53 protein-coding genes and 1 riboswitch (2 of these 54 cut by a window edge) are annotated in these 56351 nt (G+C 56.3%); of the genes, 28 read left to right on the top strand and 25 right to left on the bottom strand.

From position 1 onward, the window contains the following. The 3 genes in view from pgaB to pgaD are tightly spaced (each overlapping or abutting the next) and all read left to right on the top strand, a layout consistent with a single transcriptional unit that may run on beyond the window. On the top strand, positions 1-793 hold the 3' end of the coding sequence (gene pgaB, locus ACOTX4_RS01365) for a poly-beta-1,6-N-acetyl-D-glucosamine N-deacetylase PgaB (RefSeq protein ID WP_045332879.1). Its footprint begins 1145 nt before the window's first position; 793 of the gene's 1938 nt are visible here — the last part of the coding sequence; its start codon lies off the left edge, out of view; its stop codon occupies positions 791-793. After that, on the top strand, positions 786-2117 hold the full coding sequence (gene pgaC / locus ACOTX4_RS01360; RefSeq protein ID WP_003862462.1) for a poly-beta-1,6-N-acetyl-D-glucosamine synthase: 1332 nt from the start codon (positions 786-788) through the stop codon (positions 2115-2117). Before pgaB ends, pgaC begins: the two co-directional genes overlap by 8 nt. Continuing rightward, complete coding sequence (gene pgaD, locus ACOTX4_RS01355; protein WP_023323741.1) at positions 2114-2548, top strand: poly-beta-1,6-N-acetyl-D-glucosamine biosynthesis protein PgaD; 435 nt, start codon at positions 2114-2116, stop codon at positions 2546-2548. Before pgaC ends, pgaD begins: the two co-directional genes overlap by 4 nt. Positions 2549-2600: 52 nt before the next feature. On the opposite strand, the gene gss is transcribed toward pgaD, so the two are convergent. Continuing rightward, positions 2601-4463, bottom strand: coding sequence for a bifunctional glutathionylspermidine amidase/synthase (gss, locus tag ACOTX4_RS01350; protein WP_003862464.1), 1863 nt, complete (start codon positions 4461-4463; stop codon positions 2601-2603). Positions 4464-4646: 183 nt separating this feature from the next. Between gss and yghU the strand changes: the two genes are divergently transcribed. After that, on the top strand, positions 4647-5513 hold the full coding sequence (yghU, locus tag ACOTX4_RS01345; RefSeq protein ID WP_003862465.1) for a glutathione-dependent disulfide-bond oxidoreductase: 867 nt from the start codon (positions 4647-4649) through the stop codon (positions 5511-5513). 76 nt (positions 5514-5589) lie between these two features. Beyond that, positions 5590-6339, top strand: coding sequence for an L-fucose operon activator (gene fucR / locus ACOTX4_RS01340; protein WP_023314843.1), 750 nt, complete (start codon positions 5590-5592; stop codon positions 6337-6339). A gap of 2 nt (positions 6340-6341) precedes the next feature. On the opposite strand, the gene ACOTX4_RS01335 is transcribed toward fucR, so the two are convergent. Then, positions 6342-7889, bottom strand: coding sequence for a methyl-accepting chemotaxis protein (locus ACOTX4_RS01335; protein WP_045345602.1), 1548 nt, complete (start codon positions 7887-7889; stop codon positions 6342-6344). A 152-nt stretch (positions 7890-8041) separates the two neighbouring features. Here ACOTX4_RS01335 and ACOTX4_RS01330 point away from each other — a divergent pair, with 152 nt between their 5' ends. Beyond that, the gene (locus ACOTX4_RS01330) at positions 8042-9082 is read left to right on the top strand and encodes an aldo/keto reductase (protein WP_003862471.1); all 1041 of its coding nucleotides are present in this window, start codon (positions 8042-8044) and stop codon (positions 9080-9082) included. Between the two features lie 58 nt (positions 9083-9140). Here the strand turns inward: ACOTX4_RS01330 and ACOTX4_RS01325 are convergent, their stop codons facing one another. Next, the gene (locus ACOTX4_RS01325; RefSeq protein ID WP_003862473.1) at positions 9141-9629 is read right to left on the bottom strand and encodes a TIGR00645 family protein; all 489 of its coding nucleotides are present in this window, start codon (positions 9627-9629) and stop codon (positions 9141-9143) included. A 43-nt stretch (positions 9630-9672) separates the two neighbouring features. After that, complete coding sequence (locus ACOTX4_RS01320) at positions 9673-10176, bottom strand: ESA_00282 family adhesion-associated protein (RefSeq protein ID WP_003862475.1); 504 nt, start codon at positions 10174-10176, stop codon at positions 9673-9675. Between the two features lie 102 nt (positions 10177-10278). Between ACOTX4_RS01320 and ACOTX4_RS01315 the strand changes: the two genes are divergently transcribed. Both ACOTX4_RS01315 and ACOTX4_RS01310 read left to right on the top strand, forming a co-directional pair. Then, positions 10279-10683 carry a hypothetical protein gene (locus tag ACOTX4_RS01315; protein WP_045332880.1) on the top strand — a complete coding sequence of 135 codons (405 nt, stop codon included), beginning with the start codon at positions 10279-10281 and terminating at the stop codon, positions 10681-10683. 1 nt (position 10684) lies between these two features. Beyond that, the gene (locus tag ACOTX4_RS01310; protein ID WP_003862479.1) at positions 10685-11110 is read left to right on the top strand and encodes a hypothetical protein; all 426 of its coding nucleotides are present in this window, start codon (positions 10685-10687) and stop codon (positions 11108-11110) included. An 80-nt stretch (positions 11111-11190) separates the two neighbouring features. Here ACOTX4_RS01310 and exbD read toward each other — a convergent pair whose 3' ends face one another. After that, the gene (gene exbD / locus ACOTX4_RS01305; protein WP_045332882.1) at positions 11191-11616 is read right to left on the bottom strand and encodes a TonB system transport protein ExbD; all 426 of its coding nucleotides are present in this window, start codon (positions 11614-11616) and stop codon (positions 11191-11193) included. A gap of 4 nt (positions 11617-11620) precedes the next feature. After that, positions 11621-12352, bottom strand: a complete 732-nt coding sequence (gene exbB, locus ACOTX4_RS01300; protein WP_003862482.1) for a tol-pal system-associated acyl-CoA thioesterase — start codon at positions 12350-12352, stop codon at positions 11621-11623. Positions 12353-12603: 251 nt separating this feature from the next. Here exbB and metC point away from each other — a divergent pair, with 251 nt between their 5' ends. Both metC and yghB read left to right on the top strand, forming a co-directional pair. Next, positions 12604-13791: a cystathionine beta-lyase gene (gene metC / locus ACOTX4_RS01295; RefSeq protein ID WP_045332883.1), complete on the top strand. Its 1188-nt coding sequence runs from the start codon at positions 12604-12606 to the stop codon at positions 13789-13791. A 142-nt stretch (positions 13792-13933) separates the two neighbouring features. Then, positions 13934-14593, top strand: a complete 660-nt coding sequence (gene yghB, locus ACOTX4_RS01290) for a DedA family general envelope maintenance protein YghB (RefSeq protein ID WP_003862486.1) — start codon at positions 13934-13936, stop codon at positions 14591-14593. A 43-nt stretch (positions 14594-14636) separates the two neighbouring features. On the opposite strand, the gene ACOTX4_RS01285 is transcribed toward yghB, so the two are convergent. Continuing rightward, a complete protein-coding gene (locus tag ACOTX4_RS01285) occupies positions 14637-15536 on the bottom strand; it encodes an AraC family transcriptional regulator (RefSeq protein ID WP_003862489.1) in 900 nt (299 codons plus the stop codon). 195 nt (positions 15537-15731) lie between these two features. Between ACOTX4_RS01285 and yqhD the strand changes: the two genes are divergently transcribed. Both yqhD and dkgA read left to right on the top strand, forming a co-directional pair. Then, the gene (gene yqhD / locus ACOTX4_RS01280) at positions 15732-16895 is read left to right on the top strand and encodes an alcohol dehydrogenase (RefSeq protein WP_045332885.1); all 1164 of its coding nucleotides are present in this window, start codon (positions 15732-15734) and stop codon (positions 16893-16895) included. Positions 16896-17000: 105 nt separating this feature from the next. Beyond that, entirely contained in the window at positions 17001-17828 is an 828-nt protein-coding gene (gene dkgA / locus ACOTX4_RS01275; protein ID WP_023314848.1) for a 2,5-didehydrogluconate reductase DkgA, read from the top strand. An 86-nt stretch (positions 17829-17914) separates the two neighbouring features. Here dkgA and ACOTX4_RS01270 read toward each other — a convergent pair whose 3' ends face one another. From ACOTX4_RS01270 to ACOTX4_RS01250, 5 genes are all read right to left on the bottom strand, one after another. Further along, positions 17915-20089 carry a YgiQ family radical SAM protein gene (locus tag ACOTX4_RS01270; RefSeq protein WP_023323746.1) on the bottom strand — a complete coding sequence of 725 codons (2175 nt, stop codon included), beginning with the start codon at positions 20087-20089 and terminating at the stop codon, positions 17915-17917. A 130-nt stretch (positions 20090-20219) separates the two neighbouring features. After that, positions 20220-21632: a cell division protein FtsP gene (gene ftsP, locus ACOTX4_RS01265; protein WP_003862496.1), complete on the bottom strand. Its 1413-nt coding sequence runs from the start codon at positions 21630-21632 to the stop codon at positions 20220-20222. A 61-nt stretch (positions 21633-21693) separates the two neighbouring features. Further along, the gene (plsC, locus tag ACOTX4_RS01260) at positions 21694-22431 is read right to left on the bottom strand and encodes a 1-acylglycerol-3-phosphate O-acyltransferase (RefSeq protein ID WP_003862497.1); all 738 of its coding nucleotides are present in this window, start codon (positions 22429-22431) and stop codon (positions 21694-21696) included. A 162-nt stretch (positions 22432-22593) separates the two neighbouring features. Continuing rightward, a complete protein-coding gene (parC, locus tag ACOTX4_RS01255; protein WP_003862499.1) occupies positions 22594-24852 on the bottom strand; it encodes a DNA topoisomerase IV subunit A in 2259 nt (752 codons plus the stop codon). 118 nt (positions 24853-24970) lie between these two features. Continuing rightward, a complete protein-coding gene (locus ACOTX4_RS01250) occupies positions 24971-25372 on the bottom strand; it encodes a YgiW/YdeI family stress tolerance OB fold protein (protein WP_003862501.1) in 402 nt (133 codons plus the stop codon). Between the two features lie 139 nt (positions 25373-25511). On the opposite strand from ACOTX4_RS01250, the gene qseB reads away from it, so the two are divergent. The 6 genes from qseB to ACOTX4_RS01220 all read left to right on the top strand — a co-directional run bounded on the left by qseB (position 25512) and on the right by ACOTX4_RS01220 (position 29707). Continuing rightward, on the top strand, positions 25512-26171 hold the full coding sequence (gene qseB, locus ACOTX4_RS01245) for a quorum sensing response regulator transcription factor QseB (RefSeq protein WP_045332886.1): 660 nt from the start codon (positions 25512-25514) through the stop codon (positions 26169-26171). Further along, positions 26168-27517, top strand: coding sequence for a quorum sensing histidine kinase QseC (gene qseC / locus ACOTX4_RS01240; RefSeq protein WP_045332887.1), 1350 nt, complete (start codon positions 26168-26170; stop codon positions 27515-27517). The genes qseB and qseC overlap by 4 nt, the downstream gene beginning before the upstream one ends. Positions 27518-27620: 103 nt before the next feature. Beyond that, positions 27621-28202, top strand: a complete 582-nt coding sequence (locus tag ACOTX4_RS01235) for an NAD(P)H-dependent oxidoreductase (RefSeq protein ID WP_003862505.1) — start codon at positions 27621-27623, stop codon at positions 28200-28202. Positions 28203-28232: 30 nt separating this feature from the next. Further along, positions 28233-28547: a putative quinol monooxygenase gene (locus ACOTX4_RS01230; RefSeq protein WP_003862506.1), complete on the top strand. Its 315-nt coding sequence runs from the start codon at positions 28233-28235 to the stop codon at positions 28545-28547. Positions 28548-28699: 152 nt separating this feature from the next. Then, positions 28700-29140 carry a peptidoglycan-binding protein LysM gene (lysM, locus tag ACOTX4_RS01225; RefSeq protein WP_063937874.1) on the top strand — a complete coding sequence of 147 codons (441 nt, stop codon included), beginning with the start codon at positions 28700-28702 and terminating at the stop codon, positions 29138-29140. Positions 29141-29179: 39 nt separating this feature from the next. After that, on the top strand, positions 29180-29707 hold the full coding sequence (locus ACOTX4_RS01220) for a hypothetical protein (protein ID WP_032607912.1): 528 nt from the start codon (positions 29180-29182) through the stop codon (positions 29705-29707). A 12-nt stretch (positions 29708-29719) separates the two neighbouring features. Here the strand turns inward: ACOTX4_RS01220 and ACOTX4_RS01215 are convergent, their stop codons facing one another. The 3 genes from ACOTX4_RS01215 to ACOTX4_RS01205 are packed head-to-tail and all read right to left on the bottom strand — an operon-like array spanning position 29720 to position 34047. Then, positions 29720-30907 (bottom strand): glycoside hydrolase family 88 protein, encoded by a 1188-nt coding sequence (locus tag ACOTX4_RS01215; protein ID WP_032607914.1) that lies wholly within the window; start codon positions 30905-30907, stop codon positions 29720-29722. Positions 30908-30935: 28 nt separating this feature from the next. After that, the gene (locus ACOTX4_RS01210) at positions 30936-32201 is read right to left on the bottom strand and encodes an oligosaccharide MFS transporter (protein ID WP_022649415.1); all 1266 of its coding nucleotides are present in this window, start codon (positions 32199-32201) and stop codon (positions 30936-30938) included. Between the two features lie 31 nt (positions 32202-32232). Beyond that, on the bottom strand, positions 32233-34047 hold the full coding sequence (locus ACOTX4_RS01205; protein ID WP_045332889.1) for a DUF2264 domain-containing protein: 1815 nt from the start codon (positions 34045-34047) through the stop codon (positions 32233-32235). 166 nt (positions 34048-34213) lie between these two features. Here ACOTX4_RS01205 and ACOTX4_RS01200 point away from each other — a divergent pair, with 166 nt between their 5' ends. Continuing rightward, positions 34214-35050 carry an AraC family transcriptional regulator gene (locus tag ACOTX4_RS01200; protein WP_045332891.1) on the top strand — a complete coding sequence of 279 codons (837 nt, stop codon included), beginning with the start codon at positions 34214-34216 and terminating at the stop codon, positions 35048-35050. Positions 35051-35151: 101 nt separating this feature from the next. Here ACOTX4_RS01200 and parE read toward each other — a convergent pair whose 3' ends face one another. Genes parE through nudF form a run of 5 tightly spaced genes read right to left on the bottom strand, consistent with a single transcriptional unit; the run spans position 35152 to position 39560 of the window. Continuing rightward, positions 35152-37044 (bottom strand): DNA topoisomerase IV subunit B, encoded by a 1893-nt coding sequence (parE, locus tag ACOTX4_RS01195; RefSeq protein WP_003862513.1) that lies wholly within the window; start codon positions 37042-37044, stop codon positions 35152-35154. A gap of 28 nt (positions 37045-37072) precedes the next feature. Then, entirely contained in the window at positions 37073-37654 is a 582-nt protein-coding gene (gene yqiA, locus ACOTX4_RS01190) for an esterase YqiA (protein ID WP_023314863.1), read from the bottom strand. Beyond that, complete coding sequence (cpdA, locus tag ACOTX4_RS01185) at positions 37654-38481, bottom strand: 3',5'-cyclic-AMP phosphodiesterase (RefSeq protein WP_023314864.1); 828 nt, start codon at positions 38479-38481, stop codon at positions 37654-37656. Before cpdA ends, yqiA begins: the two co-directional genes overlap by 1 nt. 27 nt (positions 38482-38508) lie before the next feature. After that, the gene (locus tag ACOTX4_RS01180; protein ID WP_003862516.1) at positions 38509-38931 is read right to left on the bottom strand and encodes a DUF1249 family protein; all 423 of its coding nucleotides are present in this window, start codon (positions 38929-38931) and stop codon (positions 38509-38511) included. Beyond that, positions 38928-39560, bottom strand: coding sequence for an ADP-ribose diphosphatase (gene nudF / locus ACOTX4_RS01175; RefSeq protein WP_003862517.1), 633 nt, complete (start codon positions 39558-39560; stop codon positions 38928-38930). The genes ACOTX4_RS01180 and nudF overlap by 4 nt, the downstream gene beginning before the upstream one ends. 203 nt (positions 39561-39763) lie before the next feature. Here nudF and tolC point away from each other — a divergent pair, with 203 nt between their 5' ends. The 3 genes from tolC (at position 39764) to ACOTX4_RS01160 (ending at position 43261) form a co-directional block, all read left to right on the top strand. After that, on the top strand, positions 39764-41242 hold the full coding sequence (gene tolC, locus ACOTX4_RS01170) for an outer membrane channel protein TolC (RefSeq protein ID WP_045332892.1): 1479 nt from the start codon (positions 39764-39766) through the stop codon (positions 41240-41242). Between the two features lie 190 nt (positions 41243-41432). Next, positions 41433-42098: a DUF1190 family protein gene (locus ACOTX4_RS01165; RefSeq protein WP_045332893.1), complete on the top strand. Its 666-nt coding sequence runs from the start codon at positions 41433-41435 to the stop codon at positions 42096-42098. A gap of 2 nt (positions 42099-42100) precedes the next feature. Further along, positions 42101-43261: a glutathionylspermidine synthase family protein gene (locus ACOTX4_RS01160; RefSeq protein WP_023314866.1), complete on the top strand. Its 1161-nt coding sequence runs from the start codon at positions 42101-42103 to the stop codon at positions 43259-43261. An 82-nt stretch (positions 43262-43343) separates the two neighbouring features. Here ACOTX4_RS01160 and ygiD read toward each other — a convergent pair whose 3' ends face one another. Beyond that, positions 43344-44132: a 4,5-DOPA dioxygenase extradiol gene (gene ygiD / locus ACOTX4_RS01155; protein WP_045332895.1), complete on the bottom strand. Its 789-nt coding sequence runs from the start codon at positions 44130-44132 to the stop codon at positions 43344-43346. A 130-nt stretch (positions 44133-44262) separates the two neighbouring features. On the opposite strand from ygiD, the gene zupT reads away from it, so the two are divergent. From zupT to ACOTX4_RS01130, 5 genes are all read left to right on the top strand, one after another. Further along, positions 44263-45036, top strand: a complete 774-nt coding sequence (zupT, locus tag ACOTX4_RS01150) for a zinc transporter ZupT (protein WP_003862527.1) — start codon at positions 44263-44265, stop codon at positions 45034-45036. 267 nt (positions 45037-45303) lie between these two features. Continuing rightward, positions 45304-45864: a fimbrial protein gene (locus tag ACOTX4_RS01145; protein ID WP_003862529.1), complete on the top strand. Its 561-nt coding sequence runs from the start codon at positions 45304-45306 to the stop codon at positions 45862-45864. Between the two features lie 76 nt (positions 45865-45940). Beyond that, the gene (locus ACOTX4_RS01140) at positions 45941-48385 is read left to right on the top strand and encodes a fimbria/pilus outer membrane usher protein (RefSeq protein ID WP_063937870.1); all 2445 of its coding nucleotides are present in this window, start codon (positions 45941-45943) and stop codon (positions 48383-48385) included. 9 nt (positions 48386-48394) lie between these two features. Continuing rightward, the gene (locus tag ACOTX4_RS01135; RefSeq protein WP_023323755.1) at positions 48395-49156 is read left to right on the top strand and encodes a fimbrial biogenesis chaperone; all 762 of its coding nucleotides are present in this window, start codon (positions 48395-48397) and stop codon (positions 49154-49156) included. Next, the gene (locus ACOTX4_RS01130) at positions 49140-50201 is read left to right on the top strand and encodes a fimbrial protein (RefSeq protein ID WP_032660365.1); all 1062 of its coding nucleotides are present in this window, start codon (positions 49140-49142) and stop codon (positions 50199-50201) included. The genes ACOTX4_RS01135 and ACOTX4_RS01130 overlap by 17 nt, the downstream gene beginning before the upstream one ends. 44 nt (positions 50202-50245) lie before the next feature. Here ACOTX4_RS01130 and ribB read toward each other — a convergent pair whose 3' ends face one another. Then, complete coding sequence (gene ribB / locus ACOTX4_RS01125) at positions 50246-50899, bottom strand: 3,4-dihydroxy-2-butanone-4-phosphate synthase (RefSeq protein WP_003862538.1); 654 nt, start codon at positions 50897-50899, stop codon at positions 50246-50248. A 105-nt stretch (positions 50900-51004) separates the two neighbouring features. Beyond that, positions 51005-51155: riboswitch (FMN riboswitch) on the bottom strand. A gap of 120 nt (positions 51156-51275) precedes the next feature. Here ribB and ubiK point away from each other — a divergent pair. After that, positions 51276-51572, top strand: a complete 297-nt coding sequence (gene ubiK / locus ACOTX4_RS01120) for a ubiquinone biosynthesis accessory factor UbiK (protein ID WP_003862539.1) — start codon at positions 51276-51278, stop codon at positions 51570-51572. Positions 51573-51649: 77 nt separating this feature from the next. On the opposite strand, the gene hldE is transcribed toward ubiK, so the two are convergent. The 3 genes in view from hldE to ACOTX4_RS01105 are tightly spaced (at most 40 nt apart) and all read right to left on the bottom strand, a layout consistent with a single transcriptional unit that may run on beyond the window. After that, entirely contained in the window at positions 51650-53080 is a 1431-nt protein-coding gene (gene hldE / locus ACOTX4_RS01115; protein WP_003862540.1) for a bifunctional D-glycero-beta-D-manno-heptose-7-phosphate kinase/D-glycero-beta-D-manno-heptose 1-phosphate adenylyltransferase HldE, read from the bottom strand. A 40-nt stretch (positions 53081-53120) separates the two neighbouring features. Next, the gene (gene glnE, locus ACOTX4_RS01110) at positions 53121-55976 is read right to left on the bottom strand and encodes a bifunctional [glutamate--ammonia ligase]-adenylyl-L-tyrosine phosphorylase/[glutamate--ammonia-ligase] adenylyltransferase (RefSeq protein WP_045332898.1); all 2856 of its coding nucleotides are present in this window, start codon (positions 55974-55976) and stop codon (positions 53121-53123) included. A gap of 21 nt (positions 55977-55997) precedes the next feature. Continuing rightward, positions 55998-56351, bottom strand: partial view of an inorganic triphosphatase gene (locus ACOTX4_RS01105; protein ID WP_045345585.1) — the final stretch only. 948 nt of this gene lie beyond the right edge of the window; the window shows 354 of its 1302 coding nt (coding positions 949-1302); the start codon falls outside the window, past its right edge; its stop codon occupies positions 55998-56000.

Below are 56351 nucleotides of genomic sequence, written 5' to 3'. Positions count from 1 at the left end.
TAATTTTGTCGCCTGGCAGCTACAAACCCGCGCGGGAGTGAAAGTCTTCGCGTGGATGCCGGTTCTCTCTTTCGATCTCAGTCCAGCCTTGCCGCGCGTGCAGCGCCGTGAGCGTCAAACGGGAGAGTTGACCGTGGCCGCCGAGCCCTATATCCGGCTCTCCCCCTGGAGTCCGCAGGTTCGCCAGCAGGTGACGGAGATCTATGAAGATCTGGCCCGCTATGCCAGCTTCAACGGGATCTTGTTCCATGACGACGCAGTGCTGACGGACGTTGACGATGCAGGACAGGATACGACCCGGCAGAAGAGCCAGCGGCTTATCGGCTTTACCCGCACCCTGAGCCAGGCGGTGAAAAACATCCGTGGCCCGCAGATCAAAACCGCGCGGAACATGTTCGCGTTACCCATTCTTGAGCCGGAAAGCGAGGCATGGTTTGCGCAAAATCTGGATGATTTTCTGGCGGCCTACGACTGGACGGTGCCGATGGCAATGCCGCTGATGGAGTCCGTCCCGGCAGAAGAGAGCAATGCCTGGCTGACGCGTTTAGTCAAAGCCGTCGCCGCACGCCCCGGCGCGCTGAATAAAACGATTTTTGAGCTACAGGCCAGGGACTGGGCGCAGAAACCGCAGCGTGCCGTAGCCGATGAACGTCTGGTGGAGTGGATGCGGGTGCTCCAGCTGAACGGCATCAAAAATTACGGTTATTACCCCGACGACTTCCTCAACAACCAACCTGATATTTCGCGTATCAGGCCTGAATTTTCTTCGTACTGGTACCCTGACAATGACTGATCGCATTATCGCCTTCTCTATTTTGTGTCTGGTATTCGGGTTGCCGTTAGGCGTAGCCGCGCTGTTTACTGGCGAACTGATTCTGGACTTTGTCTTTTTCTGGCCGCTGTTTATGTCCGTGCTCTGGGTAACCGGCGGCCTCTATTTCTGGTTTCAGCTTGAACGGCACTGGTCGTGGGATAACGCAACACCCGCCCCCGCCTTAGCCGGTGAGCCGTTAATCTCGATTCTTATTCCCTGCTTCAATGAGGAACGCAACGCACGGGAGACCATTAGCGCCGCGCTGGATCAGCGGTACTGGAATGTAGAAGTTATCGCCATCAACGACGGTTCTTCTGATAACACGGCGGAGGTACTGCAACAGCTGGCGCGGGAGCAGCCGCGCCTGCGGGTGATTAATCTCGCGGAGAACCAGGGGAAAGCCGTGGCGCTCAAGGCCGGCGCTGCGGCGGCCCGGGGCGATCTGTTGGTCTGCATTGACGGCGACGCCCTGCTCGACCGCGACACCGCGGCGTATCTGGTGGCACCGCTGATTCAGTATCCCCACGTTGGGGCCGTCACCGGAAATCCGCGTATTCGCACGCGCTCAACGCTGATTGGTCGTATTCAGGTGGGCGAGTTTTCTTCCATTATTGGCCTCATCAAGCGAACGCAGCGGATCTATGGCCGGGTCTTTACCGTCTCCGGCGTCATCGCCGCCTTTCGCCGACAGGCGCTGGCGGATGTCGGGTACTGGAGTCCGGATATGATCACAGAGGATATCGACATAAGCTGGAAGCTTCAGCTTCGCCACTGGGATATCTTTTTCGAGCCGCGGGCACTGTGCTGGATCCTGATGCCGGAGACGCTAAAGGGACTGTGGAAACAGCGTCTGCGCTGGGCGCAGGGGGGTGCAGAGGTGTTTCTGGTTAACCTGCGCAAGATGGCCCGCTGGGAGCATCATCGCATGTGGCCCCTGTTTCTCGAGTACGCCCTATCAACGCTGTGGGCATTTGCCTATGGGGCGACCGTGGTGTTGTTCATTCTCAGCCATATTATCCCTCTTCCCGCGAACCTGGCCGTTGCGAGCCTGTTTCCCCCGGCGTTTACCGGGCTGCTGCTGGGCGTAATGTGCCTGCTGCAATTCCTCGTCAGTTTGTATATCGAGCGGCGCTACGAGCGGAATGTGGCAGGCTCGCTGTTCTGGGTAATCTGGTTCCCGATGGTGTACTGGATGATTGGCCTGTTTACCACCCTCGTGGCATTTCCGAAAGTCATGCTTAAACGTAAACGCGCCCGCGCGCGCTGGATCAGTCCGGACCGGGGTAAAGGGAGCATTCAATGAACGAGAGTACGTTAATTTTGACTGAACATCGGCTGGCACCGCGTCTTTTCGATGCTGCATTAACGCTGATAGCCTGGGGAGGATTCCTGTTTTTCCTGTACGCCAGGCTGTGGATGCAGTTAACCGAGGAGGGCGATCACCGCTGGAACGTAATTATCGCCTCGTTTAATACAGTGCTGGTTTATCTGCTGATTGCCGCGTTCAACGGCTGGCTGCTGATCCTGTGGTATCAGTACAATCGCCGCCGCGCGCATGTGAGGCGGCGTCATCCGGAAATGTTGCGCCATGACGAGCTTGCCCAAAGTTTTAACGTCACGCCGCAAATTATGTCCGAGATGAGCCAGTACAACCTGCTGACGGTTTACCATGACCAGATTGGCCGGATCATTGATTTGAAGATCAGCGAGCAGCAGGACGAGAAAGAAGAGTAAGAAAAAGCCCCCGCAGGTTATCCGGCGGGGGCTTTTTTTTCGCGGGTATGAATTAGTTATCCTTCACCACAATCAGCGGTTCAATATCGCTCTCTTTCTTCACCACCAGCGAGTTATCCCCACGCAGACAGGTTCCGCCATAGTTCCCGCCCACGGTAAAGGTGCAGACCTGAATGTATCTGCCGTCAACCTTCGGCAGGCACCATAGCTGCTGGTAGATATTCTTGCGGTCAACAAACTTGCCGCTGGACTGGTCCAGCAGTTCGTCCTGGGCGCCGATCAGATCGATATTGCTCCCGCAGCGTCCGGCGATCGGTTTAACGGCATAACCGGTCCGTTTGAGCAGATCGTTGACCTCAAAATCGGTATCCAGCAGGTAACGGTGGTTCGGGAAGAGCTGCCACAGCACCGGCAGGATCGCCTTGTTACCTGGGATCACCGTCCACAGCGGTTCAAAGACCAGCACTTCCGGACGCAGCAGGACATCAATCAGGCGCACTTCACCTTGCGGGTGACCGGTGCGGATAGGCACGGCGGCGTACTCGGTTTCGCTCACCTCGCGGATCTGCTCAATCGCCGTTTCCCATGCCCAGGTTTTCCATACGCAGTTAACGTGACGGCCTTCATCATCAATCAGTTGCCCGGCGGCATCCCAGCTCAGCGCGCCCAGTCCATGCAGGATTTTGGTTTCAAACCCGGCCTGGATCAGCGAGCGCTGAATAAAGAGCGCGTGGTAATCCTCTTCAATATCGTTGTCCTGCATGATATGGACGAACGGCCGCGCGTGGCTGTGCTTCCATGCGCCGGTCAGCTCCTCCAGCAAGCCTTCCGCCGGATTGTGGCCGGTGCCGCGATAGCCGTTTTTCACCCACTCTTCAAGAATCAGCCCGCCCTCGGTATGGCAGGAGGCGGAATCCGCGTTGTACTCGTAAACCTTAATGCCGCGCTCATCCATGCAGAAATCCATACGACCGGTGATCATATGGTGACGACGCCACTGCCAGGAGAGGCGCAGACGCGGCCAGAGGATTTTTGGGATGTCGAAAAGCGCGAGTAAGCTGTCGTCTTTCAGCACCTTGTCGGTGGCATGAAGGTACATCAGGTGCAGTTCGTTGGTGGCTTTGATCAGCTCCTGCTCGGCGCTTTCGGTAATGGTGAAGTACTGGCAGGGATCGTTGTTGATAACGTGGCCGTTGGCGCGAACGTACGCCTGTTGCAGGGCGTCGTTTTCATTGAGCCATTTCCCGTCGAACTGGCGGTTGTTCTTCAACCGCGCGCCGCTGATTTTCAGCAGTTCACCGTCGATCTCCGGCTGAGGAATACTGTGTTCCGTCTCCTCCGTCTGGATCATCCAGCCGAGGATCTCGGTATCGTTGAACGTGTCATGAAGCGTATAGCAACCGTCCTCCACGCTCAGACGCAGCTCGCGCGTCCACTGCTGCCCCATCGGCAGCGGGGAGTGAATAACGTTCTGCTCGGCAATGCGTACTCTGTCATCCAGCAGTTGGGTAATGACGGCGACGTGGCCGGTCTCATGAAACTCACCGCCCTTTTGCCAGATGAGCAGCGCACCGGCCTGCGGCGCACGTTTTGAGCCATTGGCAAAGGCCTGTAGCGGCAGAATATTGTCGTTTACCACCTGGCGCAAAAAACGCAGGGAGAAGATCTCCCACGCCATCCCGACGTCGGTAAAGACAAACCCGTGATTGAGAAACAGGAAACGGCGCGCAAACTCAACGCACTGCCATTTATGGCCCATGTACTCGTTGCCGATATAGCTGCGGAATTCCGCATCTTCCGGGTAGTGACGCGGATCGAGACTGCCGTAATTTGAAGAGTAAATCGCCACGCCACCCGGCGCATAACCTAATAACGTCCCGAAGGGGGCGTCACTGCTTAACGTTCCTTTACGCATGTGTCCAACCTAAAACAGGCAGGCGGCAATTTTTTTGTGGGGTTGTCGTCGTCTGCACGTTGTAATTAACTGACAGAGGTGGCGTTATCATACACCCGCCCTGCCCATTACGCTCGCATCGTTAAACGGTTCCTGCATCTCCTGCTACACTGCCTCAACACAACACCAAAGAGGCAGGCCAACATGTCAGATAACACCTATCAGCCACCGAAAGTGTGGGAATGGAAACAGAATAACGGCGGCGCGTTCGCCAATATCAACCGTCCCGTCTCGGGCGCGACGCACGAGAAAGAGCTACCTGTGGGCGCGCACCCGCTCCAGCTGTACTCACTCGGTACGCCGAATGGACAGAAAGTTACCATCATGCTGGAAGAGCTGCTGGCGCTGGGCGTGACGGGCGCGGAATACGACGCATGGTTGATCCGCATTGGCGAGGGCGATCAGTTCTCCAGCGGTTTTGTCGACGTGAACCCGAACTCGAAGATCCCGGCCCTGCGTGACCACTCCACCACCCCGCCGACGCGCGTCTTTGAATCCGGCAATATCCTGCTCTATCTGGCCGAGAAATTTGGTCACTTCCTGCCAAAAGATCCGGCAGGACGAACGGAAACCCTGAACTGGCTGTTCTGGTTACAGGGCGCGGCCCCGTTCCTCGGCGGCGGTTTTGGCCACTTCTATAACTACGCGCCAGTGAAGATTGAGTACGCTATCGATCGCTTCACCATGGAAGCTAAACGCCTGTTCGACGTGCTGGACAAACAGCTGGCGCGCGGTCGTTACGTAGCGGGTGAGGAATATACCATTGCGGATATGGCGGTCTGGCCATGGTTTGGCTGCGTGGCGCTGGGCAGCGTCTATAACGCCGCCGAGTTCCTGGATGCCGGGAAGTACACCAACGTGCAGCGCTGGGCAAAAGATGTGGCGAATCGTCCGGCCGTGAAACGCGGGCGCATTGTTAACCGTACCAACGGCGAGCTGAACGAGCAGTTGCATGAGCGTCATTCAGCAAGCGACTTCGATACCCAGACGGAAGATAAACGTCAGGGTTGATCCTTGACCGGGCGGTTCGCCGCCCTTCTTCCGCGATGAGAAAAATGCGTCAGCACGCGTGCGCAAGGAGCCTCGTATGTCAGACCAGACGCTAAAAGCGACCCGACAGCAGAGCCTTATCACCCTGCTGAGTCAAAGCGACTGGCTGACTACCGAGGTGCTGGCTGAAAAGCTCTCCGTCAGCAAAGAGACGATCCGCCGGGATCTGAAGTCGTTGCAGCAGCAGGGGAAGCTTCTGCGCCAGCACGGGCGCGCGCGTCTGATTCACCCGGACAGCCGCGACAGCGGTGAACCCTTTGGCGCACGCCTGAAAAGCCATTATGCCGACAAAGCCGATATTGCCCGCCACGCGCTGGGCTGGATCAGCGAAGGGATGACCATCGCCCTCGACGCCAGCTCAACCTGCTTTCATCTGGCGCGCCAGTTGCCGGACATCGACCTCACCGTATTTACCAACAGCCTGCCTGTCTGCCACGAGATGGCAAAGCGCGAGCGGATCACGCTTATCTGCTCCGGCGGAACGCTTGAGCGTAAGTATCGCTGCTATGTTAATCCGGCGCTGGTGACGCAGCTAAAAGGGCTGGAGATCGATCTGTTTATCTTCTCGTGTGAAGGGGTCGATGAGCATGGCGTTCTCTGGGATCCGTCCGAGCACAACGCGGGCTTTAAGGCGCTGCTGTTAAACCGCGCCAGCCAGTCGCTGCTACTGATCGACAAAAGTAAATTTATGCGGGCAAGCGAAGTGAAAATTGGTCAGCTGTCGCAGGTGACACAGATTATTCAGAGCGATAAACGTCAGGCCGCCAGAGACGGCCTGACACGATGAGGTTACGCGGTGAGACGGAATTTCTGCACTGAGCGCTGGAGTTCTTCGGTCTGCCGTTCCAGTGCGGCGGCGGCGGCGGAAACCTGCTCCACCAGCGAGGCGTTCTGCTGGGTCACGCCGTCCATCTGCGTGATGGCAACGCCCACCTGAGAAATTCCTTTGCTCTGCTCCTCTGACGCGGTGGCGATCTGCTTCATAATGACGGTCACTTCCGTCACGTCGCGCAGGATTGCTTCCATCGTGGTGCCGGTATCGTTCACCAGCTGCGCCCCCTGCTCCACGCGGGCAACGGAATCCGCAATCAGCCCTTCGATCTCTTTGGCCGCATTCGCGCTGCGGCTGGCCAGATTACGTACCTCACCCGCCACGACCGCAAAGCCTCGCCCCTGCTCCCCGGCCCGGGCGGCTTCCACCGCGGCGTTCAGCGCCAGAATATTAGTCTGGAAAGCGATGCTGTTGATAACGGTGGTGATTTCAGCGATTTTTTTCGAGCTGTCCGAAATGCCGCTCATGGTCGTAACCACATCTTCCACCAGCGACCCGCCGCGGCTGGCCGTGCTGGAGGCGACATCCGCAAGCTGGCTGGCCTGGCGCGCGCTTTCGGCATTCAGCTTCACCGTTGCGGTAAGCTGCTCCATGCTGGCCGCGGTCTCTTCCAGCGCGGCGGCCTGCTCTTCGGTACGCGAAGAAAGATCGTTATTCCCGCTGGAGATCTCCGTTGCCCCGCGCCAGATATTCTCGCTGCCGGAACGAATCGTGCTGACCGCCTCCCGCAGGCTGTCCTGCATTGCACTCAGCAGCGGTACCAGTTGCCCCACGCAGTTGCGGCCCAAAGATTCAATCGGCTGGCTGAGGTCGCCCTGCGCAATCTGGCGGAACTGCTGACGGATACGATCCAGCGGTTTTACCAGTATCGCCACCAGGTAGCGGTCGGTGAACAGCAGGATCAGCAGACCCACGATCGTGGCGGTGATAATTACCGTCCGGGTCATGCTGGTGAGGCCGTCGACCACCACGCGCGTGCTGTCGAGCGCCTTCGCCGCGGTATTGTTAAAGTTCTCAGCCGCTGACCCGAATGCACGGCTTAGCGGCGGCGTGACGTTGTTGGCATGCTGACGATAGCCTTCGAGCGTCGCCTGCTTCGCCTGCGCCATCTGCGGTGTAACGCCCTGATCGAGCAGCGCCTGCCAGGTGGAAATCACCTGCGCAGACACCTTTTCATCCATCGGGCCCGGGGAGATAGCTTTCATCTCTGCCAGCTTTTTACTCATGTTATCCAGCGCCTGCTGAGCAGGAGCCAGGTCCGGCGTGCCGCCCGCCGCTTTAACTTCCATTGCCCGGCTCAGGCGGGTGACGAAACGGAAATACTGATCGTTGCCCTGGCTCAGCACCGTCATTTGCCGGACCAGCAGGCGGTCAACGTCATTACCATCAGAAACACGAGACAGAGACCAGGTGCTGTAAAGCCCCACGCCTGCCCACATGACACAAAAGATCCCCAGTATCGTCAGCATGACGAAACGGATGGTGAAATTACGAAGCATCTTTATTGAGTATTCCTTGCCGTGAGGGTGAATTCGCCCAGAGGCGAGTACTCCCCTCGTTATCGGCAGATACTGTAGAAAATATACTTTTTTCGTTATCGAGTCGGCATAGAATGAAAACGTTGTTTCGAAAATTCACCGACAAGAAAGGAGACATCATGTCCTGGCACCCTTACACCGGCCGATACGAAAACATGCAGTACCGATACTGCGGCAAAAGCGGCCTGCGCTTACCGGCACTGTCGCTGGGCCTGTGGCACAGCTTCGGTCACGTTCAGCCGCTCGATTCCCAGCGCGCGCTGCTGCGTAAGGCCTTCGATCTCGGCATTACCCACTTTGATCTTGCCAACAACTACGGCCCCCCTCCGGGCAGCGCTGAAGAGAATTTTGGCCGTCTGCTGCGGGAGGATTTTGCCGGGTATCGTGACGAGCTGATCATCTCCACCAAAGCGGGCTACGACATGTGGCCAGGACCGTATGGTTCGGGCGGTTCACGTAAGTACCTGCTCGCCAGCCTCGACCAGAGCCTGAACCGCATGGGTGTGGAGTATGTGGATATTTTCTATTCTCACCGCGTAGACGAAAACACGCCGATGGAAGAGACCGCCGCTGCGCTGGCACACGCGGTGCAGAGCGGAAAAGCGCTGTATGTCGGCATTTCGTCTTACTCCACGGAACGCACGGCGGCGATGACCGAATTGCTGCGCGAGTGGAAGATCCCGCTTTTGATCCACCAGCCGTCTTACAACCTGCTTAACCGCTGGGTCGACAAGACCGGCCTGCTGGACGCGCTGGAGAAAAACGGAACGGGCTGTATCGCCTTTACCCCGCTGGCACAGGGCCTGCTCACCGGAAAATACCTGAACGGCATTCCGGACGGTTCACGTATGCAGCGCGAAGGGAAAAAAGTGCGCGGCCTGACGGAGAAAATGCTGACGGAAGCCAACCTGAGCAGCCTTCGTCTGCTGAACGAGATGGCGCACGCGCGCGGGCAGACGATGGCGCAGATGGCGCTAAGCTGGTTGTTGAAAGATGAGCGTGTAACGTCGGTACTGATTGGCGCGAGCCGCCCGGAGCAGCTGGAAGAGAACGTTCAGGCGCTGAATAACCTGCGCTTTAGCGAAGATGAACTGATGCGGATTGACCAGCACGTTGCGGATGGTGAGCTGAATTTGTGGCAGGCGTCGTCGGATAAATAGTGCGGCCTGCTGCCCTTACCACGCCCCCTCTCCCACAGGGAGAGGGGGCGTGGTGAATTTATTTCTTACTGATCTTATCCAGATACCCCATCACAAACGCCGACAGCACAAACGTCAGGTGGATAATCACATACCACATCAGCTTATTATCCGGGACGTTTTTCGCGTCCATAAAGACGCGTAACAGGTGAATAGACGAAATTGCAACAATCGACGCCGCGACTTTATTCTTCAGCGATGAGGCGTCCATTTTCCCCAGCCAGCTGAGCTTTTCTTTGTGCTCGGCGATATCAAGCTGAGAGACGAAATTCTCATAACCGGAGAACATCACCATCACCAGTAATCCTCCCACCAACGTCATATCTACCAGCGACAGTAGAACCAGAATCAAATCGGCTTCTGCCACGGAGAAAATGTTTGGCAGGACGTGGAATATCTCCTGAAAGAACTTAATCGTCAGGGCGACCAGCGCCAGGGAGAGACCAAAATAGACGGGTGCGAGCAGCCAGCGAGAGGCATACATTGCGTTTTCAAAGAAGCGTTCCATAAAATCCTGTCTGCAAACGAAACCAGCGCTGAGTATATCTCAACTATACCTCGTTGGGATCTACATCCGGACGCGCATACTCCGGCCAGACCAGCGCGACCAGTTCCGGGTAGGCTTCCAGGCTAAACTCGCGAAAACACTGGCGCAGATTTAATACATCTAAATCGGAGTACGACACCTTCTCGCCATTCAGACAGCGCTTTTTGATATTGTCGTAATATTTATAAACCGCCGAATTAAGGTCGCTACAGCGGCGCTGCGCGTCGAACAGGCCGGGCGTATCATTAATTTCGGCCATTTTCATTCGCTTAATTGTCGCATGGAGGAAATCGATATATTCGTGATTTACTCGCCAGTACCAGACCGGCGTCACGGCGTTCATCAATACGGAGAAATGATCTTCCCCCTCCTCTTTCGACATCAATTCAGGCTGCGGCGGTTCACTGACGTCTTTTGACACTTTCGTTTTATTGAACTCTTGCATCAATAAAAGCACGCCAGCGGTCAGTAATAGTAACGTTATGACCGTGAAGAAAATGCTGTTCATGGGTAGGCTCCATTTTTTTTGATTTTAAAATTGCCTCATGATATTGTCAACGAATCTCACCCTTTTTCCAACTCCACCTTTTTGAAATTAAAGGAAATTAAAATGCTGCCCGACAATCTTGTCCCGGCAAAGTACCACATTACGCCTGTGGAACAGCCTTCGACGGAAGCAGATAAAGAGGCGAATTTCACTCAAGGAAAAAGAAAACTCTCCGACTATGAAGCCGACATATTAATTGGTGTTTCACGCACCGGCAAATCCCGTAATATGGTGCTGGAAGAGCACGATCGCCATTTAAAAGAGCGTTTATTTCGCGCGATCAAGATTGAAGCCTTAGTTCATCTGCTGAATGATTTACAGGCCGAAGGGGAAATAGACGCCCAGACGCTAAGTCAAATAATGGTCGGGAAAACGCAGCAAATAAATGAAGCCGGCAATGAAATTTGGCTTAATTTAATTACGCGTGAAAAAAACAATCCCATCTTTTATAACCTGGGGGAAGATTAACGTGAATGATGATAGCGGTAATAACGTTTATTTGACTTTAGATGATAAAAAAAGCGATGAATTTATCTTAAAGCAGAATCTCGACGCCCTGAAAAAGATAAAAAATGACGAGATGACGCGAATTACGCAGGATTTGGTTTCGATTCCGGCCACGCTGGTACGCCTGAAATGGCAGAACCGTCGGGAGATTTACGCCTTGCAGGCCAAGGAGGAGATATACGGCGCGGTGATGAACGCCATTATTGAACAGCGTCCTGAGCTTAAAGAGAAGATCCTCGGGCGACTGGAGGCGAACTATCAGTACCTGCTGGCACGCGAGACAGCCACCCTGCGCCTGACCCGTAAACTCTCGGAAGGCAATTACCGTACATCAAACGTGACCTGTGTGGCGCTTGATGAAGAGGCGCCGACGGCGCCTTCAGAGTGAGACAACAATGATTGTTGCGGAATGCAGGCCGGGTAAGGCGACGCCGCCACCCGGCAGGCAAGGCTGCAAGAGCCTTCGTTTTACTTCGCGGCCGCTTTCTCTTCGCCGACCAGACCAATCTTCAGGTAGCCCGCATGATGCAGCGTGTCCATTACCTTCATCATGGTTTCATAATCGACGGTTTTATCCGCGCGGAAGAAGACGGTGGTGTCTTTCTTGCCGCCGGTGAGCTGGTCCAGCGCCGGAATAACCGAGGCATCCGTTACCGGATCGTTGCCCAGGAACATGGACTTATCGGCCTTCACGGACAGGTAGATAGGCTTTTCCGGACGCGGCTGCGGCTGGCTGGAGGACGCAGGCAGATTCACCTTCACGTCCACCGTCGCCAGCGGTGCGGCAACCATAAAGATAATCAGCAGAACCAGCATGACGTCGATAAACGGCGTCACGTTGATCTCATGCATTTCACCGTTATCGTCCAGATTTTCATTAAGACGCATTGCCATACAATCAACCTACGCGCAGTTTGGACGCCGCATGAACCGGTTTAACGGCGCTGGCGTTCAGGTCCAGATCGCGGCTTTGCAGCAGCAGAACCTGCGCGGCAACGTCACCCAGTGTGGCTTTGTAACTGCCAATCATGCGCGCGAAGATGTTATAGATAACAACCGCCGGGATAGCGGCAACCAGACCGATAGCCGTTGCCAGCAGCGCTTCTGCGATACCCGGCGCGACGACCGCAAGGTTAGTGGTCTGCGTCTGGGCGATACCGATAAAGCTGTTCATGATGCCCCAGACGGTACCGAACAGGCCGACGAACGGGGAGATAGCGCCGATAGTCGCCAGGTAGCCGTTACCGCGGCCCATATGACGACCCACGGCCGCAACGCGACGCTCCAGACGGAAGCCGGTACGCTCTTTAATGCCTTCGTTATCTTCACTGCCTGCGGAGAGTTCCAGCTCGTTCTGCGCTTCGTTCACTAACAGGGTAGTCAGGCTTTTCGCATGGAAGGATGAGGTGATATCAGAAGCCTGATCCAGAGAACGGGCTTCCGCCAGCTGCTTCTGCTCACGCTTGAGGCGGCGTTTTTGTGAAAGAAGTTCGGCGCTCTTGCTGAAGAAGATAGCCCAGGTGATCACGGACGCCAGAATCAGGCCGATCATCACAATCTTAACTACGATGTCAGCATGTTGATACATGCCCCAAACGGAGAGATCCGTCTGCATCAAATTATTACCCACTCTGTATCTCCAGGACGCAAATCACAAAATCTGAACGTAATAATATCAAAACGTCGTCGAATTGATAGTAGTTCTCATTAGTATTTACATAGTGCCGTAATTTTCGCTCACTTTCCTTGCGCTTACGCAGTAAAAATTTCTTATGAGAATTTTTGATAATATTTTCTGCTTATTCGATAAGCATCCGGATGCACATTCTGACAATCGTGGTAGTCTGGACGTCCAGACGTATAAAAATAGGGTTAGCGAACATGACTAAAAAGCAGCTTGAGACCACGCTGGTGCAGGCAGGACGCAGTAAGAAATACACGCAGGGCTCGGTCAACAGCGTGATCCAGCGCGCCTCCTCGCTGGTGTTTGATACCGTTGAAGATAAAAAAATCGCTACGCGTAATCGCGCGAAGGGCGGGCTGTTTTACGGTCGTCGTGGCACGTTAACCCATTTCTCGTTGCAGGAAGCCATGTGCGAACTGGAGGGCGGCGCGGGCTGCGCGCTGTTCCCGTGCGGCGCGGCGGCGGTCGCCAATACCATTCTGGCGTTTGTGGAACAGGGTGACCACGTCCTGATGACCAATACCGCTTACGAGCCAAGCCAGGACTTCTGCACCAAAATACTCAGCAAGCTCGGCGTCACCACCAGCTGGTTCGATCCGCTGATTGGGGCCGGTATTGCCGGGCTTATTCAGCCCAACACGCGCGTTGTGTTCCTGGAATCTCCCGGTTCCATCACCATGGAAGTGCATGACGTCCCGGCCATCGTGAAGGCGGTGCGCAGCATAGCGCCGGAAGCGATCATCATGATCGACAACACCTGGGCGGCAGGTGTGCTGTTTAAAGCCCTGGAATTTGACATCGATATCTCCATTCAGGCGGCGACCAAATACCTGATTGGCCATTCCGACGGCATGATCGGTACGGCGGTATCTAACGCCCGCTGCTGGGATCAATTGCGTGAAAACGCCTACCTGATGGGCCAGATGGTGGATGCCGATACCGCCTACATGACCAGCCGGGGCATCCGTACGCTCGGCGTGCGTCTGCGTCAGCATCACGAAAGCAGCCTGCAAATTGCACAGTGGCTGGCGCTGCATCCGCAGGTGAAGCGCGTTAACCATCCGGCGCTGCCGGGCAGCAAAGGCCATGAATACTGGCAACGTGACTTTACGGGCAGCAGCGGGTTGTTCTCATTTGTACTTAAAAAGCGCCTGAATGACGCCGAACTGGCAAGCTATCTGGATAACTTTACCCTCTTCAGCATGGCCTATTCATGGGGTGGGTTTGAATCGCTGATCCTGCCCAACCAGCCGGAGCAGATTGCGGCCCTGCGCCCGGGCGGCGAGGTGGACTTCGAAGGGACCTTAATCCGCCTGCATATCGGGCTGGAAAATGTGGACGATTTAATTGCGGATTTATCGGCAGGATTTGAGCGCATCGTGTAAAGTGCTGACTGAAATGTACTCCCCGGACGCAATTCTGAACACCGCAAGCAGAAAAGTCTGTATGAGATGCGCCTGCGATCAACCCCGACAGGCAAAATTGGGAGTACAATAGCGTTATATCTGCTGTTCCACAGGAAAGTCCATGGCTGTTATTCAAAATATCATCACGGCGCTCTGGCAACACGATTTTGCCGCGCTGGCGGACCCGCATGTCGTCGGGATTGTCTATTTCGTGATGTTCGCGACGCTGTTTCTGGAGAATGGACTACTGCCAGCCTCATTTTTACCCGGCGACAGCCTGCTCCTGCTCGCAGGGGCGTTAATCGGCAAGGGCGTGATGGACTTCGCACCGACAATGGTGATCCTCACTTCTGCGGCCAGTCTCGGCTGTTGGCTGAGCTACCTGCAAGGGCGCTGGCTTGGAAACACCCGCGTGGTGAAAGGCTGGCTGGCACAGCTGCCGCATAAATATCACCAGCGCGCCACCTGCATGTTTGACCGCCACGGCCTGCTGGCGTTACTTGCCGGGCGTTTTCTGGCGTTTGTTCGCACCCTGTTGCCTACCATGGCGGGTATTTCAGGCCTCCCTAACCGCCGCTTCCAGTTCTTCAACTGGCTGAGCGCTCTGCTCTGGGTGGGCGTGGTCACCACGCTCGGCTACGCGCTGAATATGATCCCGTTTGTTAAGCGCCATGAAGACCAGGTGATGACGTTCCTGATGGTGCTGCCGATCTTCCTGCTGGTTGCGGGCCTGGTCGGCACAATCGCGGTGGTGATTAAGAAGAAGTATTGCAGCGCCTGATACCCCATCCTGATTCTCTTCCCGCGGGGAGAGAATCAAAAGCCTAAGCGCCCTGCATCGTTCTGATGCGCGACGCATCTTCCCCCGGCGTGACGCCGAAGTAGCGCTTAAACTCCCGACTAAACTGCGACGCGCTTTCATACCCAACCCGCATCGCCGCGGCGCTGGCCTTCATGCCATCGTGGATCATCAGCATCCGCGCCTTATGTAGACGGTAGGTTTTGAGGTACTGCAACGGCGACGTGCTGGTGACGGATTTAAAGTTATGGTGAAACGCCGAGACGCTCATATTGGCTTCCGCCGCCAGCTGGTCAACGCTGAGGTTTTCCGTGTACTGGCTCTCAATGCGCTTGAGCACGCGGCTAATCAGGCTAAAGTGCGTCTGGCGGCTTACCAGCGCCAGCAGCGCCCCGCCGCCCGGCCCGAGCAGCACATGGTAAAGAATTTCGCGGATAATCTGCTTTCCGAGAATACGCGCATCCAGCGGCCTTTCCATCACGTCTAACAGGCGTTCAATCGCGCAGAGAATTTCCTCCGATAGGGTCGCGGAGTTGATACCGCTTGCCGCCATCGACGGCCGGAAAAGTTCGTCCTCCCCAATATCCATCAGCAGCTCCTGCAACTGGAGGATGTCGACGTTGACGCGGATCCCGGCCAGCGGCACCTCCTCTGTCGCGAAAGTTTCACATTCGAAGGGTAAAGGTACTGTCAGAAGCAGATATTCATTGGTGTCGTAACGGAACACGCGCTCATTGATATAGCCAATCTTATGGCCAGAAAAGAGAAACACGATGCCGGGCTGATACATCACCGGGGTGCGCGTCCCGGGCTGGGTACCGTACAGCAATCGAATATCCGGCAACAGCTCAGCCGAATCATTTCCGTTATCAATCAGTGTTTTAATCTGCGACGTTAGCTGGCGGCAGATGGCATCACGGTTCATTTTCAGTTACTCCGGGTACGGTTTCCGACGCTGACAGTGTGCGCATTTTCTTACCGTTTCTCCAGCGCGCTGTAGAAATGGGCAAGACATCGGCAGGAATGTGCATTGAGAGGATAGCGCCTGCCCGCCACAATGAGCAGCATCAGGTTGCCTTCTGCGCCACCACGATTTTTTACCCACTACAGGGAACAAGCCATGAACAACTTTAATCTTCATACCCCAACCCGCATTCTGTTTGGTAAAAACGCTATCGCTGGCCTGCGCGCGCAAATCCCGACGGACGCCCGCGTCCTGATTACCTACGGCGGCGGCAGCGTGAAAAAAACCGGCGTACTGGATCAGGTGTACAGCGCTCTGGAAGGTCTGGACGTGCGCGAGTTCGGCGGTATCGAGCCTAACCCGTCTTATGAAACGCTGATGAACGCGGTAAAAATCGCCCGCGACGAGCAGATCACCTTCCTGCTGGCGGTGGGCGGCGGTTCCGTGCTGGACGGCACCAAATTCATCGCGGCGGCGGCCCATTACGCTGACGGCATCGACCCGTGGCATATTCTGGAAACGGGCGGCAGCGACATCAGCAGTGCGATCCCGATGGGCTCCGTGCTGACGCTGCCGGCCACCGGATCAGAGTCCAACAAAGGCGCGGTCATCTCCCGTAAAACCACCGGTGACAAGCAGGCCTTTATGAACGAACACGTTCAGCCCGTGTTCGCGATCCTCGATCCGGTTTACACCTATACCCTGCCTGCGCGTCAGGTGGCGAACGGCGTGGTCGACGCCTTTGTTCACACGGTTGAGCAGTACATTACTTACCCGGTAAACGCCAAAATTCAGGATCGTTTCGCGGAAGGCATTCTGCTGACGCTGATTGAAGAAGGTCCGAAAGCGCTGAAAGAGCCTGAAAACTACGACGTGCGTGCCAACGTGATGTGGGCAGCCACCCAGGCGCTGAACGGCCTGATCGGCGCAGGCGTGCCGCAGGACTGGGCTACCCACATGCTCGGCCACGAGCTGACGGCGATGCACGGCCTGGATCACGCCCAGACGCTGGCGGTGGTTCTGCCTGCGCTGTGGAACGAAAAACGTGACGCTAAACGCGCCAAACTGCTCCAGTACGCCGAACGCGTGTGGAACATCACCGATGGTTCCGACGATGCGCGTATCGATGCCGCGATTGAAGCCACCCGTCACTTCTTTGAAAGCCTGGGCGTGCCAACGCGTCTCTCTGGCTACGGCCTGGACGGCAGCTCCATCCCTGCCCTGCTGGCGAAACTGGAAGCACACGGTATGACGCAGATCGGCGAGCATGGCGACATCACCCTTGACGTCAGCCGTCGTATTTACGAAGCGGCACGCTAAGCGTTTTTAGGATCCTGACTTTCGTTTTTTGACATTTCGTCCAGACTTAATGCACATCACATCGTCGGAGGTTCCCTCCGGCGATGAGCACCTGAAGGAGGAAAAATGGCAAACCAAACCGTAATCAAGCTACAGGACGGCAACGTGATGCCCCAGCTGGGGCTAGGTGTATGGAAAGCCGGTAACGACGAGGTCGTCTCCGCCATTCATAAAGCCCTGGAAGTCGGCTATCGGTCCATCGATACCGCCGCCGCCTATAAAAACGAGGACGGCGTGGGAAAAGCGCTTGCCAGCGCCGGCGTTCCCCGGGATGAGCTTTTCATCACTACCAAGCTGTGGAACGACGATCAAAAGCGTCCCCGCGAAGCGTTGCAGGAGAGTCTGGAGAAACTCCAGCTCGATTTCGTCGATCTTTATCTCATGCACTGGCCGGTACCGGCTATCGACCATTACGTTGATGCCTGGAAAGGGATGATTGAACTGCAAAAAGAGGGGCTGATAAAAAGCATCGGCGTCTGTAATTTCCAGGTTCATCATCTGCAACGCCTGATTGATGAAACGGGCGTCGCGCCGGTGATTAACCAGATTGAGCTGCACCCGCTGATGCAGCAGCGCCAGCTTCATTCATGGAACGCCACGCACAAGATCCAGACTGAATCCTGGAGCCCGCTGGCCCAGGGCGGCGAAGGGGTGTTTGACCAGCAAATCATCCGTGAACTGGCGGATAAGTACGGTAAAACCCCAGCGCAGATCGTCATTCGCTGGCATCTGGATAGCGGTCTGGTGGTGATCCCGAAATCGGTCACGCCATCGCGTATCGCCGAGAACTTCGACGTCTGGGATTTCCGCCTGGATAAAGACGAGCTGGGTGAAATTGCGAAGCTGGATCAGGGCAAGCGGCTTGGGCCGGACCCGGATCAGTTTGGCGGGTAATCCCCTCACCCTGCCCTCTCCCCGGAGGGGAGAGGGTTAGACCTGTAGACCCGGTAAGCGCAGCGCCACCGGGTATTGTTACAGGTTTAACCGGTCTTACGTTTTACGTTCTTCTTCGTTCCCGCAACACCATTCGAACGCTGATGCGCAATCGGGGTATGTTTGGTCAGCGCCGGGCGCGTGTTGCGGTTCTGGCGGCGCGCTTCGCGCATCTCTTCCAGCGTTGGCGCAGGCACCAGGCAATCACGACGCGAGCCGATCAGGTGCTTTTTCCCCATCTCTTCCAGCGCCTGACGGATCAGCGGCCAGTTTTTCGGATCGTGATAGCGCAGCAGCGCTTTATGCAGACGGCGCTGTTTATCCCCTTTCGGCACCACCACGTCTTCGCTCTTATAACCAATCTTACTCAGCGGGTTTTTGCCGGTGTAATACATGGTCGTCGAGTTGGCGAGCGGCGACGGGTAGAAGTTCTGCACCTGATCCAGACGGAATCGACGCTGCTTCAGCCACAGCGCCAGATTCACCATGTCTTCATCACGGGTGCCGGGGTGTGCGGAGATGAAGTATGGGATCAGATACTGCTCTTTCCCCGCCTGTTTTGAGTAGGTGTCGAAGAGCTGTTTAAAGCGGTCGTAGCTGCCCATGCCCGGCTTCATCATTTTGGACAGCGGGCCTTCTTCGGTGTGCTCCGGGGCGATCTTCAGATACCCGCCCACGTGGTGCGTCGCCAGCTCTTTAATGTAGCGCGGATCTTCCACAGCGATGTCGTAACGCACGCCAGAGGCGATCAGGATCTTCTTGATGCCTTTCAGGTCACGGGCGCGACGGTAAAGGTTGATCGTCGGCTCGTGGTTGGTGTCCATATGCTCGCAAATGCTCGGATAGACGCAGGAGAGACGACGGCAGGTCTGCTCGGCGCGCGGCGATTTACAGCGCAGCATGTACATGTTGGCCGTTGGACCACCCAGATCGGAGATCACACCGGTAAAGCCCGGCACCGTGTCGCGAATGGCTTCGATCTCGTTAACAATCGACTCTTCGGAACGGCTCTGAATAATACGGCCTTCGTGTTCGGTGATCGAACAGAAGGAGCACCCGCCGAAGCAGCCGCGCATGATGTTGATCGAGAAACGAATCATCTCGTACGCCGGAATGCGGCTGCTGCCATATGACGGATGCGGTACACGCTTGTACGGCAGAGCAAACACGCTGTCCATCTCTTCGGTAGAGAGCGGGATCGCCGGCGGGTTAACCCAGATATAGCGCTCGCCGTGCTTTTGCATCAGCGCTCGCGCGCAGCCGGGGTTGGTTTCATGGTGTAAGATGCGCGACGCGTGGGCGTAGAGTACTTTATCGCTTTTTACTTTTTCGTAGGACGGCAGCAGCACATAGGTTTTTTCCCACGGCTTCGGACGCGGCGGCTGCACCACCACGGCTTTTGCTTCCGCTTTCTTCGGCTCAACCGGTTTGTTATCCGCGCACGGCAGATCGTCACCGTACGGATGCGGGATAGGATCGATTTTGCCCGGCATATCGATAATGCGGGAATCCACCCCGCTCCAGCCCGGCAGCGCCTCTTTCACCATGATCGCGGTGTTGCGCACGTCGCGGATCTCGCTGACCGCTTCGCCCTGCGCCAGACGGTGTGCCACCTCTACCAGCGGACGCTCACCGTTACCGAAGATCAGCATGTCGGCTTTCGAATCCACCAGCACCGAACGGCGCACGGTGTCGGACCAGTAGTCATAGTGTGCGGTACGGCGCAGGCTCGCTTCGATGCCGCCCAGGATCACCGGCACGTCTTTCCATGCTTCTTTGCATCGCTGGGTGTAGACGAGGGTTGCGCGGTCGGGACGTTTACCCGCCACGTTGTCAGCCGTATAAGCGTCGTCATGGCGCAGCTTACGGTCGGCGGTATAGCGGTTGATCATCGAGTCCATGTTGCCCGCGGTCACGCCGAAGAACAGGTTAGGCTTGCCCAGACGCATAAAGTCGTCTTTGCTGTTCCAGTCAGGTTGGGAGATGATCCCCACGCGGAAGCCCTGGGCTTCAAGCATACGGCCGCAGATCGCCATGCCAAAGCTCGGGTGATCGACATACGCATCGCCCGTCACCAGAATAATATCGCAGCTGTCCCAGCCCAGCTGGTCCATCTCTTCACGGGACATCGGCAGGAAAGGCGCCGGTCCAAAGCAGGCTGCCCAGTACTGGGGCCAGGAGAAGAGGTCGCGATCCGGCTGGATCAGGGAAATAGCGCTCATAATGCTTCCGAAGAAAAAATAGACAAAAGGAGCGGGATTATACGCTGGTTTACCGGGGGAAATGAAGGGGTATTGTGCGGGCTGTTGCCCTCACCCCAACCCTCTCCCACAGGGAGAGGGAGAAAGTGTTTTACGGTGCCGGATTCACCAGCATCTGCCCTACCGATCCCCTGTCCATCATCTCCAGGGTCTGGCTGTGGAACAGGAACGGGAAGTGCGGCCAGGAAGGCTGGCCGTAGTAGACGAGCAGTTCGACCTGGCCATCCACCCAGACGGTATCTTTCCAGCCCCTGTCTTCCGGGAACGGCATCGCCCCGTTGACGTTGCGGATCAGGAATGACACCCCTTCAATATGGAACGACTGCGGCATCTCCGAGCGGACGGTCCAGCGCTCCCAGGTTCCCTGCTGGGCGGTGATATCAATACGGTTTACGTCCCACAGCGCGCCGTTGATGCCCGGATCGTCGCCAAGGCTGATATCGCGACTGCGTACTGCCGGGCCGGTCACAATTTCCTGCGGCAGCAGGCGCATCGGCAGGCTGTCGGTCACCAGCGGCAACAGGCCGGTCGGGCGCAGCGTCAGCACCAGCGTGGAGACCAGCACGCTCGACGGTTCAAAGAAGCCGCGAATACGGTCAACAATGCTTGCCGCTTCGCCGCAGGTCACGGACACTTCATCCCCGTTGGTCATATCCACGAGGATTTCACGACGTTCGCCTGGCGCCAGCGCCAGCTGCTTCACCGACACCGGCGCAGGTAATAACCCCTGATCGCCTGAAATCACGTGCAGCGCGCGGCCGTCGCTCATCTGCAACTGGTAGCGGCGCGAGTTAGAGGCATTCAGCAGACGCAGGCGCACCCAGCCACGAGACACTTCGACATACGGGCTTTGCGCGCCGTTAACCAGCAGCGTATCGCCCACAAAGCCACCGCTGCCCGGCTCGCTGTACTCCGGGGTACCAAAGTTATCCAGTCGCTTATCCTGAATAATGATCGGGAAATCATCGACGCCGTAGTGATTCGGGATCGGCAGCGTTTTACTGACCTCATCTTCAATCAGCCACATTCCGGCCAGGCCGTTGTAGACCTGCTGGGCGGTGCGGTTCGGGGTATTGGCGTGATACCACAATGTCGCCGCGCTCTGACGAATCGGGAGGACGGGCGCCCAGTCGGCATTCGGCGACATCATGCGTGCCGCGCCGCCAATCAGCGGCCCCGGCACCTGCAAACCACTGACGGTCATCGCGACATTTTCCGTCGTACGGTTACTGTAGATGAGCTTAACGTCATCGCCATTCCACACGCGAATGGTCGGCCCGAGGTAGCGTCCGTTAATGCCCCATACCTGCGCGCGCGTTCCCTGGGTAAAGGACCAGTGGCTACGCTGAAGCGTGAGGAATAGCGGCTGCCCGCGACGGGATTCAATCAACGGCGGAATAGGCAGCGGCTGTTGCTGCCCGGCGGCGCTGGCTGTCCGCGGTATCGCACCCGCACAAAGGGCGATACCCGAAGCCTGAATAAACTGACGCCGACTGAGTGACATATAAGCTCCATCTGAAACGACTAACAACGCGGGAATTCGTTTTCCCTTACACGACACCGGGTTAAATCTTACCGGCGGCTTCTCGCTCTGCAACTTCTTTATCGAGCTGCGCAATATGCTGAGCCATCAGCTCGCGGCAGTGCGTGGCCAGCTCGCGCACCTGGTCTTTACCGTATTTAGAGGTATCTACCGGCGGCAGCATTTCGACAATGACCAGTCCGTTATTCAGACGGTTAAGATTAATCTTATTCGATGTATTGGAAACACACACGGGAATAATTGGAACGCCAGCCGCAATTGCAGCATGAAACGCGCCGGTCTTGAACGGCAGCAGGCCGCGACCACGGCTGCGCGTCCCTTCCGGGAACATCCAGATGGAAATCCGGCGCTTTTTAAACTGATCCACCACTTCCGCAATAGTGCCATGCGCTTTGGCGCGGTTGTTGCGGTCAATCAGCAAGTTACCGGTGAGCCAGTACAGCTGGCCGAAAAAGGGGATCCACAGCAGGCTTTTTTTGCCCACGGTTACGGTCGGCGGAAGAACAATATTTGAGGCCGTCACCATATCGTAGTTGTTCTGATGGTTAGCGATATAGATGGCGTTACCGAAATTCTCCGCCCCTTCAGGCAGACGCTTTTCAACCTTCAGGCCAAACAGCGGCGCAAGACGACCAAACATGTGGCCAAACGTCGCGACATGCTTTGGGTTACGCGGGCTGAACAGGCAATAAATCGATCCGAAAATACAGACCAGAATGCAATAAATAACGGTAAGAATGAGACGAACAATGTATAGCATAGCGACCTCTGAAGCCCTGACAGCTGACAATTATACTTCACCTGTGGCCAGGTAAGGACTTTATTACGAGCGCGTATTGTTAATCGCAACGCACGAATTAACAACGTTTTTACGGGAAATTTTATGGTAATTCCCCCTCCGGAAAGAGGGGGATGAAACAGATTACTCTTCGCTGTCGTCCGCTTTGCTGCGCGCCGGCGAGTCAATCTCCACGCGGTCGATTCGCTGGAGGCCGCGCATCAGTGAGCCGCGACGTCCGCGCTCACCCACCACCTTCTGCAACTCTTCCGGACGCAGTTTGATTTTACGCTTGCCGACATGAATGGTCAGCGTGCTCTGCGGCGGCAGCAGGAAGAGATGCGCGAGGCTATCTTCGCCTTTTGCCGCTTCCGCTGACGGGATACTGATGATCTTGTTGCCCTTGCCTTTCGACAGCTCCGGCAAATCGCTGACCGGAAACATCAGCATACGTCCGGCAGCGGTGATCGCCAGCAGCATGTCGCTTTCGTTCTCGATGATCAGCGGCGGCATGACGTGTGCGTTATCCGGCAGGCTAATCAGCGCTTTACCGGCACGGTTACGCGACACCAGATCGTTGAAGGTACAGATAAAGCCGTAGCCCGCATCAGACGCCATCAGCAGTTTTTGATCGTCGGCTTCCATCAGCATATGCTCAACCGTGGCACCCGGCGGCAGCGTCAGCTTACCGGTGAGCGGTTCGCCCTGGCCGCGCGCAGACGGCAGCGTGATCGGGTCGATGGCGTAGCTGCGGCCCGTGGAGTCGATAAACGCCACCGGCTGGTTGCTCTTGCCCTTCACCGCCGCCTTGAAGCTATCACCGGATTTGTAGCTCAGACCCGGCGCGTCGATATCGTGGCCTTTGGCGCTACGCACCCAGCCGCTCTGGGAAAGCACAATGGTCACCGGCTCGGACGGCAGCATGTCGTGCTCGTTCATCGCCTTCGCCTCTTCGCGCTCGTGCAGCGGAGAACGTCGGTCGTCGCCAAAGGCGTCGGCATCGGCCTGCAACTCTTTCTTCAGCAGGGTGTTCATCTTGCGCTCGGACGCCAGAATCGCCTGAAGCTGATCGCGCTCTTTTTCCAGCTCGTTCTGCTCGCCTCGGATCTTCATCTCTTCCAGTCTGGCGAGATGGCGCAATTTCAGTTCGAGGATCGCTTCGGCCTGAGTTTCGCTGATGCCAAAGCGCGACATCAGGGCAGGCTTAGGTTCGTCCTCGGTACGAATGATCTCGATCACTTCGTCAATGTTGAGGAACGCCACCAGCAAACCTTCGAGGATATGCAGGCGCTTAAGCACTTTTTCCAGGCGATGGTTCAGACGACGGCGCACCGTATCGCGGCGGAAGGCCAGCCATTCGGTAAGGATCTCCAGCAGGTTTTTCACCGCCGGACGACCGTCCAGACCAATCATGTTCAGGTTGATGCGGTAGCTTTTTTCCAGATCGGTAGTGGCGAACAGGTGGTTCATCACCTGCTCCATGTCCACGCGGTTAGAGCGCGGCACGATCACCAGACGGGTCGGGTTTTCGTGGTCCGATTCGTCGCGCAGGTCGTCCACCATCGGCAGCTTTTTATTGCGCATCTGGGAGGCGATCTGCTCCAGCACCTTCGCACCGGACACCTGGTGCGGCAGCGCGGTGATCACCACGGCACCATCCTCTTTATTCCACACCGCGCGCATGCGCACGGAGCCGCGACCGTTCTGGTAGATTTTGCGGATTTCCGCACGCGAGGTGATGATCTCGGCTTCGGTCGGATAGTCCGGCCCCTGCACGATATCCAGCAGATCGTCCAGCGAGGTTTTTGGCTGCTCAATCAGGGTGATGGCCGCTTTTGCCACTTCACGCAGGTTGTGCGGCGGAATGTCCGTCGCCATGCCCACGGCGATACCGGTCGTGCCGTTCAGCAGGATGTTCGGCAGACGCGCAGGCAGCATTTTCGGCTCCTGCATCGTACCGTCGAAGTTTGGCACCCAGTCGACCGTGCCCTGCCCCAGCTCGCCCAACAGCACTTCGGCATATTTAGACAGGCGAGATTCGGTATAACGCATTGCCGCGAAGGATTTCGGATCGTCCGGCGCCCCCCAGTTCCCCTGGCCATCCACCAGCGGATAGCGATAAGAGAACGGCTGGGCCATCAGCACCATCGCTTCATAGCAGGCGCTGTCGCCGTGCGGATGGTATTTACCCAGCACGTCGCCGACGGTACGGGCGGATTTCTTAAACTTGGCGGTAGCGTTCAGCCCCAGTTCGGACATCGCATAGACGATGCGGCGCTGAACGGGCTTCAGGCCATCCCCGATAAACGGCAACGCCCTGTCCATGATGACGTACATGGAGTAGTTCAGGTAGGCATTTTCCGTGAATTCATGTAGCGCGAGGCGCTCTGCCATATCGCTCATTACGTGTGATTCCTCAACTCAGAAACCGAAGGGTTTCAGGCAATATTGCCGCAGATACTACCCTATCTGACGAGTTGAGTCACAAAGAAAAAGGGCCGCTTATGCGGCCCTTTTCGGGTTATTTGTTCAGCTTGATAACCTGCTTCACGTCGATTTCAAACTCGTTCCAGTCTTTATCGATTTTACCCTGGAGTTCGACTTTATCCTGCGGCGTCACCGTCACGCCGTTCCAGCGCTTGTGGTCGATCTCCACCACCACCGTGCCGCTTTCATCGCGGAAGGTGTAACGGTCATCGGACAGGCGCTCGGTAATGTTCCCGCGCAGCTTCACCCAGGCATCGTCCTTCAGGTCTTTCACTTTAGCCGCGGTGGTGAGGTTGGCGTTGTTATCGACAAAGCCACCCTGCTGGGTTTGCGTCTGATTCTGTGTCGCAGATGGGCCAGAGAAGCCACCCTGTGCAGCAAAGACAGGGGCCGTGGTCATCATCATGATGGCAGCAATTGCAGCGAATTTTTTCATCTTTATCTCTCCCTTTAATGTCGTTTCACAATCCATTAAACAGGGTAAACCTTAACAACTTCTTAAGGGGAAAATTTATTTATTTTTACTGTACAGCAGGCGCTTGCAAAAGGTTTACTGACGGCATCAAGGAGGAAATATGCGCATTTTACTGGTAGAAGACGACAAGCTCATTGGCGACGGCATCAAAGCGGGCTTAAGCAAAATGGGCTTTAACGTGGACTGGTTTACCGACGGGAAAACCGGGCAGGCGGCCCTGTACACCGCGCCGTATGATGTCGTGGTGCTGGATCTAACGCTGCCGGAGATCGACGGGCTTGAGATCCTGCGCGCCTGGCGCGAAAGCGGAAAGAGCGAACCGGTGCTGATCCTGACCGCGCGGGATGCGCTGAATCAGCGCGTCGAAGGGTTACGCCTGGGGGCGGATGATTACCTGTGTAAGCCGTTCGCGCTAATTGAAGTGGCGGCCCGTCTGGAAGCGCTGGTACGCCGCAGCCACGGGCAGGCGCGCAGCGAGCTGCGTCACGGCAAGGTCACGCTCGATCCGGCAAGCCTTGTCGCCACGCTGGAGGGCGAAACGCTGGTGCTCAAACCCAAAGAGTTCGCCCTGCTGGAACTGCTGATGCGCAACGCGGGCCGCGTGCTGCCGCGCAAGGCCATCGAGGAGAAGCTCTACAACTGGGATGATGACGTCTCCAGCAACGCTGTCGAAGTCCACGTTCATCATTTACGCCGCAAGCTCGGCAGCGACTTTATCCGCACCGTGCACGGCATCGGTTATACCCTGGGTGACGCATGAAACTGACCCAACGCCTGAGCCTGAAGCTGCGCCTGACGCTCCTCTTTTTGCTGCTGTCCCTGGCGGCCTGGTTTGCCGCAAGCGTGGTGGCCTGGCACCAGACGACCGACAAGCTCGATAAGCTGTTCGATACCCAGCAGATGCTGTTTGCCAAACGGCTGCTGACGATGGACGTGGACGAACTTCGCGCCCCGGAACGCATGCGCGAGGTGCCGAAAAAAGCCAAACACGGCCATCTTGACGACGATGCGCTGGCCTTCGCAATCTTCACCGCCGACGGCAGCATGGTGCTTAACGACGGCGAAAACGGGCGCGACATACCTTACCTCTACCGCCGGGACGGGTTTGATGACGGTCGGTTGCAGGATGACAACGACGAATGGCGTTTCCTGTGGCTGACTTCTCCGGACGGGAAATACCGCGTGGTGGTTGGCCAGGAGTGGGAGTACCGACAGGATATGGCGCTGGACGTGGTCAGCTCGCAGCTGACGCCGTGGCTGGTGGCGCTGCCCATAATGCTGCTGTTGCTGATTGTTCTGCTGAGCCGGGAACTGAAACCGCTGAAAAAGCTGGCGCAGACCCTGCGCTCGCGCTCCCCGGATGCGACCGATACGCTGCCCACCCACGGCGTGCCGACGGAGGTTCGCCCCCTGCTTGATGCGCTTAACCATCTTTTCGCCCGTACGCAGGAGATGATGGCCCGCGAGCGTCGCTTCACCTCGGATGCCGCCCATGAGTTGCGCAGCCCGCTGGCCGCGCTGAAGGTGCAAACCGACGTGGCGCAGCTTTCCCTTGACGATCCCGGGGCGCAGTCTAAAGCGCTGGGGCAATTGCACGCAGGCATCGACCGCGCCTCCCGGCTGGTGGATCAGCTTCTCACCCTGTCGCGCCTGGATTCACTGGATAATCTTGATGACGTCGAACCCGTGATGATGGCCGATTTGCTGCAATCCGCGGTGCTGGATATCTGGCATCCGGCGCAGCAGGCGGGCATTGATGTTCGGCTCAACGCTAATGCGCCCGAGGTGATGCGTCACGGACAGCCGCTACTGCTGAGCCTTCTGGCGCGTAACCTGCTGGACAACGCCGTTCGTTACAGCCCGCGCGGCAGCGTGGTGGACGTGACGCTGAACACCCAAAGCTTTACCGTGCGCGACAACGGCCCGGGCATTTCAACCGATGCGCTGACGCGTCTCGGCGAGCGCTTTTATCGTCTACCGGGCCAGGACGCCACCGGCAGCGGTCTGGGGTTGTCTATCGTCAAGCGTATCGCGGCGTTGCACGGGATGCGCGTCTCGCTGGGCAATGCGCCGGAAGGGGGCTTTGCAGTGACCGTCAGCTGGTAAGATTATTGCGCTGAGCGCAAAAGACTTTGCACATTTTGCTTATTTTTCCGCTCCGTCCTCGCGCGTAGAATACCCGGCATACTCTCATCATCGAGGACAAATAATGAGCAACATTCTGATTATCAACGGCGCGAAAGAATTTGCGCACTCTAAAGGCCAGCTGAATGACACCCTGACCGAGGTCGCGGATGGTTTCCTGCGCGACGCCGGACATGATGTTAAGGTCGTGCGCGCGGACAGCGATTACGACGTGAAGGCCGAAGTGCAGAACTTCCTGTGGGCCGACGTGGTGATCTGGCAGATGCCGGGCTGGTGGATGGGCGCACCGTGGACCGTGAAAAAATACATGGACGATGTGTTTACCGAAGGTCACGGTTCGCTGTATGCCAGCGACGGCCGCACCCGCTCTGACGCGTCCAAAAAATACGGTTCCGGCGGTCTGATTCAGGGCAAAAAATATATGCTCTCCCTGACCTGGAACGCGCCGCTGGAAGCCTTCACCGAGAACGATCAGTTCTTCGAAGGCGTGGGCGTAGACGGCGCGTATCTGCCGTTCCACAAGGCGAATCAGTTCCTGGGAATGGAGCCGCTGCCGACCTTTATCGTCAACGACGTAATTAAAATGCCGGACGTCCCGCGCTATATCGCAGAATATCGCAAGCATCTCGCGGAAATTTTTGCTTAACTGGTAGCCTGGAATTAGAAGGAGTTAATTATGCTTACCGTTATTGCTGAAATCCGTACGCGTCCTGGCCAACATCACCGCCAGGCAGTACTGGATGAGTTCGCGAAGATCATCCCGACCGTTCTGAAAGAAGAAGGCTGCCACGGCTACGCGCCGATGGTAGACGCCGCCACCAGCGCAAGCTTCCAGGCGACCGCGCCAGACTCCATCATCATGGTGGAGCAGTGGGAAACCGTCGCGCACCTTGAAGCCCATTTGCAGACCGCGCATATGAAAGCGTGGAGCGACGCGGTGAAAGGGGACGTTCTGGAAACCCACATCCGTATTCTGGAGCAAGGGGTTTAAGTTCTGTGAAATTTGCCGGGTGGCACTACGTTTACCCGGCCTACAACTTTCCCCCGCAGGCCCGGTAAGCGTTAACGCCACCGGGCTTTTTTTATCACCTTACCGCTCAACTGCTATGCTTATTCTGACTTCATGTTTAACAGGAGGATGGAATGGGTCTTTTTAACTTCGTGAAAGAAGCAGGCGAAAAGCTTTGGGACAACCTGACCGATCATAAGGGTCAGAGCGACAAAATCACCGAGCACCTCAAGAAACTCAACATTCCCGGTTCCGATAAAGTTCAGGTTAACGTCACCGATGGCAAGGCCAGCGTAACGGGCGACGGGCTAACGCAGGAGGAGAAAGAAAAAATCCAGGTCGCCGTCGGCAACATCGCGGGCGTCAGCGAGGTGGAGAACAATATCACCGCGACAGACGCCAAAGATGAAGCTACTTACTATACGGTGAAATCCGGCGATACCCTGAGCGCGATCTCTAAAACCGTGTACGGCGATGCCAATCAGTACAACAAGATCTTTGAGGCGAACCGCCCGATGCTCTCCAGCCCGGATAAAATTTATCCCGGCCAGACGCTGCGTATTCCTAAGGCATAACGTCTGAGGCTATTGGTTCACGTCGCGCAGAGGAACAGCATGAAAATCGCTTGTCTTGGCTGGGGCTCGTTAATCTGGAAAAGCGGCGCGCTACCGGTAGCCGGTGAGTGGCAAACCGACGGGCCATCACTGCCCGTCGAGTTCTGTCGGGTCAGTGATGGCGGTGAACTGGCGACCGCCATCTGTATGAATGCCCCTGCCGTGCCGGTGCTTTGGGCATGGCTGGAGGCCACAACGTTGAGCGTGGCCTGCCGCGCTTTGCGTGAGCGCGAAGCCATTCCCGAGGATCGCTGCGATGGCATTGGCTCGTTGCTAATCACCGGACGCGACACGGGTATCCTGACAACATGGGCCAGGGAGAAAGGTATTGAAGCGATCATCTGGACCGGGCTTCCGCCGAGAAGCGCGTCGCAGGAAGGCAGGGTTCCTGCCGTGGACGAGGCCATCGCTTATCTCGACGGCCTCAGCGGACAGACCCGCAGCCATGCGCGGGACTATATTTGCCGCGTGCCTGCCCAGCTTGATACGCCCTACCGGCGCGCCATTAAAGAGGTGCTTGGGTGGTGATACCGCTGCCCGTTACCAGTACAGCTTCCAGCTCTGTGTGAAGCGCACCAGCGCCTCGACGTAGAAGTAATCGCCCCAGCTCGCGCACTCATCCACGCCTTTATTGCTCGCCAGGTGATACACAGAGTGCTTAAGCAGCCCGTTGCCCTTCTCTTCTTTACCCATCAGATAGTGCTTTGTCAGCGAGGACATAATCCCTTTCGCCCATTCGAGGTAACGTTCGCGATCCGGATCTGTGACCGGCAGATGTTTCACCAGCTCCAGCAGTCCACACACCGCAATTGCCGCCGAGGAAGAGTCACGCAGCGCGTCGGTGCCCACCAGCGCCAGATCCCAGTGGCAGACGTAGTCTTCCGGCAGGCGATTGAGGAAGTAGTTCGCCAGCCGTTTTGACAGAGCGATCATCGTCTCGTCGCCGGTATAGATATAGCTCAGCAGGAAACCGTAAATGCCCCAAGCCTGCCCGCGCGACCAGCAGGAGTCGTCGGCGTAGCCCTGCTGGGTGTTGCCGTAGCGCGGTGCGCCGGTTGCCACATCCATATAGTAGGTGTGGAAGGTGGAGGCATCGTCACGAATGAGATACGTCGCCGCCTGCATGACGTGCGCTTTTGCGGCGTCGGCAAAGCGCGGATCGCCCGTCTGCTCTGTTGCCCAGTAGAGCAGCGGCAGGTTCATGTTGCAGTCGATGATCATTCGCCCGGCCTGCTCCGGATCGGAGAGATCGCCCCACGCCTGGATGATCTTCGCCTTCTCGTGGAAGCGTTCCAGCAGGGCTTCCGCCGCCAGCAGCGAGAAGCCGCGCGCCTCGCGGTTTCCGGTCAGCCGCCACGCGGCTACGCAGGAGAGCGTGTAAAGGAAGCCTAAATCGTGGGTATTGGTGTCGTTGCGCCCGGCGATGCGCAGGCCAAACGAGCGCACGTGTTTTTCCGCCATCGCACGGAATTTTTCCTCGCCGCTCATCTCCCACGCCAGCCACAGCTGCCCGGTCCAGAAGCTGGTGGTCCACTCCACGTTGTCAGTCAGCGGATAAAAACCTTTCTGGCAGGTTTCCGCCGGGAATTTGTCGCCGAACTCCGTTAAATGACGGCTAATCAGGTCCAGAACGTGGCTGCGCGCCGAATTCAGTTCATCGCTGAATGTGCGGGAGTCAACGGGCGCAGCGATAACAGGCAGACGTTCTTCTTTGATACGACTTAACATATTTCGGTTCCTTCTTTGACGGCGTAATTTATCGTGTTGACGTTTCTGCTACATTCAGCGCACGAGCCCCGCGCCATTTGCTCTGACAGGCGGATAACGTAAAAGCAGAAATAAGGGTAAAGGTCAGCGCCGTTGCGCCCATGATGATATAGGTGTGCTCAAAGCCAATACGGTCATACATATAGCCGGCAGGGGAAGAGACCACCACGTTGCCAACGTAGAGCATCGCCTGATAGCCGAGTAAATACATGGTGGCATTGACGCGCTTGTCGAAATGCTCGGCGATATATTTAAATACCGACACCAGCAGGAGACAAATTTCCAGACCGTACAGCGGCTTAAGCACTGAAATTAACAGGTGAGAATCACACATGCCGGAAATAATCAGACGCGCCCCGACCACCAGCCCGACAATTAATAGCCCGCGTTTGGCGCCAATAAAGTTCACAAACAGCGGGACCACCATATACATGACAAATTCCATGCCCGACTGCACGGTCCCGAGATAACCGAATACCGCGTTGCCCTCATGAATATCATCGAAGAAGGTGACGAAATAGCGCGAGAACTGCTGCTCGGCGATAAACATCATCCACGCCACGCCCGCCACGTACAGGCAGAAGGCCCAGAATTTGCGGTTTCGCAGCAGGGCGTAAACGTCTGACGGGGCGATTTTCTCTTTCGTCAGCACCTCGCCCGCGTGAATGGAGTTAGTGTTCACTTTCAGGCTCAGCAGGACGATCAGCATCACCACCGACGCCACGCTGCCGAGAATAAAGTTATACGCCGGTGAGAGGTTGAACAGCAGGCCGGAGAAGGATGACGCCACCGCCCAGCCGAGCGATCCCCACATACGGATCTGCCCGAACTCCATGCCGTTTAAGCGGCTAAAGCGGTCAGAATACGATTCACACGCCGCCACGCCCGCGTACCAGGCAAAGCTTAAATAGAGCGCGCCGATAATAATCCCCAGCAGGGTATTAGACATTAACAGCGGCTGGTATACGTAAATAAAGAACGGCGCCATCAGGGCCGACATGATCACCACAAAATAGAGCAGGTATTTGCTCATGCCGATCTTATCGAGAATATAGCCGTAGATCGGTTTAAGAATTACGGAGAATATCCCGTTCACCGCAAAAACGGTTCCAATCACCGAGCCGCTGAGATTGGCTTTCTGGCCAAGCCAGATCGCCAGCAGTCCAATACTGGCAGACCAGGTAAAGAAATAGAGAAAGATAAAGCTACTGATTTTGTAATATTCAGTTCTGTTAGTTGTCGATGTGCTTTTCATATCATCCTCGCCGACGTGTAGGGCCAGATTTTTATAATGTGAACGACAGCTTACGTTCGCTTCCGGGTTCGCTAATGACGACCCGGCTATGGGTTATATTCAGCTGCGGCGTCGCCGCAGCGAGCTGTCTTCCGCCAGCCAGAACGGCGCAACAGAGCCAGCTTTCCCCTTGCGGGAGGTCAGCTTTTAACAGCGGAATAGAGGCGCACTCCGCAAACATAATGCTGCTGTTCGGCGGCGTGACGATGCTGTCTGGCTGGCGCTGAATGATCGGCGAAAGATCGACAATGACGCTGCTGCCGTTTTCAGCCAACAGATAACAACCGCGTTCGCGCACCCGGTGGGCGGTTTTCATCACCGCAAAGCCGCCCTCGACGGTTTGCAGAGTGCGCGTGCTGTTGATACGGTGCAGGCGCAGGTGCCACTCCCCGAACGGGATCTGCCAGGTCGCAATCTGCACGTCGCGCCACGGCGACCAGCGCGAGAAAATGTAATTTTCATCCACCCGAACCTCTTCGCACTCGCGACGACCGCGGAAATAGTCATCTCCGTCCGCCAGCAGCAGCATGGAATCGCAGGCGGCATGCTTCAGGCCAAAACGCCCGCGCTCAAGGGTGAATCCGAAGCGGCTGGAGTAGGCAAATTTGGTGTATTTCGCTTCGGTGTTGACGTAGTTGTTCAGTTCCAGCTGACCGGCGGTGAGCATGACGACGTGCTGCGAATCTTTCGAATGCATCAGGATCTGCTGCGCATGCGGAATCACATGTTTTTCAGCAAGCGCGGGCAGCGGTTGTTCTTCCGCCTGCCAGAACGGGTGTGCTTCCGGCAGCGCCAGGATCAGATAGGTTTTCAGCGCCCAGTACGGTGAACCGGGGGAGTTGTAATCCTCGCACATCGCCAGGTTCGGATACGCAAACCCCAGGGTGAGAATGCCGTCGCGATCGACAATCGACTGCTGCTGCCACCAGCGCAGATGCCGCAGCACAATGCCTTTCACGATGCCCGGGGTGAAGACGTCCAGCTGAGAAAAGGCCACCGCGCTCCAGAAGGCAACCATGGCAAAGCGGTAGGTCAGGCTGCGGCCAAACGGCACCGAGGCGCCATCGGCGGCGGACCAGTAGATAAAGTCTTCCGCGAAGAGGCGCGAGCGCTCGCGCAGCACATTCGCCCTCGCCTCGTCGTTACTCAGGGTGGCGTAAATCAGGCCGTAGAAATGGAAAGCCATGGAGATGTAGTAATCTTTCGGGCGGCCGGGACCGTCGGAATACCAGCCGTCGCCGAGGTAGTAGGCGTCCATCAGCGCTAAGCGGTGGTCAATGGCGTCCTGATCGTACGGCAGGCCGGCGCGCTTAAAGCCTAGCTGAACCATAATGGCAAAATAGTTCCAGTTGCTGTCCGGCATCTGCGCGTCGGTGATTTGGTTGAGCCACGCGTGCAGGTTCATCACCTCGCGACCGGTAAAGTGCGCGGTGAGTTTATCTCCCAGCAGAGCGAGCCCCAGACCGTAGGCCGCCATCTCCACCAGACGCTGATCGTACGGGCCGGTTTCACCCCAGTAGCCGCTGCTTTGCGGGTCGGTACCAAGCTTAATGGCAGTAAGGTACTTCTCGCTGAACGGCGTGCTTTCGCCGGACGCCATCAGCGGAAACAGCCCCCACAGCGCGCGGGAAAGTCCCTCCATCTGCGCAATATCTGCTGTGTAATGGGCGCAGGTGTCGCCCAGCGGGAATCGTGAACGGTTCGCCGGAAATTGCGTGTCCAGCGCCTGTAAAAGTGCATTCAACGACGCCACTACCTCCTGGCGTGAAGACAACGGATTTGATTTTTCTTTGTTTGCCGCCCACATCGGTTCGCCCTCGTAATCAACTGCGGCAAAGCATAGTGAATCCGCAAGGTGCAGAAATGTTAGCCATGTCACAGGCATGAACGATGAATAAACCTCCAGTTGAGAAAATTTAAAAAGGTGGTTTATAAAGACGATCAGACGGGAAAAAGTTGAGTTTTATTGCACTATGCGCGACACGCCGACAACCGACCTTCTGGAACTGATCGCCCTGAACGATACCGTGGCCTCGTTCAGCCGCCTGTTTGCCAATACGGTGCGCTACCATCACTGGCATCAGTGTCTGGAGATCCTCTATGTGGAAGAGGGCTTTGGCGTGGCGATTGTCGATAATCGTCACTACACCATGCGCCCCGGACGACTGTTTTTCTTCCCGCCTTTTACGCTGCACAAGGTCATGGTGGACGAACAGGCGGAGGCAATTTACCGCCGCACCATTATTCATCTCGACCAGCACGCGGTGCTGAAGATCCTGCGGGATTTTCCCCAGACCCGGCAGCGCCTGGAGCGGCTGTCACGCCGTGGCGGCGAAGCGTGGGTCGCCGATTTAGCCCACTGTCACCACCATATCGACCATCTGTTTAGCTGCTATAAACCGCCGATGAACGGCGAGAGCATCGCCAGCCTGCTGATCGGCCTGTTCGCGATGCTGCCCGACGATCGCGACGGCGAGCCGGGCAACAGCCAGGGGATCGCCAGCCAGGTCATGTTCTGGCTCGACGAGCATTATCAGGAGAAATTTCGTCTGGATGCGCTGGCCGCAGAGCTGGGTAAATCGCGCAGTTACGTATCGCGAAGATTCCATGCGGAAACAGGCGAAAAAATTCACGACTACCTGAACACGCTAAGGTTGCGTAAGGCGTGCGAGTGTTTACTCCACACTGATTCGAGCGTGCGTGACATTGCCGCACAGGCGGGATTTTCCGACGTGACGTGGTTTATCAGCGCGTTTAAAAAGGGGATTGGCGAGACGCCATTGCAGTACCGGAAAAACCATTCATCGTGATGAGCTGCATTTCTTGTCCGGCGGCGCTACGCTTGCACGGGCCTACGGGTTAAGAAGGCCGGGTAAGGCGCAGCCGCCACCCGGCAAAAAGACAGCGTGTATCAGGCCTCTATATCCGCCATGTCGCCTTTCTCCTGTAGCCAGTTACGTCGATCTTCAGAACGTTTCTTGGCCAGCAGCATGTCCATCACGGCGTTAGTTTGCTGTTCATCTTCATCGCTGATGGTCAGCTGCACCAGACGGCGGGTATTCGGATCCAGCGTGGTTTCACGCAGCTGCATCGGGTTCATCTCACCCAGCCCCTTAAAGCGCTGAACGTTCGGTTTGCCCTTCTTGCGCTTAAGCTGTTCCAGCACGCCCGCTTTCTCTTCTTCCGTCAGTGCATAGTAAACTTCTTTGCCGAGGTCGATTCGGTACAGCGGCGGCAGCGCCACGTGGACGTGACCGTTTTTCACCAGCGCGCGGAAATGCTTCACAAACAGCGCACAGAGCAGCGTGGCGATGTGCAGGCCATCGGAGTCCGCATCCGCGAGAATGCAGATCTTGCCGTAGCGCAACTGGCTCAGATCGTCGCTGTCCGGATCGATACCGATCGCAACCGAGATATCGTGTACTTCCTGCGAGGCCAGCACTTCATCAGACGAGACCTCCCAGGTGTTGAGGATCTTACCCTTGAGCGGCATGATCGCCTGATATTCACGATCCCGCGCCTGCTTGGCCGATCCGCCTGCCGAGTCTCCTTCCACCAGGAACAGCTCGGTGCGGTTGAGATCCTGCGCGGTACAGTCCGCCAGCTTGCCCGGCAGCGCGGGGCCGCTGGTCAGCTTTTTACGCACCACTTTCTTCGCCGCGCGCAGACGACGCTGGGCACTGGAGATCGCCATTTCAGCCAGCATTTCCGCGGCCTGAACGTTCTGGTTCAGCCACAGGGTAAAGGCATCTTTCACCACGCCGGAGACGAACGCCGCACACTGGCGTGACGACAGGCGCTCTTTAGTCTGACCGGCAAACTGCGGATCCTGCATTTTCACGGAAAGCACGTAGGCGCAGCGATCCCAGATATCTTCCGCCGACAGCTTCACGCCGCGCGGCAGAATGTTGCGGTATTCGCAGAACTCGCGCATCGCATCCAGCAGCCCCTGACGCAGGCCGTTGACGTGGGTCCCGCCGAGCATAGTGGGGATCAGGTTAACGTAGCTTTCGGTCAGCAGCTCGCCGCCTTCCGGCAGCCACAGCAGCGCCCAGTCCACCGCTTCAGTATCGCCTTCGAAATTCCCGACGAACGGTTTTTCCGGCAGGGTTGGCAGGCCGTTAACCGCTTCGCACAGGTAGTCGTTCAGACCATCGGCGTAGCACCAGGTTTGTTCGGTATTATTAACGTGGTCTTTAAAGGTGATTTCCACGCCCGGGCACAGCACCGCTTTGGCTTTCAGCAGGTGCGTCAGGCGGGAAACAGAAAAGCGTGGGCTGTCGAAGAAGCTTTCGTCAGGCCAGAAGTGGACGCTGGTGCCGGTGTTGCGCTTACCGCACGTCCCGACAACCTGCAAATCCTGCACTTTTTCACCGTTTTCAAACGCGATGTTATACACCTGGCCGTCGCGACGGACGTTCACTTCCACGCGCTTTGACAGGGCGTTAACCACGGAGATCCCCACGCCGTGCAAGCCGCCGGAGAACTGGTAGTTTTTGTTGGAGAACTTACCGCCCGCGTGCAGACGACAGAGGATCAGCTCAACGGCGGGAACACCCTCTTCCGGGTGGATATCTACCGGCATGCCGCGGCCGTCGTCGATGACTTCCAGCGACTGATCGGCGTGCAGGATAACGTCCACGCGTTTGGCATGGCCTGCCAGCGCTTCGTCCACACTGTTATCAATTACTTCCTGGCCCAGGTGGTTTGGGCGCGTCGTATCGGTGTACATCCCCGGGCGGCGGCGAACCGGCTCAAGCCCGGTGAGTACCTCAATGGCATCAGCGTTATAGGTTTGCGTCATGATTTAAGCTAGCAATTCGCATTGATTGTCAGTGGCTGTGCAGTCCAAGAAAATCGACAATCTGGGTGAAATGATCTTCAAAGCCCGTGAAAGCATGGTTACCGCCCTCTTCTACAGTCTGGCGGCAGGATGCGTAATACGCCACTGCCTGGCGGTAATCCAGCACTTCATCTCCCGTCTGTTGCAGCAGCCAGATAAGATCGGGCGCTTCAAGCGGGTCGACCTGCATAACTTTGAGATCGTAAATATGGCGTGACTCTAGCACATATTGTTGGCCGGTGTAGGGGTTCTCGTTTTCGCCAAGAAAGTCCCTTAACAGCTCAAATGGCCGGACCGCCGGGTTGACGACGACAGCGGGCAACATAAAGCACTGCGACAGCCAGGTGGCGTAGTAGCCGCCGAGCGACGACCCGACAACGCCAAACGATTCGCCGCCGTGTTCCAGCACTAGCGATTCCAGCATCTCTGCCGCATCCGCCGGATAAGGGGGCAACTGCGGAATAATCATCTCCACGTGGGGATGATGCGCGCTCAGCCACTGGCGAAGCTGCGTCGCTTTCGCCGAACGCGGTGAGCTGTTAAACCCATGCAGATAGAGAAGCGTCGACATCAATAGCCTTCCGAAGCGGTATCCGGGCGGAATTGTGCCCCGGCCAGACGGCAAACTTCGGTGGTCAGCGAGCCATCGGCATGCAGCTCCAGCCAGCGCCAGCCCGGTGCGATGGTATCCAGCGTAAAGTTGGCGCAGTGCGGCTTAAACTGCACGCAGGTAGAGGGCGTCGCGAGCAGACGTCGACCGTTCCAGTCGAGATCCTGTTCCTGGTGAATATGACCGCACAGCAAATTTTTTACGCGCGGGAATTTCGCCAGCACGCCGTCCAGCGCCGCAGAGTTGCGTAAGCTGTGCTGATCGAGCCAGCTACAGCCCGCCGGCAGCGGGTGATGATGCAGTAACAGCAGCGTATTGCGATTCGGTTCGGCGGCCAGTTTTGTCTCCAGCCAGTCAAGCTGATAGTCGCTCAACTCACCGTGCGGAACGCCAAACACCTGACTGTCGAGGAGCAGAATTTGCCACTGGTCCCCCGCAAAGACACATTTTGCCGGTGAAATCCCCGCATCCTGAAGCGAACTGTACATCGCGGGCTGAAAATCGTGATTGCCCGGCAGCCAGACGCAAGGCACGCTAAAGCTCGCAATCCCTTCAGCAAAATGCTGATAGGCTGCGGAGGATTGATCCTGCGCCAGATCGCCCGTCGCGACGATCAGATCGCATGGCCGCTTTTCAGCATGGATCGCGTCAAGAACCGCCTGATAACTCTCCCAGGTGTTCACGCCCAGAAGCGTCTCATGCTTTTCGGCAAAAAGGTGGGTGTCGGTGATTTGTAATATCCTGACTGGCGCCCCACCAGCAACAGTCAGGTTCAACAGGCTTTCCAAATGGTGTCCTTAGGTAGGTTTATGACGCTAACAAACCGGAATCGCCATTGCTCCATGTGCTAAACAATATCTTAGCCAGTCGGCTAAAAACTGGTTAATTTGATGCTTTTCGTCGCGTTGATGCAACTTTTTATTCGGATAATCATACCGCGCTTTAAAGCGAAAGATCTGCTGGCTTGAACACACTTCAGCGACCATCGCGTCATGATAAAGACGTACCGTCATCGACGGCAGGCTCCAGTAGCTGATGCTCGGCGCCGTTTGCTCAATCTCCACCAGCGTAGTGTAGCGCGTTGATTCTGTTATCGTTAACCGATACTGCGCGTTGCTCACCTGATAGCTCACCGTTTCGCCGGGCGCGTCGTTTCGCGGCAGCAGGCGGCGCAGCTGGGCGAAATTGGTTTCGCACAGGCGCATCATTTCTGGGAAGTCAGGTGTATAACGCTTCATTTTTTCCACTCGTGTCGTAATGTCTGATAATGCAGCTGTAGCCATTGCAGAGCGATGACAGACGCTGCGTTGTCGATTTTCCCCTCTTCTACCCACTGGTAAGCCAGCTCCCGACTCACCACATGAACCCGAATATCTTCGTTTTCATCTGCCAGACCATGGATCCCTTCCGCTGTCGTGGCGTCCACTTCGCCCACCATAATAGATGAGCGTTCCGTTGTCCCACCCGGGCTTGCCAGGTAGCTCAACACCGGCTTCGTCCGGCCAACCACCAGGCCCGCCTCTTCCAGCGCCTCGCGGCGAGCGACGTCTTCGACCGACTCACCTTCTTCGATCATCCCGGCCACCATCTCCAGCAACCACGGCGTTTCGCTGGTATCATAAGCCGCAATACGCACCTGCTCGACCAGCACAACTTCGTCACGCACTGGGTCATAGGGTAGCAATACAGCCGCATGCCCGCGCTCAAAAATTTCGCGTTTGATTTCACCGCTCATCTCACCGTTAAACAGACGATGCCTGAAACGGTAAAGTTCCATTGAAAAAAAACCGCTATAAAGCGTTTCTCGTGCAATAATTTCTACATCGTTTTTGGCGAAGGTGACAGGCACGTTTTCTGGTTTTTGCATCGGTCGAGTCCTGGTAGCAATGGTGATGAAATTGTGAATTTCAAGGCTGTTTGGCTGCCGTTTGTATGGCTATATGGTAGATTGGAGCAAATTACCGCCAGATGGCACGTTACGCCAACCTTTTGGTGTGGATGATTCTGTTAGAATCGGCAATTATTTTTAATTAGATCAGCGCTAATACTGCTTCACAACAAGGAATGCAAATGAAGAAATTGCTCCCCATCCTTATCGGCCTGAGCCTGACGGGCTTCAGTGCAATGAGCCAGGCAGAGAACCTGTTACAGGTCTACCAGCAGGCACGTCTGGGCAACCCTGATTTACGTAAATCAGCGGCCGATCGTGATGCTGCGTTTGAAAAGATTAACGAAGCACGTAGTCCACTGCTGCCGCAGTTAGGCTTAGGTGCAGATTATACCTACACTAACGGTTTTCGCGATAATAACGGCATCAACTCAAATGCCACCAGCGCCTCTTTACAGTTAACGCAAACCCTGTTCGACATGTCCAAATGGCGTGAGCTGAGCTTGCAGGAAAAGAGCGCCGGCATTCAGGATGTCACCTATCAGACAGATCAGCAGACGCTTATCCTGAATACCGCGACCGCCTACTTCAACGTACTGAGCGCGATTGACGCCCTTTCCTACACCGAAGCGCAGAAACAGGCGATTTATCGTCAGTTAGATCAGACCACCCAGCGTTTTAATGTGGGTCTGGTTGCGATCACTGACGTGCAGAACGCCCGTTCACAGTACGATACCGTACTGGCTAACGAAGTGACCGCACGTAACAACCTCGACAACGCACTGGAAGCACTGCGTCAGGTCACCGGTAACTACTATCCTGAGCTGGCCTCTCTGAACGTGGACAGCTTCAAAACAGACAAGCCGCAGGCGGTTAACGCCCTGCTGAAAGAGGCGGAAAACCGCAACCTGACCTTGCTGCAGGCACGCCTGAGCCAGGACCTGGCGCGCGAGCAGATCCGTCTTGCACAGGATGGTCACCTGCCAACCCTGAGCCTGAGCGCCTCTACCGGCGTATCGGATACCAGCTACAGCGGTTCTAAAACCAACACTGCCCAGTATGACGACAACAATATGGGCCAGAACAAAGTGGGCCTCAGCTTCTCTCTGCCGCTGTACCAGGGCGGGATGGTTAACTCTCAGGTTAAGCAGGCGCAGTACAACTTCGTAGGCGCGAGCGAGCAGCTTGAAAGCGCGCACCGCAACGTGGTCCAGACCGTGCGTTCTTCCTTCAACAACGTGAACGCGTCCATCAGCAGCATCAACGCCTATAAACAGGCCGTTGTCTCTGCGCAAAGCTCTCTGGACGCGATGGAAGCGGGTTACTCCGTCGGTACGCGTACTATCGTTGATGTGTTAGACGCAACGACCACGCTGTACAACGCGAAACAGCAGCTCTCCAGTGCGCGTTACCAGTACTTGATCAACCAGCTGAACATCAAGCAGGCGCTGGGTACGCTGAACGAGCAGGATCTGCAAATGCTGAACAGCACGCTGGGCAAACCGGTTTCCACGTCGCCTGACAGCGTCGCGCCGGAAAATCCACAGCAGGATGCCGCCGTGGATAATTTCACCGCTAACAGCAGCGCCCCGGTTGCACAGCCAGCGGCAGCGCGTAGCACCTCACCTGCCAGCAGTGGCACGAATCCGTTCCGCAATTAAGCGTGTCATCAGGCCCACTGCGGCCTGATGCCCTCACCTCAGCCCTCTCCCACAGGGAGAGGGAGCACCATAATCCCCCCCGAACGTAAGCCAACGTAAAGATCCCCCGGATTTCGCCCCTCGTCGCTTCATTTTCAACCACTCATCCTCTATCCTGAGCGTTATTACCACTGGGTCCTGGAAGACAAATATGAAACGGACAAAAACGATGAATCACGCGTCGTTCCGCAAAAGCTGGAACGCACGCCACCTGACACCTGTCGCGCTGGCGGTCACCGCCGTCTTTATGCTGGCAGGCTGTGAGCAAAACGACGAAACGGTTTCGCTGTATCAAAACGCCGACGACTGCACGAGCGCAACCGGTAAAGCCGCTGAGTGTACGACGGCGTATAACAACGCCCTGAAAGAAGCGGAACGTACCGCGCCGAAATATGCCTCACGCGAAGACTGTGTAGCCGAATTCGGTGAAGGCCAGTGCCAGCAGGCACCTGCTCAGGCGGGTATGGCACCGGAAAACCAGGCGCAGGCACAGTCCAGCGGCAGCTTCTGGATGCCGCTGATGGCGGGTTATATGATGGGCCGTTTGATGAGCGGCGGTGCGGGCTACCAGCAGCAGCCGCTGTTTAGCTCCAAAAATCCGAACAGCCCGGCCTACGGGAAATACACCGATGCCACCGGCAAGGGTTACGGTGCTGCAACGCCTGGCCGTACGATGACCGTACCGAAAACCGCAATGGCGCCGAAACCAGCCACCACCAGCACCATTACCCGTGGCGGCTTCGGTGAGTCTGTTGCCAAACAAACCACCATGCAGCGTAGTGCGACCGGCTCCTCAACTCGCTCAATGGGCGGCTGATCATGGAACGAGTCAGTATTGCCGAGCGCCCGGACTGGCGCGAAAAAGCCACCGAATACGGTTTCAACTTTCACACCATGTACGGCGAGCCGTACTGGTGTGAAGATGCTTACTATAAGCTCACGCTTGCTCAGGTCGAAAAGCTTGAAGAAGTGACCGCAGAGCTGCACCAGATGTGCCTGAAGGTGGTTGAGAAAGTCATCGACAGCGATGAGCTGATGACCAAATTCCGCATTCCGAAGCACACCTGGAGCTTTGTTCGTCAGTCCTGGAAAACGAACCAGCCTTCGCTCTACTCTCGCCTCGATCTGGCATGGGATGGCGTGGGTGAACCGAAGCTTTTAGAAAACAACGCAGATACGCCAACCTCCCTGTACGAAGCCGCGTTCTTCCAGTGGATCTGGCTGGAAGATCAGGCGAATGCCGGAAACTTGCCGGAAGGCAGCGATCAGTTCAACAGCCTTCAGGAAAAGCTGATTGAACGTTTCGTCGAACTGCGTGAACAGCACGGTTTCAACCTGTTGCACCTCGCCTGCTGCCGCGATACCGAAGAAGACCGCGGTACGGTTCAGTATTTGCAGGACTGCGCAGCCGAAGCGGAAGTGGCGACGGAATTTCTCTATATCGAAGATATCGGTTTAGGTGAAAAAGGTCAGTTTACGGACATGCAGGATCAGGTGATCAGCAACCTGTTCAAGCTCTATCCGTGGGAATACATGCTGCGGGAAATGTTCTCTACCAAACTGGAAGACGCTGGCGTGCGCTGGCTGGAACCAGCCTGGAAGAGCATTATCTCCAATAAAGCCCTGCTGCCGATGCTGTGGGAGATGTTCCCGAATCACCCGAACCTGCTGCCTGCTTATTTTGCCGAAGATGATTTCCCACCGATGGAGAAATACGTCGTTAAGCCAATCTTCTCTCGTGAAGGGGCAAACGTCTCGATTATCGAAAACGGTAAAACGCTGGAAGCAGTTGAAGGGCCGTACGGTGAAGAAGGGATGATCGTCCAGGCGTTTTATCAACTGCCGAAGTTTGGCGACAGCTATACGCTGATCGGCAGCTGGCTTATTAACGATCAGCCTGCCGGGATTGGCATTCGCGAAGATCGCGCGCTGATTACGCAGGATCTGTCGCGTTTCTACCCGCATATTTTCGTCGAGTAAGACTTGCCGGGTGGCGGCTTCACCTTACCCGGCCTACATGTCGAGCGTAGGCCCGGTAAGCGCAGCGTCACCGGGCATGTGTTTACCCCACCTGCACCGACAGCATACTCAAACTCCCCATCTCAATGCCGTCGACCGGGGTTGTAATAACCTCCTGACCGTCCCATGCGCCTAATACATACAGCAATGGCAAGAAGTGTTCCGGCGTCGGGTTAGAGAGCGAACCGCCATCGTGCTCCAGATAGTTCACCAAAGGGTGCCGTTCGACCGGCCCTTGCCAGGCCAGGTTGCCTTTTACATAGTCATTAAAGGCTGTTGCCCAGGGGTACGGCGTATTTTCACCGTGCCAGCGTACCGTACGCAGATTGTGTACCACGTTGCCACTGGCAATCAGCATGATGCCCTCATCACGAAGCGAAGCCAGCTTACGCCCCATCTCCATGTGCCAGGCAGCTGGTTTGGTGCTGTCGATACTCAGTTGTACCATCGGAATATCGGCATTCGGATACATTTTGATCAACACCCCCCATGAGCCATGGTCAAAGCCCCAGGCTTCTTTGTCCAGCGCAACCGGAACAGGGGCAAGCAGATCAACCAGCCGCTGCGCCAGCTCAGGGGAGCCCGGCGCAGGATAATGCGTGTCATACAGCGCCTGCGGAAAGCCGCCAAAATCATGAATCGTTTTTGGCGTTTCCATGGCCGTCACGCCGGTACCCCGGGTAAACCAGTGCGCAGAGACCACCACAATTGCCTTCGGACGCGGTAACGTCTCACCCAACTGACGCCAGGCGCGGGTATAGACGTTATCTTCCAGGACGTTCATTGGGCTGCCATGGCCTAAAAACAGTGCTGGCATACGAGAAGAAGACATGGTGATATCCTTAGAGGAGGTGTCAATGTGATAGGCCTACATTACGCGCATTCAGGTGAAGATGAACGCAGATAACCGTGAAGATCATCATCAGGAAATTTGAATGCCAGATATCGCTTAAGGAGAATGCATGTCAGTACCGTTGATTTTGACCATACTTGCGGGCGCCGCAACCTTTATCGGTGCGTTCCTCGGGGTACTCGGGCAAAAACCCTCTAATCGCCTGCTGGCCTTCTCGCTGGGTTTCGCCGCCGGGATCATGCTGCTTATCTCGCTGATGGAGATGCTGCCCGCCGCGCTTCACACCGAAGGGATGTCGCCTGTTCTGGGCTATGGCATGTTTATCATTGGCCTGCTGGGTTATTTTGCACTCGACCGTATTCTTCCTCACGCGCACCCGCAGGATTTAATGCAAAAAAGCGTTACCCCCGTTCCGGGAAATATCAAACGCACGGCCATTCTGCTGACGCTGGGTATCAGCCTGCATAACTTTCCGGAAGGTATCGCCACCTATGTCACGGCCAGCAGCAACCTGGAAATAGGTTTTGGTGTGGCGCTGGCCGTGGCTTTGCACAATATTCCTGAAGGACTTGCCGTTGCCGGGCCCGTTTATGCCGCCACGGGTTCAAAACGTACAGCTGTCTTTTGGGCAGGTATCTCCGGCATGGCTGAAATTCTCGGCGGCGTGCTGGCGTGGCTGATCCTCGGTAGCCTCGTATCCCCGGTTGTAATGGCTGCAATTATGGCTGCCGTGGCCGGGATTATGGTCGCGCTCTCTGTCGATGAGCTGATGCCGCTGGCAAAAGAGATCGATCCCAACAATAACCCAAGCTACGGCGTGCTGTGTGGAATGTCAGTGATGGGGATGAGCCTGGTTCTGCTGCAAACGGCAGGTATTGGCTAAGAATTAATGCCTCCGTTTTTATACGGAGGCTTTATATTATTCAAAAAAACAATCCTATATATTTTACATATAATAACCCACAAAATATAAATCTATTAAAACCCCGAAAAAAGAAGCCTCTTCAGATAGCCTGAAAATATTAATTAAAACCATCTAAAAATATATTTAAGTCACGTTAATCGCGTCTCCCCGCCCCAATCCGTATACTTTGCGAGTATTCTGAAATTAATATTCACATTACGAATCAATCTGAAAAAGGATATTTTCATGTATATGGGTAAAAAATTGCTGTTAGCGGCAGCTATGGCTGCCATTGTATCGGGTTCTGCGTTTGCTGATGATCAAGGCTCAGGCAAAATCAAATTCAAAGGCGTGGTTATTGACGCACCATGCAGCATCGCTCCAGACAGCGTTGATAAAGAAGTCGACCTGGGTGAAGTGACTACGGCCGTTATCAACGCCAACAAAAAATCCACGCCGGTTCCGGTCGATATCAATCTGGAAAACTGCCAGCTTGACGATCCGGCAGACGAAACCGACACGCCAATTACTAAAGTGGAAGTGACCTTTACCAGCGCAGCGACAGATGCGACGGATACCAGCCTGATGAGCAACACCTTTGCAAACGGTGCGCAGAACGTGGGCGTCCGTCTGCTGGATAACGCGGAAGGCAACATCACACTTGGTCAGCCAAACGTGCTTGATCTGCTGGCGGGTTCAACCACCCAGACGCTGCATTTCAAAGCGGTTATGGAAGTCCCAACAGGTAAAACTGCGACGGCAGGCCAGGTTGAAGCCACGGCTAACTACGTCCTGATGTACAAATAATTCCGTTACGTCACGGTATCAGCCGACTGGCAATCCATGCCGGTCGGCACTCTTTATTTATTCGAGTAACAGGATGATGACATACAAAGTACAATGGATAATCATCATTGCGTCCCTGTTAATGACGATAGTTGCCTCTGCCACTGAATTTAATATAAACGCCATCGATAAAGATCAGCGCGGCAGCGTCGATTTATCACGTTTTAAAGCTCAAATATCGGTTACGCCGGGAAGCTATTTCGTTACGGTTTCAGTTAATGATATTCCGCTGGCAAATGGCTGGCAGCTTCGCTGGCGAGAAATAAATAACGCAGTTCAGGTCTGTATTCCCCCCGAGCTGGCCGATACATTCGCATTGCAGGATGACGTTCGTCACGCTTTGCCGGAAAAAGAGGGATGCGTTGATTTCGCCACCAGACCAGACATCAAATTTATTTTTGAGCAAGGCAGCCAGACCCTGAAAGTAACGATCCCCCAGGCGTGGCTGCAATACCGTGCGGTTGACTGGATGCCGCCATCCACCTGGGACAACGGCGTGCCAGGCGTACTGCTGGATTACAATCTTTTTGCCAGCCATTATCAGCCCAATAGCAGCGGCAGCAATGACAACGCCAATACCTATGGTACCGCCGGTGCGAACATGGGCGCGTGGCGCCTGCGAAGCGATTACCAGTACACGCGAAGCGATACTGAAGCAGGCTCAGAGCAGAATGGCCGTTTTTCACGCGTGTATATGTTCCGCCCTCTGCCCTCGATCGGTGCGAAACTGACGCTGGGTGAAACGGATTTCCAGTCCTCCATTTTTGACGCCTTCACCTACACCGGCGCATCGCTAATCAGCGATGAACGTATGCTGCCATGGTCGCTGCGCGGCTATGCCCCACAGATTACCGGAATAGCACAAACCAACGCCACCGTGGCCGTAAGCCTTGCCGATCGCGTGATTTACCAGAGTAAAGTGCCACCAGGACCCTTTGTTATTCAGGATCTTAACCAGTCGGTTCAGGGCACGCTGGACGTCAAAGTCACGGAAGAAGACGGACGCGTCAACACCTTCCAGGTCTCGGCTGAATCCGTGCCGTTTTTAACGCGCAAGGGCCAGGTGCGCTATAAGCTCGCGGCGGGTAAAGCGCGCCAGGGCGCCTCCCATGATGTTGAAGATAATGCCTTCATGAGCGGCGAATTTTCCTGGGGCATGCTGTCGCACACCTCTCTGTATGGCGGCACGCTGGCCGATGGCGACCGTTATCGTTCCGTCGCTGCCGGGATCGGCCAGAATATGGCCTGGCTGGGGGCGCTCTCTTTTGACGTCACGCAGGCTACCAGCCAGCTGCCACACCAGCGCAGCCAGACGGGTTACAGCTATCGCATTAACTACAGCAAGCGTTTCGATACCACCGGCAGTCAGCTTACGCTCGCCAGCTACCGCTACTCAGACCCACAGTTTTTGAGCTACGCCCGCTACCTGGATTATGACAACGGTGACCGCCAGTCGGAAAAACAAACCCTGAGCGTGACGGCAAGCCAGTACATTTCAGCGTTATCCCTGAACCTGTACGTCAATATGCTGCGTCAGACATGGTGGAATGATTCACCCTCCACGACCGGCAGCATCACGGCGGGCTACAACTTTGATATAGGTCGCTGGAAGAACCTTGGCGTAACCCTGTCCTGGAGTAAAACGCATTACGAGGAGGAAGACGAAAATGACGATACTCAGTTTTATCTCTCGCTCAGCGTACCGCTCGATCCCGATCATCGACTTAACTATGACCTGCGTAACAGCGACACGCTGAGCCATAACGTGTCGTGGTATGACACGTCGGATCGCAATAATACCTGGGGCGTTTCCGCAGGTACGGAGAGCGGGAAGCCAGATTCCGGCGCGCAGGTCAGCGGGAATTATCAGCATTATTCTGCGTACGGCGATCTCAATCTCTCCGGCAGCTATAAAGCTAACGAATATAACTCCCTCAGCGCGAGCTGGAGCGGTTCCTTCACCTCAACGGCGAAAGGCGCCGCGCTGCACCGGCGCAGTTACGGTAATGAACCCCGCGTAATGGTCAGCACCGACGGGGTAGGCCATATCCCGCTGAACATGTCGCGCGATGAAACTAACCGTTTTGGCATCGGCGTTTTACCGTCATTCTCCAGCTATTCCCCCTCCAGCGTGCAGGTCAATATGAACAACCTTCCGGATGGCGTGGACGTGGACAACCGCGTCGTGACCTCAACCTGGACTGAGGGGGCCATTGGTTATCGTCAGATTGCCACGCGCGCAGGTCAGGACGTAACAGGCGTTTTGCGGATGTCGTCAGGAACACCACCACTCGGGGCGATTGTTCGCCTGGATGAAAGCAATTTACAGGTTGGGATGGTGGCCGATGAAGGCCGCGTCTGGCTCGGCGCCGTTGAGCCAGAACAGCAGTTTCGCGTGACATGGGGCGACAACCAACAGTGTCGCTTCTCGTTACCTTCTCACTTAGAAAACAGTATGCAGTTGATACTGCCGTGCCAGTAAGAAATCATCATGAAATTAACGCCGATTAAAAGCCTGTGCCTGATGCTGATCAGCACAACATTTACCGCCCACGCGGCCATTAACCTGGACCGCACGCGCATTGTTTTTCCAGAAAGCGACAAGGCCAGCAGCCTGAAAGTGGACAACCAGAGCAAGGCGCTGCCTTATCTGGCGCTCTCCTGGATTGAAGATGAAAAGGGGCAAAAAGAAGATGTGCACTTTATGGCGCTTCCCCCCATTCAACGTATCGAAGCGGGCGCCTCGTCGCAGGTAAGAATTGTTAAACAAGCCGCTACCCGCCAGTTGCCAAAAGACAGGGAATCGCTGTTTTATTTCAACCTGCGTGAAGTACCGCCTAAAAGCACCAGCGCCAGCGAGGAGCGCAGCGTGATGCAGGTTGCCATGCAGAGCCGAATTAAGCTCTTCTGGCGTCCGGAAGCGATTCGCAAAAAATCTGGCGAACTGACTGAAATGCGTATGGAAATTACCGCCAACGCGAAAGGGCTCACGGTCCACAACCCTACGCCGTACTACATCACGCTGGCGTGGCTGAGCAAAAATGCCAAAACCATGCTGCCGGGTTTTGACAGTCTGATGATTGCGCCTTTCGCCACGGCAACTGCCTCTACCGGCGATTACCACGGTAGTTATTACAGCATCGGCTACATCGACGATTACGGCGCACTGAAAAAAGTCGACGTACAGTGCACCGGAACGGCGCAATGTAAGCTTAACGAACGGAAAATCGATAAAGATGCGAAAGCTCACTAGTTTCCTGCTTACATTGCTGCTTACAGCGCTGCCTTTGAAAGAAGCGCTGGCGCTCAACTGCTATCTGGGTGGATCTGGCGGCCCCGTCGAGGAGACAAAAACGATCTCCCCTTTTGCCATACCCAGCAACGCTCAGGTTGGCCAAAAAATATGGGAGTCTGATGACATTAAAATTCCGGTGACGTGTGACAATAACGTCACAAGCGGTTTCAAGCCGGAAGATGTTTTTGCCTGGGTAAACCCTTATCCTGCCGCAACCGATCCCTATTATGAACTGGGCGTCACCTATGAAGGCATAGATTACGATGCCACAGGCCAGCCCAACGGCGTGGATACCCGCCAGTGCCTTGACAACGATAACATCACCATTTACACCCCGGATCAAATCCGCCAGATGGGTTGGGAGAATCGCATCTGCTCTGGCAATCCGGATGATATCCACATTACGCGCACGTTCGTCGCCCGTTTACGACTTTTCGTGAGAATTAAGGCTATGCCGCCACATGGCTATGTCAGCTCGCTCAGCGATTACATCGTTGTGCAGTTTGACGGTAAGGGCGGCGTTAATCAGATGGCCGATGCGAAGAACCTTAAGTATCACATCAACGGACTGCAAAACATTACGGTGCTTGATTGCGGGGCGACGTTTACCATTTACCCTGAGAATCAGGAGATCGACTTTGGCACCTTCAGCGCGCGCGACATCGTGAATCAGCAGACGCGTATGCGCACGTTTTCAATACGAACCACCAAAGTGCAGGATGCCCAGTGCTCGGATGGATTTAAGATGGACTCGTCGTTTTACACAACCGAAACGCTCAGCGCAGACGACACTGCGGTACTGATAGGGAATGGGTTAAAACTGCGTATTCTTAACGGAACGGCCCCTTACACCTTCAACCAGTACAAAGAGTACGCCGATTTTACGGGCGATAAGATGAATGTTGAGCAAAACTACACAGCTGAACTTTCACGGGAAGAAGGGAAAGCGATTCAGTCCGGGCCGTTCGAAACCGTGGTACTGTTCAAAATTAACTACCACTAGAAACAAAAAAACCGGGTTTCCCCGGCTTTTTTACATCAGCATGTTCAGCTGGCTTTGCGCTCGTGCGCGCGGCGGTACTCTACCAGATCTTCAATCGTCACCACTGGCATATTGTGCAGACGCGCAAAGGTGATGCACTCCGGCGCACGCGCCATGGTGCCATCATCGTTGGTCAGTTCGCACAGCACGCCTGCGGGTTTGAAGCCAGCCAGCGTCACCAGATCGATGGTCGCTTCGGTATGACCACCACGGGTCAGCACGCCGCCCGGCTGCGCGCGCAGCGGGAAGACGTGACCAGGGCGGTGCAGATCGGAAGGTTTCGCACCATCAGCAATCGCTGCACGCACGGTGGTCAGACGGTCAGCCGCCGACACACCGGTGGTTACGCCATGCGCCGCTTCAATGGTCACAGTGAAGCCAGTACCAAAGGCGCTGGTGTTGTTTTCAACCATCATCGGCAGATCAAGCTGCTGGCGACGGTCTTCGGTGATGCACAGGCATACGATGCCGCTACCGTGACGGATGGTCAGCGCCATCTGCTCAACGGTCATGTTCTCGGCGGCAAAAATCATGTCGCCTTCGTTTTCACGGTTTTCATCGTCAAGCACCATCACACCGCGGCCTTCGCGCAGGGCATCCAGTGCATGTTCAACACGTTGAGTTGAAGTGCCAAAAGAGGAAAGTAGCGTCTGATTCATGGTAAAAAAACCTCATTAACTTTATGGTTACCAGAATCAGGGCAGTCTTAGGAGCGCCGTACAAGCGGCAAAAAAATAACGTGAGCGGGCTTTGCCCGACTGGATCGTTACTCTCTCCCATCCGGACTCTAACCGTCGGCCCCGGAATTACACCGGATCTGCTGACCTTTGAGAATTCACCCAAAGCGCTCGCGGGCTTTCAGCGTTAAGCTGATTTACCGCCGGTGGGGAATTTCGCCCCGCCCTGAGAATAAGCGAGATAACTATAACGCTATTGATTACCCTGGGCAATGCATAAGCTTCAAACAATTTTGTTTAACCCGCGGCATGACACGCTACAATAGGCACTAACACCTTTTCATCAAGGGAAACGACAATGATTGACCCAAAGAAAATTGAGCAGATCGCGCGTCAGGTTCATGAGTCCATGCCGAAAGGTATTCGTGAGTTTGGTGATGACGTTGAGAAGAAAATCCGCCAGACGTTGCAGGCACAGTTGGTTCGCCTTGATTTAGTCAGCCGCGAAGAGTTTGACGTGCAGACGCAGGTGCTGCTGCGCACCCGCGAGAAGCTGGCGCTGCTGGAACAACGTTTGACCGAGCTGGAAAACCGCAATGCGCCGGAAGAAGTGAAGCCAGCGCCAGCTATTCCACCGGTGGATGACCAGGCATAAGTGCGGCCTGATGCCCTCACCCCAGCCCTCTCCCACAGGGAGAGGGTGAAAAACGAACGGGCCAACAGGCCCGTTTTTTACTGACTGTCTTTCTGGATCTTCTTAATGATGTTGGTGGTTGAACACCCGTCCTCAAAGTTGAGCACCATTACTTCACCACCATTCGCCCAGACCTCTTCGCTACCTGCGATTTGCTCTGGTTTGTAATCACCGCCCTTCACCAGCAGGTCAGGCAAAATTCCGGCAATCAGGCGCTGCGGGGTGTCTTCTTCAAATGAGACCACCCAGTCCACCGCTTCCAGCGCGCCGAGCACTATCATGCGCTGCTCCAGCGGGTTAACCGGACGCGTTTCACCCTTAAGACGTTTGGTTGAGGCATCGCTGTTGACCGCCACAATCAGGCGGTCGCCCAGCTTGCGCGCATTCGCCAGATACGACACGTGGCCCGCATGCAGGATGTCGAACACGCCGTTCGTCATCACCACTTTTTCACCGCGTTTGCGCGCGGCGGCAACGGCCACTTTCAGCTCGTCTTCGGTCATGACGCCAAAGCCGGTATCCGCACGCCCACGCACCGCGTTTTCCAGCTCAATTGGCGAAACGGTGGAGGTCCCGAGTTTACCGACGACCACGCCCGCCGCGGCGTTCGCGAAGTAGCATGCTTCTTCCAGGGAGTTACCCGCCGCCAGCGTCGCCGCCAGCACGCCAATCACCGTATCACCGGCACCGGTCACGTCGTACACTTCCTGCGCCTGGGTTGGCATATGCAGCGGCGCCTTGCCCGGTTGCAGCAGCGTCATGCCCTGCTCGGAACGGGTCACCAGCAGCGCAGACAGCTCGAAATCAGCGATGATTTTCATGCCGCGCTCAACCAGCTCTTCTTCAGTTTTGCACTTGCCCGCCACCGCTTCGAATTCAGAGAGGTTTGGCGTCAGCAGGGTTGCGCCGCGATAGCGCTCAAAATCGGTGCCTTTCGGGTCGATCAGCACCGGTACGCTGGCCTTACGCGCCAGCTGGATCATGGTCTGCACGCTCGCCAGCGCGCCTTTCGCGTAGTCGGACAGCACCAGCGCGCCAATATTGCCCAACGCCTGGTTAATGCGCTCGTGCAGCGGCTCGGGATCAACGCCTTCGAACCCTTCTTCAAAGTCGAGGCGGATTAGCTGCTGGTTACGCGACAGCACGCGAAGCTTGGTGATGGTTGGGTGGGTCGGAACAGAAACGAAGTCACACTTCACATTCACGTCCGCCAGCGACTTGCTCAGCGCACGCGCCGCATCGTCAATGCCGGTCAGGCCAACCAGACGCGAATGTGCGCCCAGAGAGGCTATGTTCATCGCCACGTTTGCCGCGCCACCGGGACGCTCTTCAATGGTGTCGACCTTTACCACCGGTACCGGTGCTTCCGGAGAGATGCGGCTGGTCGGCCCATACCAGTAGCGATCCAGCATCACATCACCGACAACCATAACTCCAGCACGTTCAAACTCTGGCAGTGTTACTTTCATTCCTGACTCCAGAAAGATTCACAATTTGCGCGCGATAATATCACACTTGTTTTGTTACGCACGGTTCCACTAGCCACTTCTGCCAGCTTGTAGTCACCTGCGCGCGTTCGTCGGCGAAACAGTCCAGCGCCACATGGCCCGGCTGTTCCTGTAATGCCAGATGGTGCAACTCATCACGCAGTGTGGTGTAGGCGTGGGTTAAGGACTGCGCCTCCTGCTCATCCATAATGTCGTTCTGCGCCAGCAGTTCCAGTATGCGCACGTTATCCGACCAGCGGGTCAGCTTCGGTTTATCGTGCGCGTGCAGCAGCACCAGGTACTGAGTGATAAACTCAATATCGGTAATCCCGCCTTCATCGGCTTTGATATCAAAGCGATCGCGATGTTTGTTGCCAAGGTGCGCGCGCATCTTCTCCCGCATTTCCCGCACTTCGGTTTGCAGCGTACTGCCCTCGCGCGGGGTCGTCATGACCGCCTTGCGGATCGCATCGAACTGCGTTTTGAGCTGCGGATCGCCATACACCACGCGGGCGCGCACCAGCGCCTGATGCTCCCACGTCCAGGCTTCGTTCTTCTGATAGTCGGCGAAAGCCTCCGTCGAGGTGACCAGCATGCCTGCCGCGCCGGACGGGCGCAGACGCGCATCCACTTCATACAGAATGCCGGATGAGGTGCGAGTGCTGAACAGGTGCATGATGCGCTGGGCCAGGCGCAGGTAGAACTGCCGTCCGTCAATCTCACGTTCGCCGTCGGTCATGACGTCTGCCGGACAGTCGTGGAGGAAAATCAGATCCAGATCGGAGCTGTAGCCCAGTTCCCAGCCGCCCAGCTTGCCGTACCCCACCACCGCAAAACCGCGGCCTTCACGGTCAGCAAGGTGCTTCGGCTGGCCGTAGCGGGCTACCATCTGCACCCACGCCTGATGGACAACCGCGTCGATGATCGCTTCCGCCAGCCAGGTTAAGTGATCGCTCACTTTCATTACCGGCAGGGTACCGGCGATATCTGCCGCCGCCACGCGCAGCATCTGTGCCTGCTTAAACTGACGCAGCGCCTCAAGCTGTTGCTCTTCGTCCTCTTCAGGTACGCGCAGCAGATACTGACGCAGCTCGTCGCGGTAGGCATCCGTCGCCGTCGGCTGATAGAGGGTATTCGGGTCGAGCAGTTCGTCCAGCAGCAGCGGATAACGCGCCAGCTTGTTCGCCACCATCGGCGAGGCGGCGCAGAGGGAAATCAGGTGCTTCAGCGCGCCGGGAAACTCGCTTAACAGCTCAAGGTAAGTGGTACGCGTGACGATCCCGCTCAGCAGCGGCATCATGCGCGACAGCGGCACCGGCGCATCGTCGCGGGAGCAGACATCGCTCAGCAGATGCGGCATTAGATGATCCAGCACCTGACGACCGCGTGGGCCGATAGCGCGTTTGTTCAGTTCGAGGCGGAAATCGGCAATCAGCGCCACCACGCGATGGCGGGCATCGTCGCTTAAGTGCGCCAGCACCGGCGTGGTGTCATCTTCCTGGAGCGCGTCCTGCCACAGTTCGCGCCAGTGCTCGGAGAGCGCATCGTCCTGCGATTCAGTTTCGTCGTCGCCGATCAGATCGTTAAAGATGCGGCGCACGCCCGCCATATGCGCTTCCAGCCGTTGCGTCAGCGCCGCCCAGTCATCCACCCGCATCCCCCAGGCCAGACGCGCCCGGTTCAGCTCATCGCCCGGCAACGTCTGGGTCTGTTCGTCGTTGATACTTTGCAGCAAATTTTCCAGACGACGCAGGAAGAGATAAGAGTCACGCAGCGTTTGCGCGTCGCCTTCCGGCAGCAGATGCAGCTGATCGATAGCGCTTAGCGTCGGCAGCAGCGAGCGGGATTGCAGAGAAGGTTCACGCCCGCCGCGTATCAGCTGGAAGACCTGGACGATAAATTCGATCTCACGAATACCGCCAGCACCGAGCTTGATGTTGTCTTTCAGGCCACGGCGACGCACCTCGCGGGCAATCATCCCTTTCATATTTCGCAGGGACTGGATAACGCTGAAGTCGATGTAGCGGCGGAACACGAACGGGCGCAGCATGGCGCGCAGCTCGTTGGCGTAGGCATCGTCGCTGTCGCCCATGATCCGCGCTTTGACCATCGCGTAACGCTCCCAGTCGCGACCCTGCTCCTGGTAGTAATCTTCCAGCGCGGCAAAGCTCAGCACCAGTGGCCCGCTGTCGCCAAACGGACGCAGGCGCATGTCCACGCGGTAAACAAAACCATCCTGCGTGGGCTGATCCAGCGCCTTAATCAGCCGCTGCCCCAGACGAGTAAAGAACTGGGCATTGTCCAGCTCGCGACGGCCGCCGCGCGTGGAGCCGTTCTCGGGCCAGGCAAAAATCAGATCGATGTCTGAGGAGAAGTTCAGCTCGCAGCCGCCCAGCTTGCCCATCCCCAGGATCAACAGTGGCTGAGGAACCCCTTCCTCGCTGCACGGCGTGCCCCACTCTTTACAGCAGGCGGCGTAGAGCCAGTCCCGCGCGGCGACAATCAGCGTCTGCGCCAGCTCGCTCAACTGCTGCAAGGTGCTCTCTTCACTCACCAGCTCCAGCGCCTGCGCCCAGGCAATGCGTACCATCACCCGGCGGCGGAACTGACGCAGAACGCGCATCAGCGTGGCTTCGTCTGCCACCTCTGCCAGCGCGGTTTGCAGCCAGCCAGCATAATGCCGCCACTCGTCAGCCTGCGGCGGCGCGCTTTCCAGCTCTGCCAGCCAGTCCGGGTTAGCGCTGACGCTCTCCTGCACAAAATCACTGAACGTGAGCACGCTTTTCGCCTGCTCGCTTAACGATGACGCGGGTAACGACTCAGGCAGGCGTTCGCAAACGGTCTGCCAGTGCTGCTGTAACTGCGAAGAAAGCGGCATATCAGGGGTTCCTTGCCAGAATTAACGTTTTCCGCTGTGCAGCCAGTACGGATCCTGCGAAATGGCCTCGTTGCGGAAATGCTCGATCTCAATCTGCTGACGGGTCTCGATGGCATGCTTAAGCCCCTGCCAGTTCTCCAGCCAGGCCTGCGCCTTCACGCCCTCATACGCACCCGACAGCAGCAACATGCTGTCGATGTTACGCGCCAGGCGGGGAAGCTGATCGCCATACTGGTCGCCCAGCGGATGCGCAAAGGTGGTTCTCAGTTCGGCCGCGTGACGGGAGAGGTGGATATCCGCAAAACGTTTGAAGTTTTCCGCAATTTTGGTCTGCCCTTTCGCATCGAGGAAGGTGCGCCAGCCGCGCGTCACCAG

Origin of the sequence: Enterobacter cloacae complex sp. IR5459 (genome assembly GCF_049238005.1) — a bacterium.
Lineage (GTDB): Bacteria > Pseudomonadota > Gammaproteobacteria > Enterobacterales > Enterobacteriaceae > Enterobacter > Enterobacter hormaechei_C.
The sequence above is the reverse complement of the archived record's forward strand: the minus strand, read 5'-3'. Positions and strand labels throughout refer to the sequence as shown.

What these genes read in the sequence shown, in the direction of transcription:
- parC (WP_003862499.1), bottom strand. Translation starts at nt 24,852, where the DNA reads ATGAGCGATATGGCAGAGCGCCTCGCGCTACATGAATTCACGGAAAAT.
- yqhD (WP_045332885.1), top strand. Translation starts at nt 15,732, where the DNA reads ATGAACAACTTTAATCTTCATACCCCAACCCGCATTCTGTTTGGTAAA.
- pgaC (WP_003862462.1), top strand. Translation starts at nt 786, where the DNA reads ATGACTGATCGCATTATCGCCTTCTCTATTTTGTGTCTGGTATTCGGG.
- ACOTX4_RS01205 (WP_045332889.1), bottom strand. Translation starts at nt 34,047, where the DNA reads ATGTGGGCGGCAAACAAAGAAAAATCAAATCCGTTGTCTTCACGCCAG.
- ACOTX4_RS01210 (WP_022649415.1), bottom strand. Translation starts at nt 32,201, where the DNA reads ATGAAAAGCACATCGACAACTAACAGAACTGAATATTACAAAATCAGT.
- ACOTX4_RS01330 (WP_003862471.1), top strand. Translation starts at nt 8,042, where the DNA reads ATGTCCTGGCACCCTTACACCGGCCGATACGAAAACATGCAGTACCGA.
- ACOTX4_RS01230 (WP_003862506.1), top strand. Translation starts at nt 28,233, where the DNA reads ATGCTTACCGTTATTGCTGAAATCCGTACGCGTCCTGGCCAACATCAC.
- parE (WP_003862513.1), bottom strand. Translation starts at nt 37,044, where the DNA reads ATGACGCAAACCTATAACGCTGATGCCATTGAGGTACTCACCGGGCTT.
- ribB (WP_003862538.1), bottom strand. Translation starts at nt 50,899, where the DNA reads ATGAATCAGACGCTACTTTCCTCTTTTGGCACTTCAACTCAACGTGTT.
- ygiD (WP_045332895.1), bottom strand. Translation starts at nt 44,132, where the DNA reads ATGTCTTCTTCTCGTATGCCAGCACTGTTTTTAGGCCATGGCAGCCCA.
- glnE (WP_045332898.1), bottom strand. Translation starts at nt 55,976, where the DNA reads ATGCCGCTTTCTTCGCAGTTACAGCAGCACTGGCAGACCGTTTGCGAA.
- qseC (WP_045332887.1), top strand. Translation starts at nt 26,168, where the DNA reads ATGAAACTGACCCAACGCCTGAGCCTGAAGCTGCGCCTGACGCTCCTC.
- pgaD (WP_023323741.1), top strand. Translation starts at nt 2,114, where the DNA reads ATGAACGAGAGTACGTTAATTTTGACTGAACATCGGCTGGCACCGCGT.
- metC (WP_045332883.1), top strand. Translation starts at nt 12,604, where the DNA reads ATGACTAAAAAGCAGCTTGAGACCACGCTGGTGCAGGCAGGACGCAGT.
- gss (WP_003862464.1), bottom strand. Translation starts at nt 4,463, where the DNA reads ATGCGTAAAGGAACGTTAAGCAGTGACGCCCCCTTCGGGACGTTATTA.
- ACOTX4_RS01250 (WP_003862501.1), bottom strand. Translation starts at nt 25,372, where the DNA reads ATGAAAAAATTCGCTGCAATTGCTGCCATCATGATGATGACCACGGCC.
- ACOTX4_RS01320 (WP_003862475.1), bottom strand. Translation starts at nt 10,176, where the DNA reads ATGAACAGCATTTTCTTCACGGTCATAACGTTACTATTACTGACCGCT.
- tolC (WP_045332892.1), top strand. Translation starts at nt 39,764, where the DNA reads ATGAAGAAATTGCTCCCCATCCTTATCGGCCTGAGCCTGACGGGCTTC.
- ftsP (WP_003862496.1), bottom strand. Translation starts at nt 21,632, where the DNA reads ATGTCACTCAGTCGGCGTCAGTTTATTCAGGCTTCGGGTATCGCCCTT.
- nudF (WP_003862517.1), bottom strand. Translation starts at nt 39,560, where the DNA reads ATGCAAAAACCAGAAAACGTGCCTGTCACCTTCGCCAAAAACGATGTA.
- ACOTX4_RS01220 (WP_032607912.1), top strand. Translation starts at nt 29,180, where the DNA reads ATGAAAATCGCTTGTCTTGGCTGGGGCTCGTTAATCTGGAAAAGCGGC.
- ACOTX4_RS01180 (WP_003862516.1), bottom strand. Translation starts at nt 38,931, where the DNA reads ATGAAGCGTTATACACCTGACTTCCCAGAAATGATGCGCCTGTGCGAA.
- ACOTX4_RS01235 (WP_003862505.1), top strand. Translation starts at nt 27,621, where the DNA reads ATGAGCAACATTCTGATTATCAACGGCGCGAAAGAATTTGCGCACTCT.
- qseB (WP_045332886.1), top strand. Translation starts at nt 25,512, where the DNA reads ATGCGCATTTTACTGGTAGAAGACGACAAGCTCATTGGCGACGGCATC.
- yghU (WP_003862465.1), top strand. Translation starts at nt 4,647, where the DNA reads ATGTCAGATAACACCTATCAGCCACCGAAAGTGTGGGAATGGAAACAG.
- zupT (WP_003862527.1), top strand. Translation starts at nt 44,263, where the DNA reads ATGTCAGTACCGTTGATTTTGACCATACTTGCGGGCGCCGCAACCTTT.
- ACOTX4_RS01145 (WP_003862529.1), top strand. Translation starts at nt 45,304, where the DNA reads ATGTATATGGGTAAAAAATTGCTGTTAGCGGCAGCTATGGCTGCCATT.
- ACOTX4_RS01215 (WP_032607914.1), bottom strand. Translation starts at nt 30,907, where the DNA reads ATGTTAAGTCGTATCAAAGAAGAACGTCTGCCTGTTATCGCTGCGCCC.
- ACOTX4_RS01140 (WP_063937870.1), top strand. Translation starts at nt 45,941, where the DNA reads ATGACATACAAAGTACAATGGATAATCATCATTGCGTCCCTGTTAATG.
- ACOTX4_RS01325 (WP_003862473.1), bottom strand. Translation starts at nt 9,629, where the DNA reads ATGGAACGCTTCTTTGAAAACGCAATGTATGCCTCTCGCTGGCTGCTC.
- ACOTX4_RS01285 (WP_003862489.1), bottom strand. Translation starts at nt 15,536, where the DNA reads ATGAACCGTGATGCCATCTGCCGCCAGCTAACGTCGCAGATTAAAACA.
- ACOTX4_RS01315 (WP_045332880.1), top strand. Translation starts at nt 10,279, where the DNA reads ATGCTGCCCGACAATCTTGTCCCGGCAAAGTACCACATTACGCCTGTG.
- fucR (WP_023314843.1), top strand. Translation starts at nt 5,590, where the DNA reads ATGTCAGACCAGACGCTAAAAGCGACCCGACAGCAGAGCCTTATCACC.
- ubiK (WP_003862539.1), top strand. Translation starts at nt 51,276, where the DNA reads ATGATTGACCCAAAGAAAATTGAGCAGATCGCGCGTCAGGTTCATGAG.
- ACOTX4_RS01200 (WP_045332891.1), top strand. Translation starts at nt 34,214, where the DNA reads ATGCGCGACACGCCGACAACCGACCTTCTGGAACTGATCGCCCTGAAC.
- ACOTX4_RS01270 (WP_023323746.1), bottom strand. Translation starts at nt 20,089, where the DNA reads ATGAGCGCTATTTCCCTGATCCAGCCGGATCGCGACCTCTTCTCCTGG.
- hldE (WP_003862540.1), bottom strand. Translation starts at nt 53,080, where the DNA reads ATGAAAGTAACACTGCCAGAGTTTGAACGTGCTGGAGTTATGGTTGTC.
- lysM (WP_063937874.1), top strand. Translation starts at nt 28,700, where the DNA reads ATGGGTCTTTTTAACTTCGTGAAAGAAGCAGGCGAAAAGCTTTGGGAC.
- ACOTX4_RS01165 (WP_045332893.1), top strand. Translation starts at nt 41,433, where the DNA reads ATGAAACGGACAAAAACGATGAATCACGCGTCGTTCCGCAAAAGCTGG.
- dkgA (WP_023314848.1), top strand. Translation starts at nt 17,001, where the DNA reads ATGGCAAACCAAACCGTAATCAAGCTACAGGACGGCAACGTGATGCCC.
- yqiA (WP_023314863.1), bottom strand. Translation starts at nt 37,654, where the DNA reads ATGTCGACGCTTCTCTATCTGCATGGGTTTAACAGCTCACCGCGTTCG.
- ACOTX4_RS01160 (WP_023314866.1), top strand. Translation starts at nt 42,101, where the DNA reads ATGGAACGAGTCAGTATTGCCGAGCGCCCGGACTGGCGCGAAAAAGCC.
- ACOTX4_RS01135 (WP_023323755.1), top strand. Translation starts at nt 48,395, where the DNA reads ATGAAATTAACGCCGATTAAAAGCCTGTGCCTGATGCTGATCAGCACA.
- plsC (WP_003862497.1), bottom strand. Translation starts at nt 22,431, where the DNA reads ATGCTATACATTGTTCGTCTCATTCTTACCGTTATTTATTGCATTCTG.
- yghB (WP_003862486.1), top strand. Translation starts at nt 13,934, where the DNA reads ATGGCTGTTATTCAAAATATCATCACGGCGCTCTGGCAACACGATTTT.
- exbD (WP_045332882.1), bottom strand. Translation starts at nt 11,616, where the DNA reads ATGGCAATGCGTCTTAATGAAAATCTGGACGATAACGGTGAAATGCAT.
- ACOTX4_RS01130 (WP_032660365.1), top strand. Translation starts at nt 49,140, where the DNA reads ATGCGAAAGCTCACTAGTTTCCTGCTTACATTGCTGCTTACAGCGCTG.